Raw genomic sequence first — 57,671 nt, 5'->3', positions numbered from 1 at the left:
CGCCTCCACCGGGTGTCCACCGGCGAGCTGAAGGGACTCCTGCGCTCGGAGAAGGGCGTGCACTGGAACGACTATCCCGACGCCTGCAAACGCGGGCAGGTCGCGACCAGGCTCACCGGCGAACGGTCGGTCGAGTACGTCGACAAGCGCACCCGGGAGACCGTGCGGACCACTGCCGTCCGCTCGTGGTGGGAGGTGTCCGGAGCGCCACAGTTCACGGTTGAGCCCACGGGGTGGCTGGCCGGGATGATTCCCGACCTGCCGGCCCTGTCCGTGACGGGCCGTTAGAGCGGTGGGGCCCGCCGCCGCCGGGTGCGGTGACGGGCACCGGCGGGCCACCGCACTTCGTGGGGTGGCCCGCCGGGTTACCGAGGGGACGACGTCTGCTGGGTCACCTCGTCACGGATGAGGTAACGGTGCTGCTCGTAGACGAGACGGGCGTCGTCGCTGGGGAGCGGATCGCTCCGCAGGCCGCAGGCGCAGGTCACGGTGGTGAGGCCGGACAGGGGCTGATGTGCCTGACCGAGGCTCTCCGGGTGACTGTCGCCCTGGTGGTTCTCTAGGCGGAGACGATGACGGGAGGCAGGGGGCTTGCTCATGCACCCATCATCGCTGCTGGGACGCCCGGGTACCGGCTGCGGCTCGGTCGTGCACACCGAGCGGCGGCACCGTCCCCCTTCCAGGGCAGGGCCGGAGATCCGAAAACTGCCGCTCAGCCGGTTGGCCGCTCAGCCGGTTGGCCACCCGGTCACTCGGCTGCTCGGGCGCTCAGCTGTTTCGCTGCTCGGGCGCTCAGCCGCCGTACGGGCGGGTGATGATTTCCATCCCGTGCCCGGAGGGGTCCGGGAAGTAGACCCCGCGGCCGCCGTCGTTGTGGTTGATCTCGCCCGGCTGCTTGCCGTGCGGATCGGCGAAGTACGCGATCCCCGCAGCTTGGATCTTCTCGAACGCGACGTCGAACTCTTCCTCCGAGATCAGGAACGCGTAGTGCTGCGTCACGATGGATTCGGCCGGGATGGTCGCGAAGTCCAGGGTGACCCCGTTCTCGGTGGTCACCATGATGAACGGGCCCCATTCGGCGCCGACTTCGAGACCGAGGATGTGGGCCAGGAAGGTGGCCGACTCCCGGTTGTCACGGGAGTGAACGATCGTGTGATTGAGCTGAACAGACATGGGTGAATGCCTCCGAAAGGCATGTCACGGACACCTCCATGCCTCACCCGGTCGGTGACCGACACGCGATGCCGTCGGACACGACCCTAAACAGCACCCGCGGGTGAAGTCCAGCGGGGTACGGGTCCGTCGACCCCCGCTCCGGCAGGTGCCCACACAGCGCGACCAAGCCCGCATGGTGAAAAGATCGGCCCCGAGGGCGGAGCGAAGCCTAGGCTGCCCTCCGTACTGATGACCGCCAAATGCCTCTGGGGGAGCGCAAGATGACATCGGGAACTCAGCACGACGGGCCACATGCGCCGGCCACCGTCCGGCAGCTGTGGCAACTGCTCGAACCGATGCACGCCCTCATCTACTTCGCTCCGGAGTCCTATGAGGAGGCGGGGGGCCTGGGCTACGACACCGGAGACCGGTGGCCCCTCTACTTCGCCTTCCGTGCCGCGCCCCTCGGCGCGGTCGCACCCCCGCTGGTCACCTCCCTCTTCTACAGCTTCGCCCCGTCCATGGTGGAGCGGTACGTGAGTCAGGCATGGCGCACCGCCCCGCCGGAGCAGGTCCTCGCTGCCCGGGCGACAGCCATCGACCGGGCTTCGCGGTCCGTACTCGGAGACCGGATCGACTCCCCGGACCTGGCGGAGGCCGCACGGATCGCCCGGCGAGCCGCAGAGGCCGCCCGGACCGCGGGCCGGCCGCTGGCAGCCGCCAACGCCGCCCTGCCCTGGCCGCAGACCCCGCACGGTGTGCTCTGGCACGCGGCGACGATCCTCCGCGAGCACCGGGGAGACGGCCACCTCGTCGCCCTCCAGGCCCACCACCTCGACGCGGTCGAGGCGCTGGTGCTCCAGGCCGGTGTCGGGGCCGCCCCGGTGGAGGCCTTCGAGGGCCGGGGCTGGTCCGCCCAGGAGTGGAGTGCGGCCCGGGACCGGCTCGCCGCGCGAGGGCTGCTGGCCGAGGAGGGCTCGGCCACCGAGGGGGGTCTCGCCCTGCGCACCGCCGTCGAGCGGCTCACCGAGGACCTCGCCTCCGCCCCGTGGTCCGGGCTCACGGCACGGGAGACGGCACGACTCGCGGAACTGCTCCTGCCTCCCGTACTCGACGTCGTCGGAACCGGTCTGCTGCCCGCCCAGGGCACCCTCGGCATCGGCATGAAGTACGACTACGCGAACTGACCCCTCCCTCCCCGCACGGCTGCGCCCCTCCCCTCCCCTTCCTGACCTGCGTTCACAGGGCCTCGTCAACCCAGCCGGACCACCACCTGCTGGGTTGATCCGGCCGATCCGGTGAGGCTCCCGAATTCGATCCGCAGCTGCTTTCCCGCGACCGCCGAGACCACGCTCGGCGGCCGGGACAGCACAGTGGCGACCGGTCGGTGCCACACCAGCGTCAGTGCGCCCAGGGCCCGGGCCGGGTCCGCGACGCACAGGGAGGCGGTGCCGTCGCCCCTCACCCGCACCATGACCGAACAGGGACCGCTCGCTTCCAAGGGTCCGACGGCGCCCGCCTGCCAGAAGTTGACGCCGGTGAAGCCGAGCGGAGCAACGGACACCCCTTGGCCCGCGGCGGAGTTGGCGAGCAGGGTCAACCAGGCCGACTCGGCGGCCCGTGCCGCCGTCCGGGCCGTGTCCGCCCCGGGGAGCAGCTGGTAGAGGTACCCGGCGTCGACCGGGTCCCTGCCGTGGTCGTACCAGAGGGTGGCGTAGCGCCGGGTCAGGGCGGTGGCCGCCCCGCCCCGGTTGATGTCGCTCCACCGGCCGGTGCGTTCCTCCCGCAGCGCCTTGAAGGATCCCGGCCCGTGCAGGACGTACCCGCCGAAGCCCGCCAGATGGGCCCAGCCCGGGGCGGTGAAGGTGGCCGACCAGCCGGACCGGGCCGGCTGGACGATGCCACCGATGGTCAGGGCATGGGTGCCCGCCGCTCCCAGGTTGCGGTTGTCGACGACCGACTCCACGGGAACACCGTCGGAGGCACGGATGCCCGCCCCCAGGCAGACGACCGTGTCCGTGAGGAAGAACCAGGACTTGCGGGCTTCGAGCGTGCTTCCCAGGCCCCGCAGGTGCTGCCCCACAGCTGCGAACTCCCCGTCGGTGCTCCCGCCCACCCAGGCGGCATCCGGCCGGGAGGCGCCCCAGTCGCCGCCCGCCCCGTCGGCGAGGACCTTGCGGGCCACCGTCGTGCCCGGTAGCCGGTACGGATCGACCGTGGGCCAGAAGGCGTCGGAATACTGGCCGTTGCCGTAGGTGGAGCCCCACCAGGACAGCATTCCGCTTCCGGTGTGCCAGCCGCGCAGGTGCTCACCGTTGCCCGTTTCGTAATGGGCGATCCTCCGGGACGCCATGGACAGGGAGGCGGCCCACCCCGGCCGCCGATGGGTGGCCCGGTCCATGGAGGCGAAGAGCCGATGCCCGACCGGCTCGGGCGCGGGCGCCACCGTGGGGTCGGTCCGGAGATCGGCGAGCCGGGCGAGGGCGGACAGCCCGAGCGTCCTGTCCGCCAGGGGGTGGCTGTAATAGGAGCGAGCCGTCCACCCCTTCACCAAGCCCCGCCACCGGATCCGCTCGGTGGCGCTCGCCCCCTCGGCGAGCAGCAGGATTCCGGCCAGCACGGCGTGCCCCCGCGTGTGGTCGTCCTGCTGGACCTGGCGGGCGTCCGAGACGAGCAGCCCCCGGCTGACGGCCCGCCCCGACACGGAGTCCATGACCAGCCCGTTGAAGAGGAAGGGCGCCCAGGCCCGCTCCACGGCATCCAGGACGGTCTGCGCCCCCGGATCCGTGATCCGCCAGGGAGTGTCCTTCAGGAGCGCGAACAGCATGCCCAGCCCACCGAGGAACACCGCACCGTACGTCCCCGTGTAGGGCACCCACGTGTGCTGGACGAAGGAGCCGTCCCGGTACAGCCCGTCGCCCGTGGTCACGTACGGGAAGACGGGGGAGAGAGCATCGCGGGCCAGGGCGGTCTTCGCGTCGTCCTGTCCGACCACCCCGCGCAGGGCCAGCACCCGGCACAGGTCCACTCGGTTCGCGCCCGTACTGGTACCGCTGTACGAGGCGACGGCGGAGTCCGGCACGAAATGGTCGACGGCCGCGCAGAAGCGGCCCAGGCGGGCCGCACCCAACTCCTCGTACAGCAGGACGCACAGGTCGAGCAGGGCCTGGGGGGCGCCGATCTGCCAGCAGTACCAGTTGCCGTACCGCACTTGGCCCGCGTGGTAGACCTCCGTGTGCAGATGGTCCAATCCGGACAGCAGGGACGCCAGCAGCCCGCCGTCCCCGGTGAGACCGGTTCCGGGACGCAGGTAGCCCTCCGCCATCGTCCGCAGCCGGTAGTAGCTCTGCATCATCTTCTCGGGGTCCGTGGCATACCCGAGATCCGGCCAGAGCGATCCGGGTGACGGGGCCATGGCGGTGGCCCATCCGCCCGCCTGCTCGCCGAGCTCGGCGAGCCGTGAACGGAACGGCTCCTCCGTGGCGGGGAACCCGCCGCCCAGGACGAGGCCGCGCCAGGCCGTACGCATCGCCTCGTGGACCTCGCCCGCGGGCCCGGCATCCGCCCGCCCCGCGGGCCCTGCGAACACCAGCGCACCCCCGCCCGCCGCAGAGAGGAAGGAACGCCTGCTCCACACCCTTTTCACCGCAACCTCCTGATCCGGTCCGTACCGTTCCCCGGCGTCACCGCGCACGCTGCTCCCCGACCTACTCGACGTGTCGCCGGTAGCGGTCGACCACCTCCCGAAGCACCTCGGAGCCGTCCCGCGCCCACAGACCCGGATGGAAGATCTCCACCTCCACCTGCCCCCGGTAGCCCGCCGCGTCGGCCAGCTCCCTGAAGGCCCTCAGGTCGACGCAGCCGTCACCCAATTGCCCCCGGCCGAGCAACACTCCCGCGGGGAGCGGAGTCACCCAGTCGGCCACCTGCACCGACACGATCCGCCCGCCCGCACCGGCGCGCCGCAGATCACCGGGCAGCCTCTCGTCCCACCACAGGTGGTAGGAGTCCGCGACGACCCCGACCCGCTCGGCGGGGAACTGCTCGGCGATGTCGAGGGCCTGGCCCAGGGTGGAGACCACACAGCGGTCCGCCGCGAACATCGGATGCAGCGGCTCGATCCCGAGCCGTACACCGAACCCGCTGGCCCAGGGCACCAGATCGCCGAGCACGTCGACGATGCGATGCCGCGCGCCCACCAGGTCTCGGTCGCCTGCCGGCAGACCACCCGAGACCAGGACCAGGACATCGGCCCCCAGCTCGGCCGCCTCCTCCACCGCCCGCCGGTTGTCCTGGAGCGCCGCCGCCCGGCCCGCCGGGTCGACGGCGGTGAAGAAGCCGCCCCGGCACAGCGAGGTGACGCGCAGCCCCGCCCCCGTGACGAGCTTCGCCGTCTCCCGCAGGCCGAACTCGCGTACCGGCTCACGCCACAACCCCACCGCGCCCACTCCTGCCGCCGTGCACCCGGCGACCAGATCGGGCAGCGACCACTGGCGGATCGTCTCCTGGTTGAGGCTGAGGCGGGCCGGAGCCGTCGCGCCGTTCACGAGGACACCCCGTACACCTGGAGGAGCCCGCGCATCCGGGCCTCGGCGAGCCCGGGGTCGGGGAACAGGCCGAGCCGGTCGGCCAGTTCGTAGGCGGTCGCCAGGTGGGGGAGGGAGCGGGCCGCGTGGAGCCCGGCCACCATCGTGAAGTGGTCCTGATGTCCTGCCAGCCAGGCCAGCAGTACCACCCCCGTCTTGTAGTAGCGGGTGGGCCGCGCGAACAGGTGCCGGGCCAGTGCGACCGTCGGGTCCAGCAGTTCGCGGAAGCGCACCGAGTCCCCTTCGTCGAGGGCGATCGCGGCCCTGGCGGCGATGGGAGCGAGGGGATCGAAGATTCCCAGCAGCGCGTCGCTGGCCAACCGCCCGTCGCCGGCGATGAGTTCCGGATAGTGGTAGTCGTCGCCGGTGTAGCAGCGGACCCCGGCCGGCAGGCGCCGTCTGATCTCCACTTCCCGTTCCGCGTCCAGCAGGGAGACCTTGACGCCGTCGACCTTCTCCGGACACTCGTGGACGATCTTCAGGAAGACCTCCACGGCCGCGTCCAGGTCCTCGTGCCCCCAGTAACCCGCCAGCTCGGGATCGAACATCGGCCCCAACCAGTGCAACACGACCGGGTGGGCGCTCTGCCGGAGGAGCTCGCCGTACACCTCCATGTAGTCCTCGGGGCCGCGGGCCGTCGCGACCAGCGCCCGCGACGCCATCAGGACGGCCCGGGCGCCGCAGGCCTCGGTGTGGGCGAGTTGTTCCTCGTAGGCACCGGTGATCGCGGCCGGCGAGTGCGGTTTCCCCGGAGGGAGCTGGTCCGTGCCCACTCCGCAGACGATCCGCCCTCCCACGGACCGGGCCTCGTCCGCCGAGCGGCGGATCAGTTCGGCCGCCACCGGCCAGTCGAGGCCCATTCCGCGCTGGGCTGTGTCCATGGCCTCCGCGACCCCGAGTCCCTGCTCCCACACCCGGCGCCGGAAGGCGAGCGTGCCTTCCCAGTCGACCACCGCCCGGCTGTCCACCGACGCGGCGAGCGGGTCGGCCACCACGTGGACCGCGGCGTGGAACACGCGGGTGCGGGCAGGTGCGGCGGCCAAGGGCGGTAGCGGCGCGGTGTTGGGCCGGTGCAGCCGCAACCCACCGTCCGCGGACGGGAGCCGGATGCCCTTCACAGGGTCACCTCGGGCACCGTGAGCCGCCGGCCCTCGGTCGAGGACCGTAGTCCCAGCTGGGCCAATTGCACCCCGCGGGCCCCCGCGAGCAGGTCCCACCGCCAGGGCTCGTCCCGCACGACATGACGCAGGAAGAGCTCCCACTGCGCCTTGAAGCCGTTGTCCGGTGGGCTGTTGTCCGGTACCTCCTGCCACTGGGCGCGAAAGGGTTCGGCCTGTGGCAGATCCGGATTCCACACCGGTTTGGGTGTCGCCGCGCGGTGCTGGATCCGGCAGCCGCGCAGACCCGCGACGGCCGATCCGTGCGTGCCGTCGACCTGGAACTCCACCAGTTCGTCACGGTGCACCCGCACCGCCCAGGAAGAGTTGATCTGGGCGACGGCGCCACCTTCCAACTCGAAGATGCCGTAGGCGGCGTCCTCCGCGGTCGCCTCGTACGGCTTGCCCCCCTCGTCCCAACGGCGACCGATATGGGTCCGGGTCAGGGCCTGCACCGTACGCACCGGACCGAAGAGCTCGTGCAGCAGATACTCCCAGTGCGGGAACATGTCGGCCACGATCCCCCCGCCGTCCTGCGCGCGGTAGTTCCACGACGGGCGCTGCGCGGACTGCCAGTCCCCCTCGAACACCCAGTAGCCGAACTCCCCCCGCACGGAGAGGATCTCACCGAAGAAGCCGCCCTCGATCAAACGCTTCAGCTTCAGCAGGCCCGGCAGGAAGAGCTTGTCCTGCACCACGCCGTGCTTGATCCCGGCTGCCTCGGCGAGCCGGGCCAGCTCCAGCGACGACTCGAAGGTGAGTGCCGACGGCTTCTCGCAGTAGACGTGCTTCCCGGCGGCGATGGCCCGGCGGACCGCCGGCTCGCGGGCGCCGGTCACCTGGGCGTCGAAGTAGATCTCCACCGTGGGATCCGCCAGGACGGACTCCAGATCGGTGCTGATGTCCTCCAGACCGTGGCGCTCGGCAATGGCCCGCAGCGCCGACTCCCGGCGACCGACGAGGACGGGTTGCGGCCAGATCACCGATCCGTCACCGAGGTCGAGTCCGCCCTGCTCGCGCAGCGCGAGCAGGGACCGGACCAGATGCTGGCAGTATCCCATCCGCCCGGTCACACCATTCATCGCGATCTTGATCGTCCTGCGCTTCACGGGTCCCTCCATCTGCTCGGCCGCTGTTCGCATCGACAGCGACATCACTGTAGAAAGCGCTTTCTCTCCGATCAGGCTAGGACGCGCGTGGGGCGCCTGACAACCCTCGTTCGAGTGATAGAAAGCGCTTGCTGAATCCGCCATCATGGAGATCCACACCGGATGAGAAGATGACCGGGGGCAGCCCACGAGGGCAGAAGGAGAGGTGCGGCATGGCGGTCACCCTTGCCGAGGTCGCGGCGCACGCAGGCGTGTCGCCGGCCACGGTCTCGCGCGTACTGAACGGCGGCTATCCGGTCGCGGGCGGCACCCGAACCAGAGTGGAGCAGGCCGTCGAGGACCTGGGCTACATCGCCAACGGTCCCGCCCGGGCACTGGCAGCGGCCACCTCGGACCTCATCGGCGTGCTCGTGCACGACGTCGCCGACACCTTCTTCGGGGTCCTGGCCGGTTCCCTCCAACGGGCCCTGGATCCGGCCGGCCGCGCGGAGCCACGCCGACTGGCCGTCATCTGCAACACGGAGGGCGCCCCCGCCGCCGAAATCGCCTACCTCACCCTGTTGGAAGGGCAGCGGGCCGGGGGCGTCGTTCTCACCGGCGGAGCAGTCGAGGATCCGGACCACACCGCTGCCCTCGCCGCCCGAGTCTCGCGGATAGCGGCCGCCGGGGCGCCCGTGGTTCTCTGCGGCCGTCCACCGCTGCCCGTTGACGCGGGGCTGCCCGTGGCCACCGTCGTCTTCGACGACCGGGGAGGAGCCTTCCGACTCGCCGAGCACCTGTTGGCCCTCGGCCACCGGCGCATTGCCTATGTGGCCGGTCCGCCCGGGCTGAGCACCTCCCGCGAGCGCCTCGCCGGACACCGGGACGCACTGGCGCGCCACGACCCGGCCCTGCCCGATGCCTGCGGCAGGATCACCGTACACGCGGGATTCGAGCGGTCTGCCGGCTATGACGCGGCTCAGGAGTTGCTCCGGCGCGCCGAGCCCTTCACCGCCGTCGCAGCCGCCAATGACGCCGTCGCCACGGGTGTCGTCGCCGCGCTGCGCGAAGCGGGGCTGCGCATTCCCGAGGACGTCTCCGTCGCCGGTTTCGACGATCTGCCGTTCTGCGCGGACACCGCACCCGCACTCACCACGGTCCGTGTGCCGCTGCGCGAGGCCGGGGTGCTGGCCGCGAACCTGGTGACCGGCCGCAGATCCCCACCCCCGGGCGGTATCACCACCCTGCCCACCGAGCTCATGGTGCGGGGCTCCACCGCCCCGCCGCCCGAGGGGAGCAGGCCGTGAAGTACGCCTTCTCAACGCTGGGGCTGCCCGGAACCCCCCTCGTGCGGAGTGCGGCACTGGCGGCCGAGCACCGGTACGACGGCCTCGAAGTACGAGCCCATCCCGAGGAGCCGTTGCACACGGGGAGCCCGCGCGGTGACCGGGCCGCGGGGCTGCGGGCAGTGACCGCGGCGGGTGTGAGGGTCCTCGGGGTCGCCGGCTACGCCCGGGTGGCGGCGGCCGGCGAGGACGAGCCGGTCCTCGCCGAGATCGGGGCCCTCGTACAGCTGGCTGTCGATCTTGAGGCCCCGTACGTCCGTGTCTTTCCCGGTGGGGAGGGTCTGCCGACGGACCGCGCCGATGCCAATGCCGTGCGCCGGCTCCGCGAGGCGGCCCCCTTCGCCGACCGGCACGGGGTGCGGATCCTGCTGGAGACCCACGATTCCCATCGCAGCTCGGAGGCCACGGCCCGGGTACTGCACGAGGTGGGGCATCCCGCCGCGGGCGCCTTGTGGGACGTACTGCACACCTGGCTCGACGGAGAGCCTGCGCCACAGTCACGAAGACAGTTGGGCGAACACCTGGGCTATGTCCAGGTCAAGGACGTGGCCTCCGCGCAGGACCTCACCCCGCTCGGTCTCGGCGCCGGAGTCCTGCCCCTGGCCGAGGCGGTGGCCGTAGCACCGCCCGAGGGCTGGCTGTGCTGGGAGTACGAGAGACGCTGGTACCCCGACGCGGCCGACCTCGCGGACCGACTCGGACAAGGGCGGCAGTACCTGGAGCACCTGGTGGCTCAGGGCGATCGAGCCGAGTAGGGAGGCGGCAAGAGGTCCCTGCCGGAGGGAAGCCGAGGCCGGCGCACGTACCGCTCCGGTTCCTCGACGCCGGTCGCGCCGGCCGATCGAGCTCACCGCCGGCTGCGTGAGGGGTGAGGGGTGAGGGGTGAGGGAAAACCATGAAGCAGCCGAACAGGGCCACGATCTTGGGAGGAGATGCTTCGGGGCGGATCGACCATGGGCGTCGTCCTCGGCTGTTGGCGCGGTACGAGAACCTCCCGGCAGGAGCCACGACGTGGCCGCATGCGAGGTGCGAGGGGCCCAGGGATGAGCCGCGCGCGCGTGCGGTGCCGGCGGCCCGACCCTGCCGAGCGGCTCGTAGGCGCGGATGGCCATCGCCCCGGGGAACGGAGGCTGGTGAAACCGCTGCCGGCGGTCCACGGACTATGGACGCTCCACGGTCTCACCGCCGCCGAACGGGACACCGTGCTGTAGGCAGTAACCGCACGGCCGCCTTCGACGGCGGTGGGGAAGCGCTTCGGCGAAGGCGGCCGTCCCGTCCTGCGCGAGCGGGCAGGACAGGTGCAGCGATCGTTTTGATCGGGTCGTGGGCACGGCCCGGGCCGTCTCTTGCGGATCTCGCCGGTCGGCCCGCGTCGGCCGGGGTCGTCGATCCGAAGGTGCAGGGAGCGCCCATGTACTCGTGTACTGGGGTACTCCGGCGTCCCGATACTGGGGTACTCCGGTGTCCCGACAACGCGCGGCGGCGCGGTATCGGGGGGCAGGGACGATCAGGAAGGGACGGCCTACGTGCGGATGTTCAGGCGGGGGAGGAGTTCCACGTGTTGGCGGGGGCTTTCGTTCGCGCCGGCCGTGAGTCGTTCCAGGAGTAGGGTCGCGGCCCTTGCTCCGACCTCGTGTTTGGCCGGGGCCACCGCCGACAGCGGTACGTCCGCCAATCCGGCCACCTCGTCGTCGTAGGTGATCACGGCCAGGTCCTGCGGCACCCGGACGCCGCGGGCCTGGAGGCGCGGGATCAGCATGATGGCGTCGGTGTCGCTGTGGATCAGGGCTGCGGTCACCCCGCCCGAGGTCACCGCGTCGCACAGGTAGTCCAGGGTGCGGGCGAAGCGGTCGGCCACCGACAGCCCGCCGTCGCCCTCGGATCCGGACCCCGCCGCGCCGGGCCCCGCCGCCCCGCGCCCGACCGCCGCGGGCCACGGCGGGGGCGGCTGCAGGCCGAGGGCGCTCACGGCCGCCTCGAACCCGGAGCGCAGGCGTGCCGTCGTCGGGGTTTCCTGACTGGCGAGGGCGATCCGCCGGTGCCCCTGGCCCACCAGGTGCTGGACGGCCTGCGCGGCCCCGTGGGCGTGGTCGGACATCACCCGGTCCAGCGCCGCCGCGGGGTGTCCCGGCGGGGCGCCGCGTTCGACGAGTACGGTCGGTACGCCGAGCTCCGCCGTCCAGGCGCCCTCGCCCGGAGCGGCCGATCCGGCGTCCCAGTTCGGGGTCAGGAGCAGTCCGTCCGCCCCGGTGGACAGCAGTCGGTCGGCCTGGGTGCGGTCCTCGCCCGGCAGGTAGCGCGTCAGCCCGACGGTGAGGCGTGCCCCCCGTGCCTCGACGACCTCGCGGGCACCTCGTACGACCTCGGCGTAGTAGTACTCCGTGGTGGGGACGACCATCCCGATCACCAGGCCCGCTCCGGGACCCGTCCGTGCCCGGCCGGACACGGCGCCGGCCGGTTCGGGGGAGACCGGCCGTATGCCCTCGACCCGGCTGATCACCCCGTGCATCCGTTGGATCTCGCCCCGGGCCGCCATCGCCTCGATGTCCCGGCGCAGGGTGACCGGTGAAACGCCGAGCTCTTGGGCCAGGTCGGCCACCCGGACGCTGCCGCGGGCCCGTACGAGCGCGAGCACCTGCGCCTGGCGCTGGTCCACATGTGGTCTCACGAGGTCCCCCTGGGGTGCGGCGGATCCGGGCCGTGCCGGCCGGCAGCTCTGCGGGCGGGCTCCGTGCGCCGTCCGCCGGTCATCATAGGCAATCGAATCGATCGATTCGATTGATTGCGTTCAACCCGTCATTGACTGCGCGGACGAGGCGTTCATATATTCGGCAGCAGCCCCGCACCTCACGGCATTTCGACCTTTCCCGGGAGTCAGCGCATGCTCACGCACGACCAGGACGGATTCCGCCGGGCAGGCCACCCCCACCGCGTCGTCTCGGGTGCCCTGCACTACTTCCGGGTCCATCCCGACCTGTGGGAGGACCGGCTGCGACGGCTGCGGGCCATGGGGGCCAACACCGTGGACACGTACGTCCCCTGGAACTTCCACGAGACCGGCCCGGGCAAGGCCGACTTCACCGGCCCGCGCGACGTCGGCCGGTTCCTGCGCATCGCACAGGACCTCGGGCTCGACGCCATCGTCCGACCCGGACCCTACATCTGCGCCGAATGGGACTTCGGAGGTCTGCCGGCCCGCCTCCTCGCCGTCGACGGGCTGCGCCTGCGCTGCTCCGACCCCCGCTTCCAGGCCGAGGTGGACAGCTGGTTCGACCTCCTCGTCCCCGAGCTGCTGCCCCACCTCGCGAGCCGCGGGGGGCCGGTGGTCGCCGTGCAGATCGAGAACGAGTACGGCTCGTACGGCAACGACGCGCGCTACCGCGCCCACATCGACCGCGCCCTGACGGAACGCGGCGTCGACTGCCTGCTGTTCACCGCGGACGGCCCCGAGGACGCCATGCTCCAGGGCGGCACCGTCCCCGGCCGGCTCGCGACCGCCACCTTCGGCGCCCGGCCCGCGGAACGCTTCGACGTCCTGCGGCGCTACCAGCGCACCGGCCCGTTGACCGCCATGGAGTTCTGGATCGGCTGGTTCGACCACTGGGGCGACGGCCATCACGTCCGCGACGCCCGGGAGGCCGCCGAATCCCTCGACGAACTCCTCGCCACCGGTGCCTCCGTCAACCTCTACATGGCGCACGGCGGAACCAACTTCGGCTTCTGGGCGGGCGCCAACCACACCGGGTCACGGCCCGGGGACCCCGGCTTCCAGCCCACCGTCACGAGCTACGACTACGACGCCCCGATCGGCGAGGCCGGCGAACTCGGCCCCAAGTTCCACGCCTTCCGCGAGGTCATCGGCAAGTACGTTCCGCTCCCCGACGGCCCGCTGCCCGCCCCGCCGCCCCGCATGGCCCCGGCCCGCGCGACCCCGGCCGGCACGGCCCCGCTGCTCGGCGCGCTCGGGCTCCTCGGAGGCGAACCCGTGCTGCGGCCCGCGCCCGAGTCCATGGAGAAGCTCGGCCAGGACCACGGCCTGATCCACTATCGGACCACCCTCACCGGCCCGCGCCCCGCCATGCCCATCAGGATCGACGGGCTCGGGGACCACGCGTACCTCTTCGCCGACGGCCGACCCCTGGGCGCCCTGGACCGCAACGCCCCCGACGAGGGCCTCGACCTGCCGGTCGGCGAGGACGGCGTCGTGCTCGACATCCTCGTACGGGCCCTGGGCCGGGTGAACTACGGGCCGCTGCTCGACGACCGCAAGGGCATCTGGCGCGGCGTGCGGCACGGGCACCAGCACCTGTTCGAGTGGGAGATCACCCCGCTGCCGCTCACCGACCTGACCGGCCTCGACTGGTCCATGCCCGCCGACACCCGGACCGATCCGGAGACCCGGACCGATCCGGACACCCGGACCGACCCGGCCGCCCCGACGGACCCCGCCGCGCCCGCCGCGGCGGAGGAGCCCACCTTCCACCGCTTCTCCCACACCCCTGACGGATCCCCGGCGGACGCCTTCATCGACCTCTGCGGATGGGGAACCGGCTTGGTCTGGCTGAACGGATTCCTCCTCGGCCACTACGACACCCCGCGCGGCCCGCAGCGCACCCTGTACGCGCCCGGCCCCCTGTGGCGCGGCGCCGGGAACGAGATCGTGGTCCTGGAAATGGAACGCCCCGGCGCCGAACTCCGGCTGAGCGACCGGCCCGAGCTGGGCCGTCCCACCTCCATCACCCCGCAGTGAGAGAAGATCGGTACGTGAAGCGCACGAGCACCCGCCTCGCCGACGGCCGCGAGATCTTCTACTACGACACGGACAGGGGCCCGGCCGCGGGCCCCGCCCCCGTCCGCACCGTTCCCGACCCCCGCCCCCTCGGAGCCGCCCCCGCCCCCACCTCCGAGGTGCGCCGCGACCCGCTCCTCGGGGACGCCGTCGTCATCGCCTCCCACCGTCAGGGCCGCACCCACCTCCCGCCCGCCGACGACTGCCCGCTGTGCCCCTCCACCGCCGCACACGCGAGCGAGGTCCCGGCCGCGGACTACGAGGTGGCCGTCTTCGAGAACCGCTTCCCCTCCCTCGCCGGGGACACCGGACGCTGCGAGGTCATCTGCTTCACCCCCGACCACCTCACCTCCTTCGCCGAACTCGACGAGTCCCGCGCCGCACTGGTCCTCGCCGCCTGGACCGACCGCACCGCCGAACTCGCCGCGCGCGCGGGCGTCCGGCAGGTCTACTGCTTCGAGAACCGCGGCGCCGAGATCGGCGTCACCCTCGCCCACCCCCACGGCCAGATCTACGCCTTCCCGTTCGTCACCCCGCGCACCACCCGCATGCTCGCCACCGTCGCCGAGCACCGCGCCCGCACCGGCGGCAACCTCTTCGAGGAGGTCCTCGCGGCCGAGCGCGCCGAGGGCACCCGCGTCGTCCTCGAAGGGGAGCACTGGACCGCCTTCGTCCCGTACGCCGCCCGCTGGCCGTACGAGGTCCACCTCCACCCCCACGACCGGGTGCCCGACCTGCCGGCCCTCGGCGACGCGGCCCGCGCCGAACTCCCCGGGCTCTACCTGGAACTGCTGCGCCGCTTCGACCGGCTGTTCGCGGTGCCCGGCCCGACCCCCTACATCTCCGCCTGGCACCAGGCCCCGATCGGCGAGGGGCGCGAGGACTTCGCGCTCCACCTGGAGCTGTTCACCGTCCGGCGCACCGCGGACAAGCTGAAGTACCTCGCGGGAACCGAGTCCGGAATGGAGGCCTACATGAACGACGTCCGACCCGAGGACGCGGCCGCCCGGCTGCGGGAGGTGGCGAGCCCGTGAACCGCGCCGCGCAGGAGTTCCAGGACCTGTACGGGAGAACGCCCGAGGGGGTGTGGGCCGCGCCCGGCCGGGTCAACCTGATCGGCGAACACACCGACTACAACGACGGCTTCGCGCTGCCCTTCGCGCTCCCGCAGCGTACGGAGGTGGCCGCCGCCCGCCGCACCGACCGCAGGCTCGGGCTGCACTCCGCCGACGTGCCCTCCGGCGTGGTCACCCTGGACCTCACCGACCTGGCCCCCGGCCGCACCCCCGGCGGCCCGGGCGGCTGGACGGCGTACCCGGCCGGGGTGGTGTGGGCGCTGCTGGAGGCGGGCCTTCCGATCGGCGGGGCCGACCTGCACGTGCGGTCCGAGGTGCCCACCGGGGCGGGATTGTCCTCCTCCGCGGCCCTGGAAGTGGCCACCGCCCTGGCCCTCACCGAGTTGTACGGGATCCCGCTGCGCGGCCCGGAGCTGGCGGCCCTGGCCCGTCGCGCCGAGAACGCGTACGTCGGCGTGCCCTGCGGGGTCATGGACCAGACGGCCTCGGCCTGCGCCTGCGAGGGGCACGCCCTGCTGCTCGACACCCGCAGCCTCGAACGACGTCACATCCCCTTCGACTGCGCGGCGTCCGGGCTGCGGCTCCTCGTCATCGACACCCGGGTCAAGCACGACCTCGCCGACGGGGCCTACGCGCAGCGCCGTACCTCCTGCCACCGGGCCGCCGCCGCCCTGGGACTGCCCGCGCTGCGCGACCTGTCGTACGCGGACCTGTCGCAGGCGCTGTCCCGACTCGCCGACCCGATCGGGCGCCGCCGCGTCCGGCACGTCGTCACCGAGAACGAACGCGTCCTGCGCGTCGAGGCGGAGCTGCGCGCCGGACGGCTGCGCGCCGTCGGGCCGTTGCTCACCGAGGGGCACGCCTCGCTGCGCGACGACTACGAGGTGTCCTGCCCCGAACTCGACCTCGCGGTGGCCACCGCCAACGCGGCCGGCGCGTACGGGGCCCGGATGACGGGCGGCGGCTTCGGGGGCTCGGCCCTCGCCCTGATCGACGCGGAGGCCGAGGCGGAGGTGACCCGCGCCGTCGTCGGCGCTTTCGCGGCCGCCGGGTTCGCCGCTCCGCACGTGAGCCGGGCCGTGCCCGCCGCCGGCGCGGGACGGATCCTGTAGGCGAGGGCGAAGCGGAGGACGACCCCGACCTCACCGCGGACCTCGCCGGCGCGGCGGCCGACCGGGATGCCGACCTCGCGGTCTGCTCGATGGACGAGGCCTCGACCCTCGGCGAACGCCTCGCCGACCTGTTCCGACGGCCCCCGATCGAACCGCTCCCACGGGCCGACGCCCGTCGGGCGCGCGACACGGAGCGTTCACACGACCCCGTACCGCCGCCCCACCGGCGGGCCTAGAGTGATCACTTGCCACACAGGGCGCCGGTCGATCGCGGAGGAGCGAACCACGTGCACTACAACCCCCTGGGCCGTTCAGGACTTCAGGTCTCCACCGTCGGCCTGGGCTGCAACAACTTCGGCGGCCGGCTCGACGCCCGAGCCACCCGCGCCGTCGTCGACGCAGCCCTCGACGCCGGGATCACCCTCCTGGACACCGCCGACATCTACGGCGGCAGCGGCGGCTCCGAGAGCCACCTCGGTCAGGCCCTCAAGGGCCGCCGCGACCAGGTCGTCCTCGCCACCAAGTTCGGCTACGACGGCGTCGACATGGGGTACGGCGCCGCCGCCGGGGCCCGCGGCGGCCGCGCCTACGTCCGGCGGGCCGTAGAAGCCTCGCTGCGCCGCCTGGAGACCGACCACATCGACCTCTACCAGCTGCACAGCCCCGACCCGGCCACCCCGATCGCCGAAACCCTCGCCGCGCTCACCGAACTGGTCACCGAGGGCAAGATCCGCTACATCGGGCACTCCAACCTCAGCGGTTGGCAGCTCGCCGAGGCCGCCCACGTCGCCCGCGAGACGGGCGCGACGCCCTTCGTGTCGGCGCAGAACGAATGGTCGCTGCTCCAGCGGTCCGCCGAACGGGAACTCGTGCCCGCGGCCCTGCACTACGGAGTGGGCGTCCTGCCCTACTTCCCGCTCGCCAACGGCCTGCTCACCGGCAAGATCCGGCGCGGCGCGGCCGTCCCGGCGGGCTCCCGTCTCGAAGGGCGCGACGCCTACCTCACCGAGGAGCGCCTCGACACCGTCGAAGCGCTCGCCGCGATCGCCGAGAAGTACGACCGCACGGTGCTGGAACTCGCCATCGGTTGGCTCTCGGCCCAGCCCGGCTGCGCCTCCGTCATCGCGGGCGCCACCTCCGCGGAGCAGGTGCGCGCCAACGCGGCCGTTGCCGACCGGCCGTTGGAGGCCGAACTCCTGGCGGAGATCGACGCCGTCGCGGGGAGCCACGCGTGAGCGACACCCGCGCCCCGGCGCCCCTGCGCTGCGCGGTCCTGGACGACTTCCAGGGGGTGGCCACCACCCTCGCGGACTGGTCCGAGGTCATCGCCCGCGGCGTCGAGGTGGTCACGTACGACGACCACCTCGACGACGAGGACGCACTGGCCGCCCGCCTGGCCGACTTCGACCTGGTGGTCACCCTCCGTGAACGCGTGCCCTTCCCCGCGCGTCTCCTGGAGCGGCTGCCGCGCCTCAAGCTGCTCGTCGCGAGCGGCATGCGCAACTCGGTCGTCGACTACGAGGCCGCCGCGCGCACCGGCGTGACCGTGTGCGGCACGGCCAGTTCCGGCACCCCGCCCGTCGAGCTGACCTGGGCGCTGCTCCTGGGTCTCGCCCGGGGGATCGCGGTGGAGAGCGCGGCCCTGCGCTCCGGCGAGGGGCCCTGGCAGCGAACCGTCGGCGCCGACCTGCACGGCCGGCGACTCGGCCTGCTCGGTCTCGGCAAGATCGGCAGCAGGGTCGCGCGGATCGGCCTGGCCTTCGGGATGGAGGTGTCGGCCTGGAGCGCCAACCTCACGAAGGAACGCGCCGACGAGGTGGGCGTGAGCCTCGCCGGGTCACTGGAGGAGCTCCTCGCGGACGCCGACTTCGTCTCCGTCCACCTCGCGCTCGGCGACCGCACCCGGGGCCTGATCGGGGCAGCCGAACTGGCCCTGATGCGACCGTACGCGTACCTGGTCAACACCTCCCGCAGCGCCATCGTCGAGCAGGGCGCGCTCCTCGACGCCCTGCGTGAGGGGCGCCTCGCGGGCGCGGCTCTGGACGTCTTCGACACGGAGCCGTTGCCCGTCACGGATCCGGTGCGCAGCGCCCCGAACCTCCTGGCCACGCCGCACCTGGGTTACGTCACGCGGGCCAACTACGCCACGTACTACGGCGAGGCCGTCGAGGACGTGCTCGCCTTCCTCGACGGCTCACCCGTACGCGTCCTTCCGTAGCGGGGCCGGCCGCCACCGGCCGCCCCCGGATTCCCGGGAGGGCTCCAGGCGCCCGGACGACCCCGGATCCCGGACCCCGCAACGGCCCCGGAGGCCCGAGGGCCCCGCACCCGCCTCACGGCACGGTGCGGGGCCCTCGGTCTGGTCCGCGCGGCGGCTCCGGCCGCCTCAGGAAACGATGTCCTTGCGCGAGAAGCCCCGGAAGGCGAGCGCGAACAGCACCACCGCGTACGACACCGACACCGCCGCACCCTTGATCATCCCGCCCCATTCCAGCTGAGGTTGCAAGGCGTCCGCCCAGGCGAACTGCCAGTGGGCGGGGAGGAACTCGCGCCACGAGCCGAGGGCGGTGACGGCGTCCAGCACGTTCCCGACGATCGTCAGGCCGACCGCCCCGCCCACCGCGCCCAACGGGGCGTCCGTCCGCGTCGACAGCCAGAACGCCAGCCCGGCCGTGACCAGCTGCGAAACGAAGACGAACGCCACGGCCAGCGCGATCCGCGGCAGCGTGTCCGCGGCGGCCAGCGCCCCGCCCGTCGGCAGCTTCAGCGGTCCCCAGCCGTACACGGCCGTGCCCGCGGCCAGCGCCACCACCGGCAGCAGCACGATCGCGGCCAGGCTGAACCCGAGGGCCACCACCAGCTTGCTCCACAGCAGCCGGGCCCGGGGGACCGGCGAGGCCAGCAGGTACCGCAGCGAGGACCAGCCGGCCTCCGAGGCCACCGTGTCCCCGCAGAACAGCGCGACGGGCACCACGAGGAGGAATCCGGCCGACACGAACAGGCAGGTGACCGCGAAGTTCGCGCCCGACTCCGTCGCCGTGTCGATGAGGCTGATCCGGCCGTTGCCACCGCCGGGCCCGTCGTCGCCGCCGCCCACCGCGAACGCGATGATCATGATGAACGGCAGTGCGGCCAGCACCCCGGCCATCACCAGCGTCCGGCGCCGGCGCCACTGCCGCAGCGCCTCCACCCGCAGCGGCAGGGTGCGGTTCGCCCGGTAGCCCGGCGCGGTCTCCTGTACGGCGCTCACGCCGCACCTCCGATCAGGGTGAGGAACGCGTCTTCGAGCCGTCGGTGCGGCCCCACCGCCGACACCGGGACGTCCAGCCGTACGAGTTCGGCGATCAGCCCGGCGGCGCTCACGCCGTCGAGGCGGACGAGGAGCCCCTCGTCGGCGGGCAGCACGGAGCCGACCCCTTCCAGTGCCGCGACCTTCTCCACGGTCACCGCGTCCACCGGCCCCTCCAACGTGACCAGCAGCGTGTCCCCACCGCCGGTGATCTCGGAGACCTCTCCGGCCCGCACGAGCCGGCCCCGGTCCATGACGACCAGGTGCGTGCAGGACTGCTCCACCTCCGACAGCAGGTGGCTGGAGACGATGACCGTCCGCCCGGCGGCGGCGTAGCGGATCATCACGTCGCGCATCTCGCGGATCTGCGGCGGGTCCAGGCCGTTGGTCGGTTCGTCGAGGATCAGCAGGTCCGGCATGCCGAGCATGGCCTGCGCGATGGCGAGCCGCTGGCGCATGCCCTGCGAGTAGGTGCGCACCGCGCGCTCCAGCGCGTCACCGAGCCCCGCGATCTCCAAGGCCTCCGCCATGTGCGCGTCCTCGGCGGGACGGCCCGTGGCCTGCCAGTACAGCTCCAGGTTGGCCCGGCCGGTCAGGTGCGGGAGGAATCCGGCACCTTCCACGAACGCCCCGACCCGCGAGAGCACCGGCGCCCCGGGCCGGATGAGGTGCCCGAAGACCCGGATCTCCCCGGCGTCCGGCGAGATCAACCCCATCAGCATCCGCAGCGTGGTGGTCTTCCCCGCGCCGTTGGGCCCGAGCAGGCCGAGCACCTGCCCCTTCTCGACCCGGAAGGACAGGTCCCGCACCGCGTAGCGGTCCGCGGCCTTGGCGTAGCGCTTCGTCAGCCCGGTGATGTCCAGTGGTACGTCGGCCAGCGCGGGTTCGGGCTGCGCTTCCGCCGGCCTGCTCCCGCCGCGACCCCCGCCGGTGCGCCGGATCCCGAGGAGCGCCGCGGCCAGGGCCACCGCGCCGAGCGGCAGCCACCAGGTCCAGGCGGGCAGGTCGGCCGCGGCCGTGGCGACCCCGTCCGCGACGGGCACCGCCAGCGGCCCCTCCGCCGAGACGGTGTACGTGGCCGGGGCGGCGGGGGACGCGTAGCCGAGGTCGGTGGCGGCCACCACCAGCCGCAGCCGGTGTCCGGCCCGGACCGCGTGGTCGATGGCCGGGAGCCGCAGCCGTACGGTCGCGGTCTCCCGGGCGTCCTCCACCCGCACCGGGGCGACCAACTGGTTCGGCAGCACCTGCTGGCGCCCGTCGGGGCCCACGTCGTACACCTTGCCGAACAGGACGGCCGAACCGTCGGCAGCCGTCGACCTCACCTTTAGGGTTACAGCCGGGGTCCCGGTGATCCGTACGTCCTCGGCCAGCGGCTCCGACTCGAAGCGGGCGTTCTGCCCGGGGAAGTCGAGCGCCACGCCGGTCCCGAGCGCGGCGAGCTGCCCGCCGATGCCCGGCAGGGCCGACAGCGCGGGCGGTGTCCCGCCGGCCGGATTGGCGAAGTTCTGCTCCCGGCCCGAGAGGGTGAACTCGCGCGGAGCGGAGCCGAGTCCCGGGTAGGTGTCGCCGGTCGCGCCGCGCAGTTTGACCTGTCCGTCGGTGGAGTCGATGCCGCCGGAGCGCGAGACCCGGAACGCCGGGCCGGTGTCGACGCCCTCGTCGCCCTTCAGGTAGCGGTCGAACCAGCTGGTGATCCGGGCCTCGACCCGGGCGGATTCGCGCATGCCGCCGTCGTGGCCGCCCGCCGCCCAGTCGACGGAGACGGGCGCGCCGTTCGCCGCGATGGCCTTGGCCATGGCATCTGCCTGGTCGAGGGGGAAGAGGGAGTCGTCCTGACCCTGCACGATCAGCGCCGGCACCTTGATCCGGTCGCCCACGGCGGACGGACTGCGCCGCTCCAGCAGCTCCCGGGCCTCGGCGTCGGGCTTGCCCGCCACCGCGACCCGTTCGTACATGGCGCACAGCTGCGGCTCGAACCTGCCGCAGCCCGAAGCCGCGGGCGGTCCCGCGGGGGTGGCGGCCGGTGCCTGCGGAGCCGCCTGGAGGCCGCCCGCCGCGCCGGTGGTGAAGAAGATCCCGGTCCACAGCTTCTTGAACACGCCCTGCGGGAAGAGGGCGTCGGCCAGGTTCCAGTACGTGATCTGCGGGGCGATCGCGTCGACCCGCCGGTCGTACCCCGCGGCCAGCAACGAGACGGCCCCGCCGTACGAGGCGCCCGCGACGCCCACCCTGGGGTCACCGGCGGCGTCGAGCCGCACCTCGGGGCGCTTCGCCAGCCAGTCGACGAGCGCGGACACGTCCTTGACCTCGTGCTCGGGATCGTTCAGCCCGATCAGGCCGCCGGAGCGGCCGAATCCGCGCGCCGACCAGGTCATGACGGCGTATCCGTCGCGCGCCAACCGCTCGGCCTGCGCGCGGACGTCGTCCTTGCTCCCGCCGAAGCCGTGGCCCAGGAGCACCGCGGGCCGTTTCCCGTCCCCGCCGCCGGCCGTGAAGTAGGAGGTGTCGATCCCGGCACCGGGCAGGTTCAGGACCTGGTCCTGGCGGTGCACGGCCGGCGCGTCCCCGGACGCGGCGGCCGCGGTCCAGGTACCGGCGCCGGCCAGGACGGCGAACGCGGCGACACCGGAGAGCAGGCGGTCTCGGCGGCGCCGTGGCAGTCGGAGCTTCATACCGAAACCCTAAAGCCCCCGGTCTCCCGACCCGAGCTCCTACAGGCGTAGCCCCCCACCTCCTCAAGGACTACACGCGGTCACCGCCGTACCGCGCCTGCGGTACCCGGGCCGGCCGCGAGGCCGGGCTGCGCCGCGCGCCCGTGGACGGCAGGATGGACCGCATGCTGCTCTCCGAGGTCGCGCGGGTGTCGCTGGAGGTGGCCGAAACCTCCGCCAGGTCCCGCAAGACCGCCCTCCTGGCCGAGTTGTTCGCCGCCGCGCCGGCCGAGGAGGCGGCCCTGATCGTCTCCTACCTCGCCGGTCGGCTCCCGCAGGGCCGACCGGGAGTCGGATGGCGCACGCTCGGCCGCGCGAGCGAGCCCGCCGCCGGGCCCTCCCTCACCGTGGCCGGCGTGGACGCCGCCGTCTCCGACCTCGCCGCCGTCGCCGGATCCGGCGCGCAGGCCGAGCGCGCCCGGATCGTCGACACCCTGATGGGCTCCGCGACCGAGTCCGAACAGCGGTTCCTGCGCAGCCTGCTGTCCGGGGAGGTCCGCCAAGGCGCCCTGGACGCCGTGGCGCTGGACGGGGTGGCCGCGGCGGCCGGGGTGCCCGCGACCGCCCTGCGCCGGGCCGTGATGCTCGACGGGTCGCTGCCCCGGGTCGCCGCCGCCGTCCTGGCCGAGGGCGCCGCAGCGCTGGAGCGGGTGACCCTGCGGGTGGGGCGGCCCGTCCAGCCCATGCTGGCCGGCACCGCCCCGTCGGTGGCGGCGGCCCTGACCGCGCTGGGCCCCTGCGCGGTCGAGGAGAAGCTCGACGGGATCCGCGTCCAGGTGCACCGCGACGGGGACGACGTACGCATCCACACCCGCTCCCTCGACGAGATCACCGACCGGCTCCCCGAGGTGGCCGAACTGGTCCGCACCTTCCCCGGTGAGCGGTTCATCCTGGACGGCGAGGTCATCGGGCAGACCCCCGACGGCCGCCCGGTGCCGTTCCAGGAGATCGCGAGCCGGGTCGGCTCGCGGCTGGACGTGGCCGCCGCGCGCCGGACGCTCCCGGTGACCCCGTACTTCTTCGACCTGCTGCTGTCCGGCGACCGGGTCCTGCTCGACCTGCCCGTGCGCGAGCGGTACGCGGAACTCGTCGCGCTGGTCCCCGAGGCGCACCGGGTGCGCCGCCTGGTGGCGGAGGACCCGGGGACGGGAACCGCCGGGGCCGAGGAGTTCTGGACGCGGACCCTGGGCCGGGGCCACGAAGGGGTCGTGGTCAAGGCGCTCGACTCCGGCTACGCGGCCGGGCGGCGCGGCAAGCAGTGGCTCAAGGTGAAGCCGGTGCACACCCTCGACCTGGTCGTGCTCGCGGTGGAACGGGGCAACGGCCGCCGCACCGGCCTGCTGTCGAACCTGCACCTCGGAGCCCGGGCGGCCGACGGGACGTACGCCATGCTCGGCAAGACCTTCAAGGGCCTCACCGACGCCATGCTGGCCTGGCAGACCGAGCGGCTGACGGAGCTGGCGGTCGAGGACGACGGGTACACCATCCGGGTCCGCCCGGAACTCGTCGTCGAGATCGCCTACGACGGCCTGCAACGTTCCACGCGCTACCCGGCCGGGGTGGCCCTGCGCTTCGCCCGCGTCCTGCGCCACCGCCCGGACAAGGCGCCCGAGGAGGCGGATACGGTGGAGGCCGTACTCGCCCGGGGCGGCGGCAGCGGCGCCGAGGACGCTCCCGAGGGATCCGCGAAGGCGGAGGCAGACCTGGCAGACCTCGGAGACGAGTGAATTTGCCTCGGAGGCAACGAAGATTGCCAGAAAGGCAAGTCTCTGGCTCAATCGGGATATGACTCCCGCCCCCGGTGACGGTCCCGCTGACGCGGCCGACCCCGAGACCGCTCCGGATCCCGACCCTTCCGACGCCGCCGAGCTGCCCACTGTGGCCCCGCAACTGCGTGACCTGCGCCGACGCGCCGGGTTGACGCTGGAGGCGGCCGCCGCGCGGGCCAGGCTCTCGCCCGCGCACCTGTCCCGCCTGGAGACCGGTCGCCGTCAGCCCTCGCTCCCGCTGCTGCTCGGACTCGCCCGCACCTACGGCACGACCGTCTCCGAGTTGCTCGGCGAAACACCGGCCACGGCCGATCCCATCGTACGGGCCGGCGGTCCGGGGGCCCGCGAGGCCGACGGGTGGACGTACTGGCAGGCCGGCGGCTCCGGCCGCGGCATGCAAGCGCTGCGGGTGCACGTTCCCGCCCCGGCCGCCGTCGGCAGGGGGGCGAGGGAACGCGGGCAGGGCGAGCTGGTCCGCGTCCATCCCGGGGAGGAGTGGCTGTACGTCCTCGGCGGACGACTGCGGCTGCACCTCGGGGAGAGCGAGCACCTGCTGGAGCCGGGCGACAGCGCGCACTTCGACTCGCTCACCCCGCACCGGATCGCCGCGGCCACGGCCGACGGAACCGACCTGCTGTTCGTCCACACCCTGCTGCAGAGCAGCCTCGCGGGGCTGTGCCTCGGCGGCGCCGAGCACCACCCCCGCTGACCGAGGAGCCGCACCCGTGTCGCAGTCGCAGCCCCACCCGCAGACCCCGTCCCAGTCACCGGCCCCGTCGCAGATCCAGTCGCAGTCCGAGGGAGAGAACGTGCCGCACGTCACCGAGACCACCGCGCGGACCGGGAGCGCCGCACCGGCGGAGGGCGTCACGCCGGCGGAGGTCGCCGCACCGGCGGAGGTCGCCGCACCGGCGGAGGTCGCCGCACCGGCGGAGGTCGCCGCACCGGCGGAGGTCGCCGCACCGGCGGAGGGCGCCGCGCCGGAGGGCGCGCCGACCCTGATGAGCCGCATCGAGTCCAAGTTCCCCCGCGGCCTGATCATCCGACTGGTCGCGTACCTCTTCGTGGGCCACCTCTTCGCCTTCTTCGTCTACCTCCTCTTCGTGCTGGGCGCCGAGAACCAGTAGGCCGCCCCGGCGCGGGTTCTCCTCACCGCGGGCCCTTCTCCGCGGCTCCCGGGGGCTCCAGCGGTGGCGCGCTCACCCCGCACTGGGTGCGGCACTGCGGGTGCGGCGCGCCGGGCGCGGGGGAGCGTACGGTGGCCCAGGCCAGCGCGGAACCGGCCACCAGCACCCCGGCGCACCAGGGCATGGCCCGCCGGAACGCGGCGTCGAAGGCCTCGGCTGACAGGTAGGCGTCCGGGCCCATCCCCGCCAGCAGCGGCAGCGCGGCGACGGCCAGCAGCCCGGCGGCGCGGGCGGCCGCGTTGTTGATGCCGCTGGCCAGGCCCGCCCGCCCGGGGTCCACCGAGGCCAGGACGGTCGCCGTCAGCGGGGCCACCAGGGTCACCATGCCGGCGCCCAGCACGAGCAGGGCGGGCAGCACGTCCCGTACGTAGGACGCGTCCGGGCCGGCCCGCATCGTGAGCAGCATTCCGGCCGCGCACAGCAGTGGACCCACCGTCAGCGGGATACGGGGCCCGATGCGCTCCCCGAGCTCCCCGGAGCGGGCCGACAGCAGCAGCATCAGGGCGGTGGTCGGCAGCAGGGCGGCGCCCGCGGCCAGGGCCGAGTACCCGGAGACGACCTGGAGCTGGAGCACGATGAGGAAGAAGAAGCCGCCGAAGGCCGCGTACACGCACACGGTGACCAGGTTGACCGCGGTGAACTGGCGGGAGGCGAAGATGTCCGGCGGCACCATCGGATCGGCCCGCCGTCGTTCGACGGTCACGAACGCGCCGGCCAGCACGAGCCCGCCGACGGCCGCCGCGACGACGAACGGGGACCCGGACCGGGCTTCGATCAGCGCGTAGGTGAGCAGCGCCAGAGCCCCCGCGCCCAGGACCGCGCCGAGCACGTCGAACCGCCCGTGCGCCTGCGGATCCTTCGACTCCGGTACGTGCCTCAGTGCGACGGGCACGCACACCGCGGCCAGCGGCACGTTCAGCAGGAACACCCACCGCCAGCCGGGTCCGTCCACCAGCCAGCCGCCGAGGAAGGGCCCCACCGCCGCGCCGACCCCGCCGAGGCCCGACCACAGGCCGACGGCCCGGCCCCGGTCCTCGGCCCGGATCGAGCCCTGGATGAGCGCGAGGGAGCCGGGGGTCAGCAGCGCGCCCCCGACGCCCTGGAGGGCGCGGGCCGCGATCAGCACCCCGGCGTTCGGCGCCAAGCCGCACAGCAGGGATCCGACCGCGAACCACACCACGCCGAGCACGAAGATCCGGCGTCGCCCGAACCGGTCGCCCAGCGCTCCGCCGACCAGGATCAACCCCGCCAGGGTCAGCAGGTAGGCGTTCACCGTCCACTGGAGTACGGCCAGGTCGGCGTCGAGATCCCGCCCGATGCGCGGCAGCGCCACGTTCACCACGGTCGAGTCCAGCATGGCCATGGCCGATCCGAGGACGGTGGTGAACAGGATCCACCGGCCCCGGGCGGAACCGAGGCGAACGCCGGGCGCGGGTGAGGTCATGACCCCAGGCTGGCGCGCGCGGTGGCCGAAGGCCACCCGGCGGACGCGCGGATCCCGGCCGAGAGGCCGTCAGGGACGGCTCATTAGGCCCTCTTGTAATGAGCATGGCACCTCGTTCACCATGACCCGCGCACGTCACATGCGCACTTTCCGCACAACCTGTCCACGGCGTACGAGGAGACCCCACGTGGCCCAACGCAACAGACGATCCTTACGCGCGGCGCTCGCCGCGCTCACCTCGGTCCTGCTCCTGCCCGTCGGCGCGGGTGCCGCCGCCGCCGCGCCGGAACCCGGTCCCGCACCGAGCGCGGCCGAGCGGAAGATCGAGCCCAAGCTCCGCACCCAGCTCGACGAGTCGGCCAAGGCCGTTTTCTGGGTCTATCTCGACAGCGCCGCCGATCTGACCGCCGCGGGGAAACAGCAGACCCGCGCCGCCAAGGCAGAAACGGTTCTGCGTCTGAAGAAGGACCACGCCGCCCGCAGTCAGGCCGAGGTCGTCAAGGCCCTGGCCGGAGCCAAGGCCGAGTACACGTCGTACTGGATCGTCAACGCCGTGCGCGTGGTCGGCAGCCAAAAGCTCGCCGGGTCCCTCGCACAGCGGCCCGAGGTCTCCCGGATCGACGCCGACGACAAGGTCACCCTCCCCAAGCCCGCGGAGGGCAACCGGGAGAAGGCCCTGGCCGACGCCGTCGAGTGGAACATCGACCGGATCAAGGCCCCGCAGGTGTGGGAGCAGATCGGAGTCCGCGGCGAGGGCATCGTCGTCGCGAACATCGACAGCGGCGTGGACTACACGCACCCGGCCGTGAACAACCAGTACCGCGGCAAGAACGCGGACGGGTCCTACGACCACGCCTACAACTGGTTCGACCCGGCGGGCGTCTGCGACACCGCCGCGCCCTGCGACAACAACGACCACGGCACCCACACGATGGGCACGATGGTCGGCGACGACGGCGGCGCCAACAAGATCGGCGTGGCCCCGGGGGCGAAGTGGATCGCCGCCAAGGGCTGCGAGTCGAACTCCTGCTCCGAGGCCTCCCTGCTCGCCTCCGGCCAGTGGATCGTCGCCCCGACCGACCTGAACGGCCAGAACCCGCGTCCCGACCTGGCCCCGCACGTCGTCAACAACTCCTGGGGCGGCTCGGGCGGCGACACCTGGTACCAGGAGATCGTCAACACCTGGCGCGCCGCCGGCATCTTCCCGGCCTTCTCCAACGGCAACGCCGGCCCGGGCTGCTCCACCAGCGGCTCCCCGGGCGACTACGCGAGCTCCTACAGCTCCGGCGCCTTCGACATCAACAACACGATCGCGTCCTTCTCCTCGCGGGGAGCCGGCCCCGGCGGCATCATCAAGCCGAACATCGCCGCGCCCGGCGTGAACGTCCGCTCCTCCGTCCCGGGCGGCGCCTACGAGGCCTTCTCCGGCACCTCCATGGCCTCTCCGCACACCGCGGCCACCGTGGCGCTGCTCTGGTCCGCGGCCCCGGCGCTCGAAGGTGACGTCGCGCAGACCGAGTCGCTCCTCGACGGCACCGCGACGGACACCGACAACGGCCAGTGCGGCGGCGCCGCGGCCGACAACAACGTCTTCGGCGAGGGCCGGCTCGACGCCCTCGCCGCCGTGAACGCGGCTCCGCGCGGCGCCATCGGCGCGCTCGGCGGCGCCGTCCGCACCGCCGGCGGCGAGCCCGTGGCCGGTGTCAAGGTCACCGCCGACGGCCCGATCGACCGCACGGCCACCACGGCCGCCGACGGCAGCTACCGGTTCACCGCCCTCTCCGTCGGCGAGTACGCGCTGACCGCGTCCAAGTTCGGCTACGGACAGCAGACCGCGACGGCCACGGTGACCGAGAACGCCACCGCCACCGGCGACTTCACCCTCGTCCAGGCCGCCTCCGGCAAGCTCACCGGCACCGTTTCCTCGGCCGCCGGGCCCGCTGCCGGCGCGACGGTCACCGTCGCGGACACCCCCGTGAGCGCCACCACGGACGCCCAGGGCCGCTTCGAGGTCACCCTGCCGCACGGCACGTACGACGTGAACGCCACGCACCCCTCCCGCTGCGTCACCGCAGGCACGGCGAGGGTCACCGTCGGCGGGGACACCACCGCCGCGATCAACCTCCCCGAACGCACCGACGGCTACGGCTACGCCTGCGCCGCCGCCGGGGACCGCCCGTATCCCGCCGGGAACCGGCAGCTCGCGCTGACCGGCGACAACACCACCGAGCGCGTCGACCTCCCCTTCCCGCTGCCGCTGTACGGAAAGACGTACGCCCAGGCCTGGATCGGGACGAACGGCACCGTCAGCTTCGGCGGCAACCACACCGGTGACATCAACGGCGACCTGCCGAGCACGGCCACGCCCAACGCGGCCCTGTACCCCTTCTGGGACGACCTCGTCGTCGGCGCGGCGGGCAGCGGCTCGGGCGTCTTCACCGCGGTCACCGGCACCGCCCCGCATCGCAGCTACGTGATCGAGTGGCGCGAGGTGTCCCACTGGTCGGCGCAGACGGAGAAGTTCTCCTTCGCGGCGGCCATCGGTGAGGACGGCACCGTGACCTACTCCTACAAGGGCACGGGCGGCACCGGCATCAAGGGCGGCTCGACCGCCACCGTCGGCCTGGAGAACGCGACCGGCACCGACGCCTTCAAGTACTCCTTCAACACCCCGGTCATCACCGACGGCCTGTCCATCGGCTTCCGCACCACCAAGAGCGGTGTGGTGGCCGGCCGGGTCCTCGACGCCAACGACGGCAACGGAGTCGGCGGCGCCACCGTGACCGTCGGCAGCGGCGACGGCGCCGTCTCCGCCGTCACCGCCGCGGACGGCGGCTACGTCGTCCAGAGCCCGTCCGGGAACCGGCCGCTCTCCCTGACGGCCCCGTCCTACGAGTCCGCCCAGGCGGCCGTCGACGTCAAGCCGGCCGACGTCACGACCGTGACGCGGTCCCTGCGCACCGGCAAGGTCACCGCCGCCAAGAACGCGGTGGAGATCGTCCTGCCCGCCGGCCAGAAGCGCACCCGCACCCTCGACCTCACCAACCCCGGCCTCGGCACGGCGTTCACGGTGGCCGAGGACGCGGCGTGGCTGACCGTCGGCCCGGCCGAGGGCAACCTGCCGACCGGCGGCAAGGCGGCGCTCACCCTCGCGGTGGACACCGAGGGCCTGGCCGCCGGCACGGTACTGACCGCGGACCTGAAGATCACCTCGGCCAGTGGCCGCAGTCCGGTCCTCACCGTCCCGGTCAAGATCGTCATCCCGCGCTACCAGCTCGCCCTGGACGCGGGCTCCGACTACCCCGCCACGGACGCCGCGGGTGACGCCTGGTCCCCGGACCGCAAGTACACGCCCGGCTCCTACGGCTACCAGGGCAACGCCACCGTCCAGTCCACCGGCCGCGCCATCGCCGGCACGGACGACCAACGGCTGTTCCGCAACGCCCGCGAGGGCATGTACGAGTACCGCTTCGACAACGTGCCGAACGGCACCTACACGGTGGAACTCGGCTTCGCCGAGCTCTCCTCCGCCAAGCCGAACAAGCGCGTCTTCGACGTCCTGGCGGAGGGCACACAGGTCCTGCCCTCCCTGGACGTCTCCCTGGAGGCGGGCACCTACACCGCTCTGACCAAGAGCTACACGGTCACCGTCACGGACGGGGTGCTGAACCTCCGCTTCGTCACGCACAACGGGTTCGGCAAGCCGCTGCTGAACACCCTGCGGGTGACCGACCGCCCCGACCGGAGCTGATGCCCACCCCCTGAACGGGCCGGCAACGAGAAGGCGGGGCGTCCGGGCGGTTGCCCGGGCGCCCCGCCCCGGCATTCGGGTGGCGGACGCCGACTCCGCCACGACCTGACCGGCGCGGCGCGCAGGGCCGACGTAGCGTGGCCGACCATGACCACCCCGCACAGCGAGCAGGGCGCCCGGATCGAGGCCCTGGTCCGCCGCGCCGACCCGGACGCGGTCTGGGCGGTCGGCTCGACGGACCCCGACCACGCGACCTCGGACGGCCAGGACGAGAGCCCCTTCGACGCCGGCGCCCTGACGGCCGTACTGGCCGTGTGGCCCGTACTCGGCAGCCTCGTCACCCGCGGTGAGCTGGCCCTGCACACCCCCCTCACCACCTACGGCCGAGCGGCGTCCGACGGGCTGCCCGGCGGAACCACCGCCCACCACCTGCTCACCCACGCCGACGCCCCGGCCGCCCTGGCCGCGCTCACCCGCCTCGCCGAGCACCTGTGCGGTGCCCCGCCAGCCGACTTCGCCGCCACCCGGATCTGGGCCCCCCTCGGCATGACCCGTACCCGCCACGCCGACACGACCCTGCACACCACCGGCGCCGACCTCGGCCGTTTCCTGCGGCACCTGCTGTCCGGGGCCGACCAGCCCATCGCCCACTCCTGGACGGCCGAATCGCTGCGCATCCGCACCGGCGAACTCACCCCCGCCCGCGGCCTGCTCTGGCATCCCGCGCCCGCCGGGGTATGGGCCCACCACGGCCCGTCCGGGGCCGGACCGGCCCTGTGGCTCTCCCCCCGCGACGGACGCTGGGCCACCCTGCGCACCACCCCGGGACCCGGCCGCGGCGGCTCCCTGCGGACGGCCTTCCGGGAAGCCGTGTTTGGCGCAACTCCCGCTGAGTGACCTGCTGTTGTACGATCCGAAAGCATGACCAAGACCAGCCGGAAGCCCTCCGACGTGCCCGACCCCCGAACCCGCTGGGACGAGATCACACCCGGCCTCTGGATGGGCGGGCACATCTGGGCCGACGACACCGGGGGCCTGCGCACCGCCGTCGTCACGGACGAGTTCGACCTCGTCATCAGCCTGTTCACCCGCCCGGGCCACGGCCCCGGTCCGAACGCCGAACACATCGTCGGTGAGATGCCGGACGCCGCCCTCACCACCGTCCAACTGCGCGACGTCCAGCACCTCGCCCGCGCCGCCGGACAGGCCCTGGACTCCGGCCGCCGCACCCTCGTGCGCTGCTACTCCGGGTACAACCGCTCGGGGCTCGTCGTGGCCCAGTGCCTCGTCGACCGGGGCATGCCCGCGGTCGACGCGATCGGGCTGATCCGCCGCCGTCGCTCGCCCTGGGCCCTGCACAACCCCGTCTTCGCCGAGTACCTCACCGCCGGCCTCGACACGGCCGCCCTGCTCGGCGGCCTCGACCCACTCCCGTAGCGCAGTCGGAGCGCGCGCCCCGGGAGGGAGACGTACGGTGATCCCGAAGTCACCGTCCGTGGACCGCCGGCGTTTCCGGGGTCCCCGGTTGCCCCCGCCCCCTGCGCACGACGCGAGGAACCCCATGTCCGACGCCGTGACCGTCCCGGCCGCCGACCCGGATGCCGAGGCGCTGGACGCCCTGTGCCGGGAGCTGGCCGAAGCCGCCGACGCCGTCGGCGAGGCCGCCCGGTACGCATCCGGACTCGCCCTCGGAGCCCGGATGCCGGCCGCCGCGCTGCTGGGTCGGGTGGGCCGCCGCCGGGCCTGGCGCACCCTGCTGCGCACCCTCACCGACCCCGCCGGACTCGGCTGGGCCCCGCGCGGGCGGGGCGTGGCGGGCGCAGGCTGGCTCGCCGGGATCCTGGCCGGCCGGGAGAACCTCGCCGTGAGCACCGCCGTGTGCGGTCTGAAGGCCCGGATCCGGGTCGCGGGCCTGGACCGGCCGGAGCTGTACGCCGACCCCGACTGCGCGGCCGTCCTGCTGGCGGTGGCGCAGGACCGGCAGGCCGAGGCCACCCGGGCGTTTCGGGCCGTGGTCCGCGAGCGGGGCGCCCGGCACGCCTTCACGGCGCTGGCGCCGTCCTTCGCCGACATCCTGGCGTGGCAGGCCCTGACCGACGAGAACCCCTTCAACGACCACGCGGGCTGGCAGGTCGCCACCGGCCGGGCCGTGACCGCCCGTCCCCTCCTCGGCCTGGGCGCCGCCCTGCGCGCCTTCTTCGACCCGGGCCCGGTACGGGAGGACCCGCCGGCCCCGGGGGAGGCGGCGCCGGGCCGCGCCGACACCACCGCCACGCTGGCCGGCTACGTACGCAACACCGGGCTGCTCGGCGGCGTGGACGCCTTGCTCGTCCAGGAACTGACCGGCACGGACGGAACACCGCGGCACGTCGTCCACCTGCCCGACCGGAACTCCGCGACGGTCCGCGCGGTGGCGCGGGCCGTACGCGGCGACATCCCCTCGGGCGCCGAACTGGCCCTGGTCGGCCGGGGCCTGGGCGCGGTCACCGCGCTGGAACTGGCCCGGGACCGGGACTTCACCGCCGTCTACGCGGTCACGCACGTCGTGGCCGCCGGTCTACCCGCCGGGGTCGGGACGCACACGGGTCCCCGTACCCGGCTGTTGTGCGTGCCGGGGGCCGGCGCCGCCGGCGCGGCGGTCCTGGGCGGCCGGATCGCGGTCTCGCGCCTGGTCCCGCTGCCCGGCCGTGACTGACCGCGGCCGGCTCCCCTACGACGACACTCCCCTGGAGGAGCCCGTGAGCGACTGCCCCCGGCCGGTTCCGGGTCCGCCGGCCCCGGCCGACGGTCTGCGCACCCACTGCGCCGCCCTGCGCTCGCACGCCCGACGGCTGCGGGCGGGCGCCGCGGCGCTGGACTGGCGGGGTCCGCAGGGCGACGCGTTCCGGGCCGAGATCACCGCGCTCGCGGACCGCCTCGCGAGGGCCGCCGACGGGTTCGCGCTCGCCGCCGCGCAGTTGGACGGCGGGCGGCGCCGCCCGCGCGGTTGACTTCCGCGGGCGGCGCCGTGTTCGGGTCGGTCGGCACGCTCAGAGGACGAGCGAGAGCAGCATCACGAAGCCGAGGCCGACCACCGAGATGATGGTCTCCATCACCGACCAGGTTTTGAGGGTCTGTCCGACGGTCATCCCGAAGTACTCCTTGACCAGCCAGAACCCGGCGTCGTTGACGTGGCTGAAGAACAGCGAACCCGCGCCGATGGCCAGGACCAACAGGGCGGTCCCGGTGGTGCCCATCCCGGCGGCGAGGGGAGCGACCAGACCCGCCGCGGAAATGGTGGCCACGGTCGCCGAGCCCGTGGCGAGCCGAATGGTCACGGCGATGAGCCAGGCCAGCAGCAGCGTCGGGACGGCCCAGTTCTCGGACAGCTCCAGGATCATCTGCCCGACGCCCGCGTCGATCAGGGTCTGCTTGAAGCCGCCGCCCGCGCCGACGATCAGCAGGATCCCCGCGATGGGTGCCAGCGACTTCTCGACGGTGGTCGAGAGCCGCTCCTTGGTGAAGCCGGCGGCCCGGCCGAGGGTGAACATCCCGACGAGCACCGCCGCGAGCAGGGCGATCAGCGGGGACCCGGCGACGTCGGTGACCCGCTGGATCCCGTTGGCGGGATCGTTGACGACTATGTCCACCAGGGCCTTGACCAGCATCAACGCCACCGGCAGCAGCACGGTGAAGACGGTGGCCCCGAAGCGCGGTCGGTGCTCGGGATCCACGGACGGGCTTTGCGGGATCATGTGCTCGGGCGCGGGGATGTCCACCCAGCGGGCCGCGTACCGGGCGAACAGCGGACCCGCGATGATCACGGTCGGGATCGCGACGAGCACACCGAGGGCGAGGGTGACGCCGAGGTTCGCGTGCAGGGCGTCGACGGCGACCAGCGGCCCGGGGTGCGGCGGGATCAATCCGTGCATCACCGAGAGACCGGCCAGGGCCGGGATGCCGATCCGCATCAGCGAGTAGTTGCCGCGCTTGGCGACCAGCAGCACGACCGGGATCAGCAGGACGATGCCGACCTCGAAGAACAGCGGCAGGCCGATCACGGAGGCGATCAGGACCATCGCCCAGGGCATGGCCCGGCCGTTCGCCCGGGCCAGGATGGTGTCCACGATCTCGTCGGCGCCGCCGGAGTCCGCCAGCAGTTTGCCGAGGATCGCGCCGAGCGCGATCAGTACGCCGACGCCCGCGACCGTGGAGCCGAGTCCGGCGGTGAAGCTGGTGATCGTCTTCGCGAGCGGGGCGCCCGCGAACACGCCGAGGGCGAGCGAGCCGATGGTCAGGGCCAGGAAGGCGTGCAGTTTGAGGCGGGATATGAGCAGGACGATGACGGCGATACCCGCGAGGACGGCGAGGCCCAGCTGGGTGTTTCCGGCCGAGGTGATCGGCCCGGTGGTGGCCGCTGCCAGTGTCTCGACGCTGAGACTGGTCACGGTGACGGATCCTCGAATCTCTGGGGGCGGTACGGCAGGGGGAGCGCGGCGAGCGCTGCCACTGCCCGGGCGGTGATCTCCTCGGGGGACCCGGACACGTCGACGACGACGCCCGACTCGTCCGCCCGGAGCGGTTCCAGGGTGGCGAACTGCGAATCGAGCAGGGCGGTGGGCATGAAGTGGCCCTTGCGCGCGGCCATGCGCCGCTCGATCAGCGGACGCTCCCCGGTGAGGTGGACGAACACCACCCCGGGAGCGGCCGCCCGCAGCCGGTCGCGGTAGGCGCGCTTGAGCGCGGACGCGGCGACCACCCCGCCGGGTGTGCCGGCCCGCTCGCGGATCCACTCCCCGATGGCGTCCAGCCAGGGCCAACGGTCGGCGTCGTCCAGCGGGGTGCCGGCGGACATCTTGGCGACATTGGCCGCCGGGTGGAAGGCGTCGCCCTCGGCATAGGCGAGTCCGAGCGCGGTGGCGAGCAGCCGCCCCACGGTCGTCTTGCCCGTGCCGGCGACGCCCATCACCACAATGACGCGCTGGGAGCTCACGTCGTACCTCGCTGTCCTCGTCGACATCGGTTCGTGTGGCACCACTGAAACCTATTAAGTAGTACTTATTCAAGAGTCGGACGGTAAAACATCACACCATTCGCTCGCCCGCCCGTCACCGTACGCTTACGCCATGACCACCGACGGCAGCCCGGCGCAGGGCCTCCACTCCCTGGTGCTGGACACCCTCGGCCTCGCCATCACGGCCGGCGAGCACCCCGCGGGCAGCGTTCTGCGCACCGATGAGATCGCCGAGCGCTTCGACGCCTCCCGCACCGTCGTCCGCGAGGTCGTCCGCGTCCTGGAATCGATGCAGCTCGTCGAATCCCGCCGCCGCGTCGGCGTCACCGTCCGGCCCACTGACGAATGGAACGTCTACGACCCCCGCGTCATCCGCTGGCGCCTCGCCGGCACCGACCGGCCCCGCCAGCTCCGCTCCCTGACCGTGCTGCGCTCCGCCGTCGAACCGGTCGCCGCCGGGCTCGCCGCCGACCGGGCCACCCCGGAACAGTGCGCACAGCTCACCGAAGCCGCCCTCGGCATGGTCCGCACCTCCCGCGGCCACCAACTGGAGGGCTACCTCCACCACGACATCGCGTTCCACCGGATCGTGCTGAACGCCTCCGGCAACGAGATGTTCGCCCGGCTGGGCGACGTCGTAGCCGAGGTGCTCACCGGCCGCACCGAACACTCCGTCATGTTCCCCGACCCCGATCCGGCCGCGGTCACCCTCCACGTACGGGTCGCCGAAGCCGTCCGCGAAGGGGACGCCGCCGCCGCCGAGGCCCTGACCCGCCGGATCGCCCTCGGCGCCCTCGACGAACTCGACGTCCTCGCGCCCTGACACCGCCGCCGACGCCGACCGAGCGCCGTACGGACACCGGTTCGGGAGACCGTTCGGGACATCCCGTGCCGGCGAACGGTAGGAGAGGCCCGCGTCGTACGACAGACTGGGCGCGTGCTGGGACACGATGCCGAGGACGCCGACGCCGGACCCGCCTCCTTCGTCGGGCGAAGCGATGAACTGGACGCGCTGCGCGCGGCCTTGACCGGCCGCCGGCTGATCACCCTGACCGGACCGGGCGGCGTCGGAAAGACCCGGCTGGCCCGGCGGGCCCTACGGGGCACCGCCGGTGAACCGGACCCCTTCCCCGACGGGACCCACTGGGCCGACCTCTCCCCGCTGCCCGGCGACCGGCTCCTCCTCGACACCGTCGCCGACGCGCTCGACCTCGCCGACCACACCTCCCGCACCCTCGCCGAAGCCGTCCGCACCTGGATCGGCGAACGCCGGCTGCTCCTCGTACTGGACTGCTGCGAGCACCTGACCGGTCCCGTACGGCGCCTCGTGCGGGACCTGTTGGAAGCGGCCCCGCACCTCGCCGTGCTCGTCACCAGCCGCGAACCCCTCGGGCTCGACGACGAACACGTCCTGCTGATCGGCCCCCTGCCCCACGCCGACGGCGCCGACGAGGCCCTGGCCCTGTTCACCGCCCGCGCCGACGCCGCCCTGCCCGGACCCGCTCTGCCGTGGACTGCGGAGCGGCTCGCGGCCGGCCGCGCGATCTGCGCCCGCCTCGAAGGGATCCCCCTCGCGCTGGAACTGGCCGCCGCCCAGTTGACGGACCACACCGTCGAGGAACTCGCCGCCCGCCTCGCCCGCCGCATCGGCCTGCTCCCCGCCGCCGCCGGACAGGCCGTACTGCCCCCGCGCCACCGCGCCCTGCGCACGGCCATCGGCTGGAGCCACGAGTGGTGCACCCCGCGCGAACGGCTCCTGTGGCTACGGCTGTCCGTCTTCGGCGGCAGCTTCGACGAGCCCGCCGCGAAGGCCGTCTGCTCGGCGCCCCCGCTGCGAGCCGGGGACGTACCGCCGCTCCTGGCGGCGCTGACCGCCAAGTCGGTCGTACGACAGACCCCGGACGGCGGCCACCGGATGCTCGACACCATCCGCGAGTACGGGGCCATGTGGCTCGACGGCGTCGGCGAACACGACGCCCTGCACGCCCGGCACGCCGCGTACTTCCTCGACCTGGTGCGCACGGCCGACCGGCAATGGCTGGGCCCGGGCCAGCGCGACGCGTACCGTAGGATCGCCACCGGCCACCAGGACATCTGCGCCGCACTCGACCACCACCTGGCCACCGAACCGGCCGTCGCGGTCGAACTGGCGGGCCGTGTCGGCTTCTTCTGGGCCTGCTGCGGCCACCTGCACGCCGCCCGGAGCTACTTGGAACGGTCCCTGCAGGCCGCCCGCCCCGAGGACATCGACCTCGCCGGTCGGGTCCGCGCCCTGTGGGCCCTCGGGGTCACCCTGCTGCTCCAGGGGGAGCAGGAGGAGGCCCACCGGCTCGCGGTGACCTGCGAGGCCCTCGCCGCCGGCGAGGGGGCCGACCCGGATTCCGCCCTCGACGCCGCCTATCTGCTGGGCCTGAGCCACCTGTTGGCCGGTCGGCCGTTGGCCGCTCGGATCATCGCCGACAACGCCCTGGAGGCGCGTCCCGGCGCCCCGTTCGACTCGCCGGCACGACTGCGCTGCCACCTCGTCCGGGTGTTCGCCCTCACCGGGATGGGCCTCTTCGACGACGCGCGGGCCGACGCGGAGCGGCTGAGGGCCGGCTGCGTCGCCCGCGAGGAACACTGGACCCGGGCCTACGCCGACTACCAACTGGCCCTGATCTCGCTGTTCGAGGGCCGTCCCGTCGACTCCGCCGGACACGCCCGGGCGATGCTGGACAGCAAACGCGAACTCGGCGACAGCTTCGGCACGGCACTCGGCCTCGACCTGCTGGCGGCCGCCCGGGCGGCAGCGGGCGACGAGGCGGGCGCCGCGCACGCCTACGGCGCGGGCCACGCCTACTGGCAGGCGGTCGGCCACCCCCAACGCGGTACCCCGGAACTCGGTCCGGTGCGCGCGGAGTTCGAACGCACCGCACGGAGCGCCCTCGGCGACCAGGCCTACGAGGCCGCTTTCGAGGAGGGCGTCCGTCACGGCCACGCCCAACGCAGCCGCTCCCACGCCACGTGACCCGTGCCGCGCGGCCAAGGCGCGCTGTGAAAGCGGCGCCGGGCACCCGAAGGGCGTCGCGGGCCGGGCGGGACGTGCAGAACACGCCCTGGGCGCCGGGTCGATGAGGTCTACGCGGCGGCGGTCGGCTGCCGGGCGGCGATGACGGCGCCGAGTGCGGTCAGGTCCGGTTCGGGGAGCCGGCGTTCGGCGTGGAGCATGCGCAGGACCGTCGTGAGGCGCTCCTCGTCCTCGGGCCGGTGGAGGTTCGCGAGGTACGGGGGCAGCAGCAGGGCGAGCGAGGCGAGGTCGGCGCGGGCGCACAGCCGATCCAGCAGCGGCCCCAGCGGATCGGGTGCGCCGGCCGGCCGGGGGTCCGTCGCACGCAGCCCGTCGGCGATGCGCAGGCGCAGCCAGTCGGCGTAGGGTCCGGCGGGCAGTTCGGTGAGGCGGGCGGCGCCGGCCTCGAAGTGGGCGCGGGCTTCGGCCCGTTCCCCGAGTTCGAGGAGGGCGCGACCCAGGGCGCCGTGCAGCGACGGGTAGAAGGGGCGGACGCGCTCGTCGCTCACCCGGTCGGCGAGTTCCAGGCAGGTGCGGTTCCAGCGCAGGGTGTCCTCGGGGGCCGACTGGTGCCGGGCCACGTAGTGGGCGGCGACGCAGGCCTCGTAGTCGTCGGAGGCCGCCTCCCAGGCCCGGCGGAAGAGGCCGCCCGCCTCTTCGCCCCGACCGGCGGCCTCGGCGGCCATGCCCTCGGTGCACAGGCGTACGACGGTGTTGCGGGGGTCCACGGAATCTCCTTCGGGTCCGGCCCGAGGGGCTCGGGCGGATCCGGGCGCGTCGGGCCCGGAGGGGGTGGGTGGGGGTGGGTGGGTGGGGTGGGTGGTGGTCGGGTCAGGCTTCGGGGAGGGCGACGGGCATCACCAGGGTGGTGAAGCTGCCCTGGTCGGCGGAGCGCACCAGTACGGGCAGGGCCGGGCCCGAGACCTCCAGCAGCGCGTCCGGCCCGACCCCGGACTCCAGCGCCGCGGCCAGCACCGCCGGGTCGAAGGCGAGCCGCACCGGCTCGGACTCCTCGCATACGGCGGCCAGCGCGACCCGACCCACCAGCAGCCGGTCCCGCCCCAGCTCGACGGGGACCGCCACCGCGTCGGGGCCGCCCTCCAGGGCGGCGAGCAGCGCCGCCCGGTCCACGACCACCCGGTGGGCCGGCGCCTCCAGCGCCGCGAGCACGTCCCGGTACGCCGGGTAGGGCCCGGTCCGGGCTGCCACCTCACGTTCGCCGCCCGGATGCCGTACGAGCAGTGGGCTCCCGGCCGGCCCCACCGACAGGACCACCTCACCGGCGCGGGCGGCCCACGTCCCGAGCGCGACCAGGGCCTCCGCCCCGATCAGCACCTGTCCCTGCGGCCCGCTCACGGCGGCGGGCCGCAGGGTGCGCACCGAGAGCCGGTAGCGGTCGGTGGCCACGAAGCGGACCTCGTCCTCACCGAACTCCACCAGCACGCAGCCGAGCACCGGGTACGCGGGATCGCGTCCGGCGGCAGGCGCCACCTGCCGCGCGGCGCTCGCCAGTTCGGCGCCGCCCAGGGTGAACTCGGTGCGGCCGGAGCCTGCGGGGAGGCCGTCCAGGACGGCGCGGATCGCCGCGTCGGCCGCCCGCCCGTTCTCCCGCACCGCCCTACGGTGCCGCTCCAGTACCTCCCGGGCGCCGTCGGGGGGCCCGTCGAGCACGGCCACCACGTCCGGCAGGGCCAGGCCGGCCGCGCGCAGGGACCGCAGGAGCACGGCCCGGTCCTGCTGCGCGGCGGAGTACGAGCGGTAGCCGGTGACCCCGTCGACCCGGGCCGGGTGCAGGACGCCGCAGTCGTCGTAGAAGCGCAGGGCGCTCGGCGCGAGTCCGACCCGCCGGGCGAACGCGCTGATGCTCATCAGTTCAGGGGTGCCGTCCATGAGGTCGATTGTCGACTTTCATCCCACTTGAAGGTCAAACGACGCCCGGTGGGGCGGTGGCCGATCGGAGCCCGGGAAACAGCGACCCGGCGGGACGCGCGGCCCGCTCGGCCTTCGGTCCCCCGGATCCGTGATCCGCCCCGAATCCGACCGGCCGTGCCCACCGCACGCCCCGTCCGCGACCGGCCGGCCCCCCATCATGGAAGGAGAGGGCCGGAACCGGCTTGTAGGCGTGCGCGCGGCGGTGCGATCCTTCCGCCATGTCGCACACACAACTGCCGGACTACGGGGCGGTCCTCGCGGAGGTGAGGGAAGTGCGGCGGGCCGGCATCGTCCGATTGCGTGAGCTCGGCATACCCGTGCTCACGGGCCTGTCGGCCGGGCCGGGGGAGGGGAGCCCCGGAGGGCCGCACTTCCCCGCTGTCGAACGGCTCCTGCGCACCGCCGTCGCCTCGATGGGCGGCGGCACCCTCCAGGAGGCGGCCGAGTACAGCCTCGGCCTGGCCCGCGGCACCAGGGACTGGCCGCCGGCCGACCGGCGCAGGCGGGCCGCCCAGGTCTACGGGGTCAGCGTGGAACGCTTCCGCAAGCACCACGAGCTGATGGTCCTCGGTCAGATCGCCGAGCAGATCGTCCGGCAGGCGGGCGGAACCGACCCGTCCGAGCAGCCGGCGGAGGGACGGGCCCCGCACGGGGCGGACGCCGTCTCCGCCTCCGCCTCCGCCGCCGGCAGCACCGGCCGTCAACTGCCCGCCGGACACCACCGGATACCCGTCCGGATCGGTGACCGGGACCACCGGATCACTCTCCACGTGCACGCGGTGGACCTCTTGCGCGACATCGACGTGGTGGTGTCCCCGTCGAACACCCACTTCGCGCTCCCCGAGCCCTACAAGTCCTCCGTAGCGGCCTCGCTGCGCCGCACCGCGGCCCTGCGGGATCCCGCAGGACGCATCGTCGGGGAGCCGGTGCGCGACGAACTCCGGGCCTGGACGGACCGGTACGCGCCGCAGGGCCTGCCGGTCGCGCCCGGCACGGTGGCCGTGACCGGCGCGGGAGCCCTCGAAAGCCAAGGCGTCCGCTACATCCACCACGCGGCGGTGGCCGCGCCGCGGCCCGGCACCAACGACTACGACGTCCTGTCCGTGGACGTCACCCGCGCCGTCACCCGCGTCTTCGCCCTGCTCGGCGAAGCCCGTACGGAGGCGGAAGCCCGGGCGGCCTCCGCGGCGGCCCGGTCCGCCGTACCGGAACTCCGGGTCGGAGCCGCCTCCACCCTCCCGCCCCCCGCCTCCGTCTGTCTGCCGCTGCTCGGCGCCGGTCGGGGCGGACTCGCTCCGGCCGAGAGCCTGGCCGCGGTGTGGGCCGCGGTCGAGGCGGAATTGGCCCGGGGCGCCGACTGGGACGTCCACCTCGTGGTGCGGAGCCCGGAACGGGCGCAACTCGTCCGGGAGTTACTCGGCTCGACCGCCGCCGACACCGCGGCGGTCGGCGGCCCCGATAGGGGAGCGCGATGACCGACCCCTGGACCCGGCTGGCCGCCGCCGCCGCCGACTGGGACGAGCTGGCCCCCAGGCTCACCCCGGACGACCTGCACCGGCTCACGCTCCGGCTCGCCGAGTGGCGCGCCGCGACCGGAGACGCCGCCCGGGACGCCGCCCTCCGCGCGGCCCGGCTGCTGGGCGAGCTGCTGCCCGACCGGTTCCACGACGGCAGCCGGCTCGTCACCACGCCGGACGCCCCCGCCGGCGGCCATCTCGGTTTCCGGGCCGAGGACCTGGCCGTCCTGCTCCTCGACGGCCACCGGATGGTCGGCCCCGTCCTCGGGGAGGTACGGGACCGGTTGCTGGCCGCGCCCTCCCTCGGAGACGAGGAGGTCCTCCTGGCCGGCTGCGACCCGTACGCCCCCGCCCTGATCCGGCTGCCCGCGACGGGCGGCCCGATCCGCCTGCCCGCCTTCCAGTTCACCCCGGACGGCCGCCTCCGGGACACGGTCCGTGAGGTCAACCTGCTGCTGGACGCCGACGGTGACCCCTGGGGCGCCGCCGATTGGTGGCTCTCCCCGAACGCCTGGCTCGACGCGGAACCCGCCCGCCTGCTCGGGACCGCCGACGAACCGCGGCTGCCCGAGACCGCCCGACTCCTCACGGAAGGGGAGTAGCGGACGTGCCCCACTACCGACCCCCCGCCGCACCGCAGGCCACCCCCGTCAAGGCGACCCTCGCCGCGGGTACCCCGCTCTACCGGGTGCACTCGGCGCGCCGCGACGGCGCGACCTTCAATCCCGTGCCCTCCCACTGCCTCTACGGCGGCGGCCGCTTCGACTCGACCTCCTGCGACCCGTACGGCTACCTCTACGCCGGACTCACCCCGTCCGCCGCCGTCGGCGAGAGCGTCCTGCACTCGCTGCCCTTCGACCCCTCGGGCGCGGCCCGGCTCGTGCCCCGGGTGGCCGTCACCGGACGCCGGCTTTCCGCGCTGCGACTGACGACCTCCGTGGACGTGGTCGCCCTGGTCACCGGGCAGGACCTGGCCGCCGTCCATCAGGACAGCTGGCTGGTCCAGACGGAGGCCCGCGACTATCCCTACACCAGGGACTGGGCCCACTGGATCCGCCGCCACACCGACCCGTGGGCGCAGGGCTTCCTGTGGTCCTCCAAACGCGAACCCGGCGAACGGGCCCTGGTCCTGTTCGCGGACCGCTGCCCGCCCGGGCTGCTGGCCCCCACCGGCGAGGACCCGGTCGACTTCGCCACCCCCGAAGGTCGGCACTGGCTCGACCGGATCCTCCAGCCGTACCACGCGCGCCTCGCGCCCTGACTCCTGGAGCCGTCGTGTCCGCATCCGCGACCAACGCCCGCGCCGCACGCGAAGAGGTCATGGCCGAACTCGCCACGCTCCGGGCGGGCGACCCGAGGGCGCCCGAGCTGTGCGGGCGGGCCGGGGAACTGAGCTACCTGGCCCACAACGAGCCCGGCGCCCCCGAGGACCCCCACTCCGAGGACCTCCGCCTCGAGGACCTCGACCTCGCCGCCGAGGCCTTCGCGCACGCCTTCCGCCGCCCTGCGGCCGGACCGTCCTGGACGCTGTGGCGGATCATGTACGGCCACGTCCTGGCCCTGCAGTACGACCGGCGGCCCGACGCGGAACTCGCCCTGCGGACCCACGCCCTGCTCGCGGAAGGGCTCGCGGAACTGCCCGACGAGCCGGAGTTCCGGGGCACGGCGGTCCTGGCCCGCCGGCTCCTCGCCAACCTCACCAAGATCCGGGTCGAGGAGGGGGACCCCGATCCCGACCTCCTCGACGAGGCCCTGGGGCGCGGCCTCGCCGCCCTCGAAGACCAGGACGGACAGGACGCGGACCTCCAGGAGGCGCTCGGCTACCTGTGGCATCAGCACGGAGTGCGCACCGACCAGCCGGCCTCGTACGCCCGCTCCGCCGGCCACTACGCCCAGGTGCTGGAGGGCGGCGAACCGGACCGTGACCTGCCGCTGGTCCGCCAGTCCCGGGGGATGTCCCTCACCCTGCAGGGCTACCACACGGCCGACCGGGCCCTCCTGGAGGAGGCCCGGGACGAGACCCTGCGCGCACTTGCCGACGCACCCGGCCGGCCCGCGTGGGAACGCGACGCCCGGCTGCGCGTGGCCTTCGCCCGGGTGGTGATCGCCGGGACCTGGCAGGACGAGGAACAGGGCGCGCGCGCCGTGACGGAACTGACCGGACTCCTCACCGGCGAGGCGGAGATCGACGCGCTGCACCCCTTCTACCTGGACGTCTTCGGCCGGCTGCTGTTCACGCGCGGTCGGCTCCCGCTGGACGTCCCCCTCCTCCGGCTGTCCGTCGAGCTACTCACCCGGGCCGTCGACCGCTGGGAATCCGAGGGGACCGGGCGGGTCACCCTGGCGGCCTGGTCCTTGGCCGTCGCCCACCACACACTCCACGAGGTGGACGCGGATCGCGACCGCCTGCCGCTCGCGGAGCGTGCCGTGCTGCTGGCCCTGGCGGACGCGGACCTGGCGTCCGAACTGAGGCAGCCCGCGCGGTTGATCCTGGCCGACGTGCAGCGACAACTGGGCCCCGACCATCCGCAGGCGGTACCTGTGGAGGAACTGCATCGCCTCTACCAGGAGTTCCTGCAAAAGGCGGGCGACGAGATCCCGCTCGAATTCGGCTTCGACCACATCCTGCTCGGCGATACGGAGGAGGCCCGCTCCCGCTGGGAGCGCCGGTTCTCCCGGGTGTTCGACGAGTGGCGCACCGGCGATCCGGCCAGCCGCAGGCACGCCGAGGGAGCCGCGATGCTCGTCTCCCTGCTTCCCGCCCTCGATCCGCACGGGGACCGGGTCGGCCGGCAGCGCGAGGACGCTTTGGTGCGGGCGGTGCTCGCCCATGCCGAGCAGCATCCTGACTGGTGGCCCTCGGCGCACCTGGCGATCGGCAAATTGCGGCTGCACCAGGGTGCGAGAGGCAGGCCCGACCTGCTGGGCGAGGCGTTGGAACACTTCGAGGGGGCTCGCCGCGCGGGCGTCGACAGTCCCTGGCTGCCCGTCGCCACCGTGCTGGCCTCGACCATGCTCGCGCAGCAGAGGGGCGTCACCGCCGGTATCTCCCCCGACGCGGCCGAGTGGGATCTGATGATGCGGACCCTCGGGTTGTCGCCCTACCTGACCGTGCTCATGCGAACCCAACAGGTGGTGGGCGAGGGCGTCCTCGCGGCCAAGCGCGGGGACCTCGCGGCCGTCGACCGGGCAGTGGCCGAGGTGGCCGGGGCCTTCGCGGGTCTCACCACCGAGGACATCAGCCGCATCGAGTTCCTGGCGCTGCTCGAGTCGCTCCGGCTGGCCCGCGAGGACCTCGCGCACCGTCTCGGCGTGCCGTCGCTGCCTCCGCTCGCCGGGCGGCCCACCGTCGCGGAACTACGCCGCGAGGCAGCCAGGTTGCCCCGTGACCACCGCGCCTCGGTCCTCGGGAGCACGGCACTGGCGTGGATGCGCGAGCCGACGCTGGCCGCCGACACGCGCCGTATCCGCGAGATCCTCACCCTGATCGAGGAGGCCATCTCGTTGTCCCAGGAAGGCAGCGAGGATTGGATGAGGTTCACCGCCAGCGCCGGCTCGTTCTACCACGGGCTCGCCCAGTCGCACGCCGACCCGCGCCATCCCGACCGGGCCCGCGATCAGGAGCGTGCCGTCGCCCTCCTCGAAGGCGCCGCCGGGGCCATGGGCGGGCCGGAGCACCGCCTGTGGGCCTTCACCGCGCACACCCTCGCGGCCGTTTACCGGGCCCGCGGCAGCCTGGTCCGTCGCGACCGTGAGCGCGGCCGACGGCTGGGCCTGGAGGCGATGCGCGGCTTCGTCTGGTCGGCGCTCCTCCAGTCCGGCACCCAGGACGTCGCCGAGGCCGCCCGGATGGCCGACCAGCTCTCCGCGGACCTCGTCGGCTGGTGCCTGGCCGACCGGGCACCGCAGGACGCCGTGACGGCGCTCGACGCCTGCCGCGGCCTCATCCTGCACACGGCCACCACCAGCCGCTCCGTCCCCGAACTCCTCGCCGCCGCCGGACACACCACGACGGCCGCCGAATGGGCGGCGGCCGGCGGCGATCCCGACAACGTGCCGAGCGACCTGCGCCGCCGCGTGGTGCGGGCCCTCACCGGGGACGGCACCCGGCTGCTCGACCCGCCCGACCCCGCCGAGATCGGCGCGGCCCTGCGCGCCCAGGGCAAGGACGCCCTCGTCTACCTGGTGCCCGCCGGTGAAACCTGCCCGGGCACCGCCCTCCTGGTCACCGCCACCGGGCAGGTGCACGCGGTACCACTGCCCCGGCTGCGCGAGGACGCCGCCCCGCTGCGGGACTACCGCCCGGCCGGCGGTGGCACGCGCCGGGACATCGAACCCGTCCCCGGCTTCGGGGCCGACCGACCGATACCCGCCCCGCCGCTGCGCGACCAGCTCGACCGGCTCTGCTCCTGGGCCTGGCGGGCCGCCGTCCAGCCGCTCCTGGAGGTGTTGGACGTTCCCGCGGGGCCGGGCCGGGTACCCCGCCTGGTCCTCGTCCCGATGGGCGCCCTCGGCCTGGTCCCCTGGCACGCGGCCTTCGCCGAGCAGGGGCGGGGCCGCCGGTACGCCATCGAACGGGCCGAGTTCTCGTACGCCGCCTCCGCGCGCCTGCTCTGCGAGGTCGCCGCCCGCCCGCCGGCGCCGCACACCGGAACCGCGCTGATCGTGGGCAACCCCACGGGCGACCTGCCCTACGCGGGGGAGGAGGCCGACGCGCTCCAACGACTCTTCTACCCCCACGGCCAGTACCTCGGCCTGCGCACCGGGGACGGCGAGCCCGGCCAGGTCGCCGCCTGGCTGCGGGAACGGGCCGACGAGGGCGCCGTCCTGCACCTTGCCTGCCACGGCACGGTCGAGGAGAACCGGCCCCGCAGCTCCTACCTCGCCCTCAAGGGAGGCGAGTTGACCGCGGAGGAGCTGGCCGGGGCCGTCCACGGCAGGCTGGGGCTCGTCGTCCTCGCGGCCTGCCGCAGTCAGGTCTCGGGGCGCGGCCACAACGAGGCGTACAGCCTGTCCACCGCCTTCCTGGTGGCGGGCAGCCGTTCGGTGATCGGCTCGCTGTGGCCGGTGCCGGACGACACGACGTCCGTCCTGATGTTCCTGACCCACCACTTCCTGCGCCGCGAACAGGAGCCGCCCGCCCGGGCCCTGCGCCGGGCCCAGCTGTGGATGCTTGACCCGGCGCGGACGGTTCCCGCCGGGCTGCCCCCGGCCCTGGCGGCCCGGCTGGCCACCCTCGACGCACACGACCTCACCGCCTGGGCCGGGTTCACACACCTCGGCCAGTGAAGTCCTCGCCGGTCGGCGACGCGGGCACCACCGTGCGCAGGGCGAGGGTGCTCGCCGCCCACTGCCCGGGCGCGAACGGCTGGGCGGGCAGCAGGTCGCGGCCGCCCGCCGGCGCGGGCGCCGGCCCGGCCAGCCGCAGCAGGCCGGTCGGCGGCGGGCTCGGCGCCACCCCCCAGCGGTTGGTGGCCGGGTCCCAGCGGCTCAGGTGGAACGGCACCGTGTTCAGTTCCCCCTCGGCCACGATCAGCGTCAGCCAGTCCCGCACAGAAGCCCCGGGTCGGACCGGTCGGGACGCGGGCAGGGTCATCCGCAGGGCCTCCCCGTCGTGTGCGTGCCCGATCATCCCGGGGCCGACGAACTGGCCGGGGAAGAGCGTCGACCCTGCGCCGAAGCGGTCGTCGAGGTTGAGGAGCACGCACCACAGCGGTCGGGGCCCGGTGTTGCGCATCCGGACGGTGATCCATGGCGCGTGTCCACCCTCGTACGCGAGGACGATCTCCCCCTGCCCGTCGGGGCGCAGCGGTTCCCCGTCCCGGTGCTCCCAGGGCAGCACCTCCACCCGGACGTGCCCGGTCAGCGGGGAGAGGCCCGCGCTGAGGTCGCGGATGCGGTGCCAGTGGGTCAGGCCGGTCAGGCAGTCGACGAGCCGTCGGGCGTCGGCGGGTCCCGCCAGCGGCAGCGGCGGGACGTACGGGGAACCGTCCCGGCGCAGGACGCGGGCCCGACCATCCCGTACGTCGACGCGGAACAGCAGCCCCGCCCCGGCCTCCTCCGGCGAGCCGTCCGCGACCTCGCGCAGCAGCGGCGAGGGGGGCAGCTCGGCCGCGTCCCCGGCCAGCACCACGGCCGCCGGCGGCAGCGCCAGCGCGGACAGGGCCACGGCGTGCACCGATCCCGGATCCGGGGTCCAGCCGTCCGGGTCGACGAGCGCCCTGTCGGTCCGTACCTCCGTGACCCGTAGGGGGCCGCCCTCCGCCGTGAACTCCGTACCCGGGCCCCCGCTCAGGCCGTGCACCCGGCCGCAGTCCACCTCCCAGCCCTCCGGTCCCTCCCGCAGCAGATGGGCGCTGACCGGGCCCTCCCGCAGCAGGTTGTGGCCGGCCGCCCCGCCCAGCAGCGGCCGGTCCGCGAGCCCGCCCGGATCGGCGGGGAACAGTACGGGCTGCTGCCCCCACACCAGCCGCCGCACGCCGGCGTCCGCCTCCGCGAGCAGTTCCCGCGCGGTGGTGTCCGGAGCGGCCCGGCGCAGGGCGCGGGCCAAGGCGTACGAGAACACGCCGCGGGTGGGCCGGTCGCCGGACCAGGCCGGGCCGTCCGGGTCGGTGTGACCGTCCGATTGATCGATGGGACGTTCGAACGAGAGTTGCCCGAGCCGGCTCGCCGCGAGCAACAGGTGCCGCGGCGCGGTGTCGGGCCCGGTCACGTCCCGGGAGCCGACGGCCGGCCGCCAGTGCGGCAGCGGGGGCAACGAACGGGGTACGTGACCGGTACGGCTCGCGCCCCCCGAGAAGCAGCAGTCGAGCACCGCGACCACCCGGCCGCCGGCCGCCGCGGCCCCGTCGAGCAGCGCGCCCAGCCGCTTGTCGGGCAGCGGCCCGTCCGCGCAGACCAGCGCCTGGCAGCGGCCCGTCGGTTCCAGCAGCAGTTCCTGCGGGGTGCTCGCCGCGTACTCGGTACCGTGCCCGCTGAACCACAGCAGCGCCGTGTCCCCCTCCTCGGCCCGGTACAGGTGACCGAGGATGGCCTCCTCGACGGCACGGGCCGTGGCCTCGCCGTTCAGCAGCACCCGCGCGTCGACCCCGCCCGGCGCCGCCCCTTCCAACGAGGCGCGCGCATCGGCCACGTCGGCCACGCACCCGCGCAGATCGGCCAGGCCGTGCTGGACGGCCGTGCGGTACTCGTTGATGCCCACGAGCAGGGCGTACACCTTCGCCATACCGCCAGTGTGGCGCAGCAGTCGGGGCGATCACTGGCCGAAAACCGGTCGCATCGAGGTCACTTGTGGGGTGTTGGTGGCGCAAATCCCCTTTGGGGTCGCACGATTGACGCAACGTCATTAGCCTGCGTGCTCCACGCGCCATTACGGGGAGACCATGGGTTACATCGAGCGTCCACGCCGTGTCGTAGGACCCGCACAGGAACTCCAACAGGACACCGGCCGGGCAACCGGCGCGGCCGACGCGCCCGGACTCCGGGCCGATCTACTGCGCAGTCGATCGCCGGAGCTGCTCGAAGCCGTGGCCCGGCTCGACGCGGGACTCGACGCCGCCGCCGGCCGCCGGCTCGCCGACTGGATCCGCGAACAGTACGAGGTGCAGCACCACAACGCGCCCATCGGGTTCCTCGCCCGCTGCCACCTCGGCCCTCCGTACGTGGACCACATCCTCAACCTCTTCGGTGCGATCCTCACCCACTACGCACCGGGTGACGTCCTGCCCGACCCCTACGGCGCGGCCCGGATGCTGGCGCGCAGCCCCAGCTACGCCTGGGTGGAGGTCTACTCCGACGGGCTCGTCCTGCCCGTACTGGAGAACGGTGCGGTGGTTCGGCCCAGCGGGCCGCGATCGGGGGAGAGCGCGTGACGGAAATCGACCACGGGCTGCACCGGAAGGTCGCCGAGATCAACCGGCTGGTGGCCGGCGTCGCCGAGCAGGTCGGCCACGTCTCGGGGCAGGTCAACTCCGTCGAGGCCAAGCAGCAGCAGACCCGCACCGAACTCCAGCAGCTGCGCGACGAGTTCCAGGCGTTCGCGGCGCAGGCGCGGCTCGTGGCGGCGCTCCAGCGGGCGGAGACCCGCGTCGGCGTCATCCAGGACCGGATCGACCACGAGTTCGGCCACCACAAGGTGGTCCGGCGCACCGCGGTCGGCATGCTCCAGGCCTTCGACATCGGCCTCGTCGCCGAGGACACCGTCCGGATGGTCGGCGACCAGCTGATGCTCCAGACCCCCCGGTACTGGCTCGCGCCGGCGCTGGTGGCCCTCGCGGCCTGGTCGGCCGACGACCCCACCCTGTGCGAACGCGCCGTCCAGGAATCCTTCCGCCGTTCCCCGGACCGCACCTCGCTCTTCTTCGCGCTGGTCCTGCGCCGCCAGGGCCGGCACGCCGAATCGGCGCGCTGGCTCCGCCACTACCTGCTCGCCCAGGATCCGGCCGCCCTCGGCCGGGAGTTCGCCGTCATCCTGGAATCGGTGGCCCAAGGCGCCTTCGGCCCGGCCGGCCGGGCCATGCTCCGCGAGGCCCTGGACGAATGGCACGAGCTGCTCGGCGGCGACACGGCCGCCCAGGACGCCCAGATCGACCGCTGGCGGGCCGAGATCGGCTCCCTGTGCCCGACCGTGACCGGCGCCGAGTTCACCTTCCTGCACCAGGTCTCGCCGCAGTGGCCGCAACTCGGCCAGGTGCTCTCCGCCGCCCGCACCCAGCAGGCCGTCCTCGACAAGTACGCGGCCCTCCTGAACGCCGAACCCACTGCGACGCACCGCATCGAGGACGCCGTCGACGACATCCTGGACCGGCTCGTCTCCGAGTACGACAACGAGGAACTGCCCCTGCGCCGCGACCTCGCCTACCAGGAGGCCGTCGTCGCGCACGACGGCGACACCAACCGGGCCCGGGCCGACGCCGACGCCGACTCGGCCTCCTACGACGTGACCCTCGACTACCTCACCGTCCAGAGCACCGCCGCCCTCAACCCCGGCGCCATCGGAACCTCCGAGGCGACCCGGCGGCTCGCCGTCGCCGCCTGCCGGGACTGGTTCCACCACGCCCACCAGGGCTTCTCCCGGGACTACCGGGCCGCTCTGCCGCAGGACGTGCAGGCCCGCTTCGAAGACACCCATCCGGTGGCCGGACAGAACTTCACCCTGCCGGTCTGGACCGGCTCCTACCACACCCCGCTGCCCGAACTGGAGAAGCAGCTCGGCGACCACTGGGACCGGCACACCGCCCCCTTCGTCGCCGCCCTCGGCTACAAGTACCCCGCGAAGGTGATCGCGCTCCTCGCCGCCGCCGTGATCGGCCTGTTCATCGGCAACGCGATCAGCCCCGCCGCGGCCGCCGTGATCCCCCTGCTCATCGGCGGCATCGGCTACCTCCTGATCCACCAGGGCGCCTCCAGGACCCGCCGGGCACAGGACTCCGCCAAACTCCTGCTCGGCGAGGCCCGCCGCGACGCCCTGCACCGGCTCGTCGGAGCCGCCGCCGACCTGACCAACTGGCAGCAGGCCTACCAGGAGGCCGACGCCGTCGAGGGCAGGGTCCGCGAGCTCATCGCCTCACTGGCCACCGCCACCGAGGGGAACTCCCCCTTCACCGGCCGCACCGTCACCCCGGAAGGGCGACCCTCATGACCACACCCGACCCCGAAGCGCCCCGGCCGCGCCGCAGACTGTGGGCCGCCGGCGCCGAACCGGCCGAGGAGCGCACCACGGCCCGGCTGCGCCGCGTCGTCGAGGGCCTGCCCGAATGGTCGCCGCTGCCACCCGGCGAACAGCTGGTCCGCCGCCCCGGCGCCCGACGGGAACAACCCTGACCATGAGCACCTTGTGGGGCCACGGCGGCGCCTACCAGACATGGACGCAGTACCTGCGGGACTGGAGCACGGGCGGGGCCGCGGCCACTGCCGAGGCGGCCGCCCGGCTCCCGCGGCTGCGCCCCGACGACTACCACCAGGACACCTGGGCGCTCTTCTCCCAGCACCTCACCGACGCCTTCGACCGGCGCCTGCGCGGCTGGGCGAAATCCCTGACCGCCGCCCTGGAAGCGGCCCGCGACGAGTTCGACGCGGGCCGCGCCCTGGTCCAGGCGCGCACCGGCCTCGACGCCGTCCGCGCCCTCGCCGCGCACCCGTCCCTGCCCGAGGACCTGCGCGCACGACTGACCGACCTGGTCGAGGGCCAGATCACCGGCTTCCAGGAACAGCTGGAAGCCTCCCTGGACCGGGCCGCCCGCGGCGGCTCGGACCCGCGGTTCCTGGAGGACCGCCGCCGCACCCTGCGCGAGAACCCGCTGACCACGCCCGGGTCCGGCGCGCCCGGGCCCGGTACGGGCCGGCCGGGACCGGTACCGGGCGAGGGCTGGTCGTACGACCCCGCGGCCCCCGCCCGCCGCCGCATCATCACCGACTGACGGAGACCAGTACCCCATGTCCAACCACGCCGAATGCCATCGCGATCTCGACAGCTACATCTCCGCCCGGGTCCCGGTCATCTGCATCCGCACCATCGAACAACAGCGGACGCTGCGCCTCGTGCGCTCGGCCGCCACCCACGCCCGGCGCGGCGCCATGCCGTTCTGGATCTACACCAGGGCCACCGGCCTGCGCGACCTGCGGACCAACGCGCCCATGATGGAAGACCGTTCGCTCACCGGGGCCATGGAGTTCGCCGCGTCGCAATTCACGGCGCGCCCCAACGCCACCCTGGTCCTCGTCGAACCGGACGACATGGACGCCGACACCCCGCTGACCCGGCACGTCGCCGAACTCGCGCGGCTCGCCGACACCAACATGGGCAGCGTCATCCTGATCACCGACAGTCCGGTGTGGAGCGGCCTTCAACGCCTCGGAATGGGAATCCAGTTGGACCCGCCGGACGCCGACGAGATGTACGCGACGATCTCCGCCTTCCTCGACGACCACCGGGGTCACATCCCCATCGCCTGGGACGAACGCGACACCCGGCGCGCCGCCGAGTTCCTGGTCGGCGTGACCGAGGGGGAGGCGATCAACCTGATGGCCACCGTCGCCGCGAAGGGTTCCGTCGAGGCGGGGGACGTCGTGGCCCTCGCCCACGCCAAGGACCGCATCTTCAACGACCTGACGGGCCTGCAGAAAGTACCGCTCAAGGACGCCGATTACGCGGTGGGCGGTCTGTCCAACCTCCGCGACTGGCTCCGACGCCGGGGCCGGCTGCTCCAGGCCGATCTGCGGGACACCGATCTGCGGCCCCCGCGCGGCGTCCTCTTGGTGGGCGTTCCCGGCTGCGGCAAGTCCCTCTCGGCCAAGGCCATTGCCGCGCAATGGCAACTTCCCCTGTACCGACTGGACATGGGCTCCATCCACGGGAAGTACCTGGGCGAGTCGGAGGGGCGCTTCCGGGAGGCGCTGGAGACCGCCGACCGGGTCGCGCCCTGCGTGCTGTGGATCGACGAGATCGAGAAGGGCCTGGCCGGCGCGGGTGACGGTACCGGGGTTCCGCAGCGGATCATCGGCCAGTTCCTGTTCTGGCTCCAGGAGTCCCAGTCGCGCACCTTCGTCGTGGCCACCGCCAACGACGTCCGCAGCCTGCCGCCCGAACTGCTCCGCAAGGGCCGCTTCGACGAGCTCTTCTTCGTCGACCTGCCCGACGCGCAGGACCGCGAGGAGATCATCGGCATCTACTACCGCCGCTACCTGAAGACCGAGCCCGACCCCGAACAGCTGGCCCGGCTGGTGGAGTTGTCGGACGGGTTCGCCGGTTCCGACATCGAGGCCGCGCTGCACGACGTCGGCGCCGAGGTCTACCTGGGCGGCGGCCCGCAGCACATGCGGTCCGCGTTCGTGCTGGACACCTTCGCCAACACGGTGCCGCTCAGCCGCAACAACCCGGAACAGATCGAGGAGATCCGCGCCTGGGGCCGCGAGCGGGCCGTCCCCGCCGGCCGGTTCGCGGCGACGGCCGCGCAGGGGCCCTCCGGACCGACCCGGCGCATCGTCTTCCTCGACGACTGACGACTGGCGACCGACGACCGACGACTGGCGACCGCAGGGGGCGTCGCGCGACGGTGCGGCGCCGACGGGGCCTGCGCGGACGGCCGCGCGCTCAGCCGGTGGGGGCCGTGCGCGGCTTCGTCTGCTGCACGGCCCAGCCGTTGCCGTCGGGGTCGGAGAAGTAGACGAACGACCCCCACGGCATGTCCTGGATCTCGGTCACCTCGACGCCCCGACCCCGCAGGTCCGCGTAGGCCTCCTCGATGTCGGCGACCACGACCTGCATGTTGTCCAGCGATCCCGGGATCATCCGGGTGAGTCCCTTGCCGAGGGCGATCGAGCAGGCCGATCCGGGCGGGGTGAGCTGCACGAAGCGGATCTCCTCGCTGACCGTGACGTCGTGGTCGGTGTGGAAGCCGACCCGCTCGTAGAAGGCCTTGGCCCGGTCCACGTCGGTGACGGGGACGGCGACCAGCTCCAGCTTGATGTCCATCACGCACTCCCGGATCGGCGACGGCCCGCGTCGGGGCCCCGCGGCCATCATGCTCCGGAGGTCGCCACGGCGCCGCCCGGCGCACGGCCCGTGTCGGCGAACTGCGTCCGGTGGAGCTCCTGGTACCGGCCGCCCGCGGCCAGCAGCTCGTCGTGCGTACCGCGTTCCACGATCCGCCCGTCCTCCACCACCAGGATCAGGTCGGCGGCCCGCACGGTGGACAGCCGGTGCGCGATCACCACGGCGGTCCGCCCGCTCAGGGCCTCCGCCAGGGCTTCCTGAAGGGCGGCCTCGGAGGTGTTGTCCAGGTGGGCGGTGGCCTCGTCGAGGATCACCACCCGCTGGCGGGCCAGCAGCAGTCGGGCGATGGTCAGCCGCTGGCGTTCCCCTCCGGAGAGCCGGTAGCCGCGCTCACCGACGACGGTGTCCAGGCCGTCCGGGAGCGAGGCGACGAGCCCGTCCAGGCGGGAGCGGCGCAGTGCCTCCCAGATCTCCTCCTCCGTGGCCTGCGGCCGGGCCAGCAGCAGGTTGGCCCGTACCGATTCGTGGAACAGGTGGCCGTCCTGGGTGACCATGCCGAGGGTGTCGCGGATCGAGTCGGCCGTGAGGTCCCGTACGTCGATCCCACCCAGGCGTACCGCGCCCGCGTCGGCGTCGTACAGGCGCGGCAGCAGTTGGGCGATGGTGGACTTGCCGGCGCCGGATGAGCCGACGAGGGCGACCATCTGGCCGGGCTCCGCCCGGAAGGACACCTCGTGGAGCACCTCGCTGCCGCCCCGGGTGTCGAGCGTGGCGACCTCCTCCAGGGAGGCCAGGGACACCTTGTCGGCCGACGGGTAGCCGAAGGAGACCGCGTCGAACTCCACCGAAACCGGCCCCTCGGGCACCTGGCGGGCGTCCGGCTTCTGCGCGATCAGCGGCTTCAGGTCGAGGATCTCGAAGACCCGCTCGAAGCTGACCATGGCGCTCATCACCTCGACGCGGGCCCCGGCAAGGGCCGTCAGCGGCGCGTACAGCCGGGTCAGGAGCAGGGCGAGGGCGACGACGGAGCCGGCGTCCAGGGTGCCGCGCAGCGCGTAGTAGCCGCCCAGGCCGTACACCAGGGCGAGGGCGAGGGCGGAGACCAGGGTCAGGGCGGTGATGAAGGCCGACTGGGCCATCGCCGTACGGATCCCGATGTCCCGGACCCGGGCCGCGCGGGCCGCGAACTCCGCGGACTCGTCCGCCGGGCGGCCGAAGAGCTTGACGAGGGTGGCGCCGGGCGCGGAGAAGCGTTCCGTCATCTGCGTGCCCATGGCGGCGTTCAGCTCCGAGGCCTCCCGCTGCATGCCCGCCATCCGCACGCCCATCCGGCGGGCCGGCAGCACGAACACCGGCAGCAGCACCAGGGCCAGCAGGGTGATCTGCCAGGAGATGCTCAGCATCACCACCAGGGTCAGTGCCAGCGTCACCGTGTTGGCGACCACCCCCGACAGGGTGTTGCTGAAGGCCCGCTGGGCCCCGATGACGTCGTTGTTGAGGCGGCTGACGAGGGCTCCCGTCCGGGTCCGGGTGAAGAAGGCGACCGGCATCCGCTGGACGTGGTCGAACACCGCGGTCCGCAGGTCCAGGATCAGGCCCTCGCCGAGCGTGGCGGACAGCTTGCGGGTCAGCAGGCCGAGGCCCGCCTCGGCGACCGCGATCACCGCGATGAGCAGGGCCAGCCGGGTGACCACCCCGCCGTCCCCGCCCTTGACGATGGCGTCCACGATCCGACTGGCCAGGAGCGGCGTGGCCACGGCGAGCAGTGCGCCCACCACGCTGAGCAGCAGGAAGAGGAGGAGCCCGCGGCGGTGCGGGCCGGCGAAGGCCCCGATGCGGCGAAGGCTCGTCCGGTTGAAGGGGCGCCGGTCCTGCTGGGCGTTGATCGCACTGTGGAGCGAGGTCCACGCGGTGACTTCCATGTCCATGACGGCCACGGTAGAACCTCAACATTGGTTCAGGTCAAGGCGTCGGGGTGGAACCCACCCGTACGCGTCGCCAACTCCCGCCCGTACGAACGTCTTTCGGAGTCGTTCCGGCTTCTCGTGCCACCCGGCCCACAGTGCCATCATCAGGACATGACGCAGGCACCGAAGTCCGCCCGCCCCGGCCGGCCCGCCCTCGACACGGTCCTGGAACGGTTCGAACGCTGGGCCCGGGACACCCCCGACGCCCCCGCCCTCCTGGCCGGCCCGGACGGCCTCACGTACGCGGAACTCGACGCGCGGGCCAACCGGCTGGCCCACCACCTCCTGGCGGCGGACCCGCCCGCGCACCCCCTGGTCGCCGTCGCCGGGACCGCCCGGCCCGACCTGCTCGTCGCCGTACTCGCCGTCCTCAAGGCCAACGGGACGTACGCCCTCCTCGACGCCGGGGACCCGCACGCGGCCCAGCACCTGCTCGCCGCACTCGACCCGGACCTGCTGCTCACCCACACCCACCACCACGCCCGCCTCGACCGGGGCGACGGCCTGCGCACCCTGCTGCTCGACGCGGAGTCCGCCCGGATCGCCGAACGCCCCGGCGATCCACCGGCCCGCCCCGCACCGGACACCGCGCCACCACCGAACGGAACCGCGGCGGGCTCGCCCGCCGCCGTACTGTTCACCGGCTCGGCCGTACCCCGCCCGGTCCGCACCGGCCACGCGCTGCTGCTCGCCGCCCACGAGGGCTGGGCCGAGACCGCCCGGCTGACCCCCGAGGACCGCCACCTGTTCACCTGCGGGCCCGACGTCACCGCCTTCGCCGCGGGCTGGACCCGTGCCCTGTGCTCCGGCGGCGCCCTCGTCCTGCCCCGGGATCCCGTGCGGCAGGCCGAGGACCCCCGGCGGCACGCCGAGGACCTGCTGCGGACCATCGCCGCCGAACGGGTCAGCGTGCTGCACACCGACCCCGCCGGCGCCCTCGCCCTGCTGCCCGACCCCGGGCGGGCAGCCCTGCCCGCGCAGTCCCGCGGCGAGGCCGGCCCCGGGACCGCACCGCTGCGGCTCGTCGCCGTCACCGGGGACCGGCTCCACCTCGACGAACAGTCCGCCCTCCAGGCCGCGCTGCGCCCGGGCGCCCGCGTGCTCAACGTCTACGGTCTCGCCGAGTGCGCGGGCAACGGCACCTGGTTCGAACTCCCGCAGCTGCTCCGCCCGCTCGACGACCCCGAGCGGCTCTCCCTGCTGGGCACCCCCCACCCCGGCTGCGGGGCCGACGTGCGCCACGGGGAGATCCACCTCACCCCG

The 57,671-nt window shown here is 73.7% G+C and carries 46 protein-coding genes (2 of these 46 only partly in view); 29 read left to right on the top strand and 17 right to left on the bottom strand.

What is annotated here, in order from left to right; all coding sequences use genetic code 11:
- Positions 1–288, top strand: the 3' portion of a protein-coding gene (locus ACFY0I_RS04935; RefSeq protein WP_388890224.1) for a tRNA(His) guanylyltransferase Thg1 family protein. 498 nt of this gene lie to the left of the window's left edge; the window shows 288 of its 786 coding nt (coding positions 499–786); its start codon lies off the left edge, out of view; the stop codon is at positions 286–288.
- 77 nt (positions 289–365) lie between these two features.
- On the opposite strand, the gene ACFY0I_RS04930 is transcribed toward ACFY0I_RS04935, so the two are convergent.
- Together ACFY0I_RS04930 and ACFY0I_RS04925 are read right to left on the bottom strand one after the other, a co-directional pair.
- Complete coding sequence (locus ACFY0I_RS04930; protein WP_388890221.1) at positions 366–599, bottom strand: hypothetical protein; 234 nt, start codon at positions 597–599, stop codon at positions 366–368.
- 193 nt (positions 600–792) lie between these two features.
- Positions 793–1,173: a VOC family protein gene (locus ACFY0I_RS04925; RefSeq protein WP_388890219.1), complete on the bottom strand. Its 381-nt coding sequence runs from the start codon at positions 1,171–1,173 to the stop codon at positions 793–795.
- Positions 1,174–1,436: 263 nt separating this feature from the next.
- Here ACFY0I_RS04925 and ACFY0I_RS04920 point away from each other — a divergent pair, with 263 nt between their 5' ends.
- Positions 1,437–2,342 carry a hypothetical protein gene (locus ACFY0I_RS04920; RefSeq protein ID WP_388890216.1) on the top strand — a complete coding sequence of 302 codons (906 nt, stop codon included), beginning with the start codon at positions 1,437–1,439 and terminating at the stop codon, positions 2,340–2,342.
- A gap of 65 nt (positions 2,343–2,407) precedes the next feature.
- Here ACFY0I_RS04920 and ACFY0I_RS04915 read toward each other — a convergent pair whose 3' ends face one another.
- From ACFY0I_RS04915 to ACFY0I_RS04900, 4 genes are all read right to left on the bottom strand, one after another.
- A complete protein-coding gene (locus ACFY0I_RS04915; RefSeq protein ID WP_388890214.1) occupies positions 2,408–4,801 on the bottom strand; it encodes a polysaccharide lyase 8 family protein in 2,394 nt (797 codons plus the stop codon).
- Between the two features lie 61 nt (positions 4,802–4,862).
- Entirely contained in the window at positions 4,863–5,702 is an 840-nt protein-coding gene (locus ACFY0I_RS04910; RefSeq protein ID WP_388890212.1) for a sugar phosphate isomerase/epimerase family protein, read from the bottom strand.
- Positions 5,699–6,859 (bottom strand): dihydrodipicolinate synthase family protein, encoded by a 1,161-nt coding sequence (locus ACFY0I_RS04905; protein ID WP_388890209.1) that lies wholly within the window; start codon positions 6,857–6,859, stop codon positions 5,699–5,701. The genes ACFY0I_RS04910 and ACFY0I_RS04905 overlap by 4 nt, the downstream gene beginning before the upstream one ends.
- Complete coding sequence (locus ACFY0I_RS04900; RefSeq protein ID WP_388890679.1) at positions 6,856–8,019, bottom strand: Gfo/Idh/MocA family protein; 1,164 nt, start codon at positions 8,017–8,019, stop codon at positions 6,856–6,858. Before ACFY0I_RS04900 ends, ACFY0I_RS04905 begins: the two co-directional genes overlap by 4 nt.
- A gap of 200 nt (positions 8,020–8,219) precedes the next feature.
- Here ACFY0I_RS04900 and ACFY0I_RS04895 point away from each other — a divergent pair, with 200 nt between their 5' ends.
- Together ACFY0I_RS04895 and ACFY0I_RS04890 are read left to right on the top strand one after the other, a co-directional pair.
- Complete coding sequence (locus ACFY0I_RS04895) at positions 8,220–9,293, top strand: LacI family DNA-binding transcriptional regulator (protein WP_388890206.1); 1,074 nt, start codon at positions 8,220–8,222, stop codon at positions 9,291–9,293.
- Positions 9,290–10,087: a sugar phosphate isomerase/epimerase family protein gene (locus tag ACFY0I_RS04890; RefSeq protein WP_388890203.1), complete on the top strand. Its 798-nt coding sequence runs from the start codon at positions 9,290–9,292 to the stop codon at positions 10,085–10,087. Before ACFY0I_RS04895 ends, ACFY0I_RS04890 begins: the two co-directional genes overlap by 4 nt.
- Before the next feature lie 767 nt (positions 10,088–10,854).
- Here ACFY0I_RS04890 and ACFY0I_RS04885 read toward each other — a convergent pair.
- The gene (locus tag ACFY0I_RS04885; RefSeq protein WP_388890200.1) at positions 10,855–12,000 is read right to left on the bottom strand and encodes a substrate-binding domain-containing protein; all 1,146 of its coding nucleotides are present in this window, start codon (positions 11,998–12,000) and stop codon (positions 10,855–10,857) included.
- 213 nt (positions 12,001–12,213) lie between these two features.
- On the opposite strand from ACFY0I_RS04885, the gene ACFY0I_RS04880 reads away from it, so the two are divergent.
- The 5 genes from ACFY0I_RS04880 (at position 12,214) to ACFY0I_RS04860 (ending at position 18,527) form a co-directional block, all read left to right on the top strand.
- Complete coding sequence (locus ACFY0I_RS04880) at positions 12,214–14,082, top strand: beta-galactosidase family protein (protein WP_388890197.1); 1,869 nt, start codon at positions 12,214–12,216, stop codon at positions 14,080–14,082.
- A gap of 14 nt (positions 14,083–14,096) precedes the next feature.
- A complete protein-coding gene (galT, locus tag ACFY0I_RS04875) occupies positions 14,097–15,155 on the top strand; it encodes a galactose-1-phosphate uridylyltransferase (RefSeq protein ID WP_388890194.1) in 1,059 nt (352 codons plus the stop codon).
- Positions 15,152–16,309 carry a galactokinase gene (galK, locus tag ACFY0I_RS04870; protein ID WP_388890192.1) on the top strand — a complete coding sequence of 386 codons (1,158 nt, stop codon included), beginning with the start codon at positions 15,152–15,154 and terminating at the stop codon, positions 16,307–16,309. Before galT ends, galK begins: the two co-directional genes overlap by 4 nt.
- A gap of 287 nt (positions 16,310–16,596) precedes the next feature.
- Positions 16,597–17,544, top strand: coding sequence for an aldo/keto reductase (locus ACFY0I_RS04865; protein WP_388890189.1), 948 nt, complete (start codon positions 16,597–16,599; stop codon positions 17,542–17,544).
- The gene (locus ACFY0I_RS04860) at positions 17,541–18,527 is read left to right on the top strand and encodes a D-2-hydroxyacid dehydrogenase family protein (RefSeq protein WP_388890186.1); all 987 of its coding nucleotides are present in this window, start codon (positions 17,541–17,543) and stop codon (positions 18,525–18,527) included. Before ACFY0I_RS04865 ends, ACFY0I_RS04860 begins: the two co-directional genes overlap by 4 nt.
- Positions 18,528–18,695: 168 nt before the next feature.
- Here the strand turns inward: ACFY0I_RS04860 and ACFY0I_RS04855 are convergent, their stop codons facing one another.
- Both ACFY0I_RS04855 and ACFY0I_RS04850 read right to left on the bottom strand, forming a co-directional pair.
- Positions 18,696–19,559, bottom strand: a complete 864-nt coding sequence (locus ACFY0I_RS04855) for an ABC transporter permease (RefSeq protein ID WP_388890184.1) — start codon at positions 19,557–19,559, stop codon at positions 18,696–18,698.
- Positions 19,556–22,270 (bottom strand): alpha/beta fold hydrolase, encoded by a 2,715-nt coding sequence (locus ACFY0I_RS04850; RefSeq protein ID WP_388890182.1) that lies wholly within the window; start codon positions 22,268–22,270, stop codon positions 19,556–19,558. The genes ACFY0I_RS04855 and ACFY0I_RS04850 overlap by 4 nt, the downstream gene beginning before the upstream one ends.
- A 164-nt stretch (positions 22,271–22,434) precedes the next feature.
- Between ACFY0I_RS04850 and ACFY0I_RS04845 the strand changes: the two genes are divergently transcribed.
- From ACFY0I_RS04845 to ACFY0I_RS04835, 3 genes are read left to right on the top strand one after another with little or no spacing between them, the layout of a single operon-like run.
- Positions 22,435–24,036, top strand: a complete 1,602-nt coding sequence (locus tag ACFY0I_RS04845) for an ATP-dependent DNA ligase (RefSeq protein WP_388890179.1) — start codon at positions 22,435–22,437, stop codon at positions 24,034–24,036.
- Between the two features lie 58 nt (positions 24,037–24,094).
- The gene (locus tag ACFY0I_RS04840; protein WP_388890176.1) at positions 24,095–24,787 is read left to right on the top strand and encodes a helix-turn-helix domain-containing protein; all 693 of its coding nucleotides are present in this window, start codon (positions 24,095–24,097) and stop codon (positions 24,785–24,787) included.
- Between the two features lie 16 nt (positions 24,788–24,803).
- Positions 24,804–25,205, top strand: a complete 402-nt coding sequence (locus tag ACFY0I_RS04835; protein ID WP_388890173.1) for a DUF6126 family protein — start codon at positions 24,804–24,806, stop codon at positions 25,203–25,205.
- A gap of 22 nt (positions 25,206–25,227) precedes the next feature.
- Here the strand turns inward: ACFY0I_RS04835 and ACFY0I_RS04830 are convergent, their stop codons facing one another.
- On the bottom strand, positions 25,228–26,709 hold the full coding sequence (locus ACFY0I_RS04830; protein ID WP_388890170.1) for an MFS transporter: 1,482 nt from the start codon (positions 26,707–26,709) through the stop codon (positions 25,228–25,230).
- Between the two features lie 187 nt (positions 26,710–26,896).
- Here ACFY0I_RS04830 and ACFY0I_RS04825 point away from each other — a divergent pair, with 187 nt between their 5' ends.
- The 5 genes from ACFY0I_RS04825 (at position 26,897) to ACFY0I_RS04805 (ending at position 33,450) form a co-directional block, all read left to right on the top strand.
- A complete protein-coding gene (locus tag ACFY0I_RS04825) occupies positions 26,897–30,460 on the top strand; it encodes a S8 family serine peptidase (RefSeq protein WP_388890167.1) in 3,564 nt (1,187 codons plus the stop codon).
- A 147-nt stretch (positions 30,461–30,607) separates the two neighbouring features.
- A complete protein-coding gene (locus ACFY0I_RS04820; protein WP_388890164.1) occupies positions 30,608–31,357 on the top strand; it encodes a hypothetical protein in 750 nt (249 codons plus the stop codon).
- 24 nt (positions 31,358–31,381) lie between these two features.
- Positions 31,382–31,897 carry a protein phosphatase gene (locus ACFY0I_RS04815; protein ID WP_388890161.1) on the top strand — a complete coding sequence of 172 codons (516 nt, stop codon included), beginning with the start codon at positions 31,382–31,384 and terminating at the stop codon, positions 31,895–31,897.
- A 124-nt stretch (positions 31,898–32,021) separates the two neighbouring features.
- On the top strand, positions 32,022–33,155 hold the full coding sequence (locus ACFY0I_RS04810; protein WP_388890158.1) for a hypothetical protein: 1,134 nt from the start codon (positions 32,022–32,024) through the stop codon (positions 33,153–33,155).
- Entirely contained in the window at positions 33,148–33,450 is a 303-nt protein-coding gene (locus ACFY0I_RS04805) for a hypothetical protein (RefSeq protein ID WP_388890156.1), read from the top strand. Before ACFY0I_RS04810 ends, ACFY0I_RS04805 begins: the two co-directional genes overlap by 8 nt.
- Before the next feature lie 39 nt (positions 33,451–33,489).
- Here the strand turns inward: ACFY0I_RS04805 and ACFY0I_RS04800 are convergent, their stop codons facing one another.
- Complete coding sequence (locus ACFY0I_RS04800; RefSeq protein ID WP_388890153.1) at positions 33,490–34,887, bottom strand: gluconate:H+ symporter; 1,398 nt, start codon at positions 34,885–34,887, stop codon at positions 33,490–33,492.
- Complete coding sequence (locus ACFY0I_RS04795) at positions 34,884–35,459, bottom strand: gluconokinase (protein WP_388890676.1); 576 nt, start codon at positions 35,457–35,459, stop codon at positions 34,884–34,886. Before ACFY0I_RS04795 ends, ACFY0I_RS04800 begins: the two co-directional genes overlap by 4 nt.
- A gap of 106 nt (positions 35,460–35,565) precedes the next feature.
- Between ACFY0I_RS04795 and ACFY0I_RS04790 the strand changes: the two genes are divergently transcribed.
- Together ACFY0I_RS04790 and ACFY0I_RS04785 are read left to right on the top strand one after the other, a co-directional pair.
- Complete coding sequence (locus ACFY0I_RS04790) at positions 35,566–36,276, top strand: FadR/GntR family transcriptional regulator (RefSeq protein ID WP_388890151.1); 711 nt, start codon at positions 35,566–35,568, stop codon at positions 36,274–36,276.
- Positions 36,277–36,390: 114 nt separating this feature from the next.
- Complete coding sequence (locus ACFY0I_RS04785; protein WP_388890149.1) at positions 36,391–38,460, top strand: ATP-binding protein; 2,070 nt, start codon at positions 36,391–36,393, stop codon at positions 38,458–38,460.
- Positions 38,461–38,570: 110 nt separating this feature from the next.
- On the opposite strand, the gene ACFY0I_RS04780 is transcribed toward ACFY0I_RS04785, so the two are convergent.
- Together ACFY0I_RS04780 and ACFY0I_RS04775 are read right to left on the bottom strand one after the other, a co-directional pair.
- Positions 38,571–39,227 (bottom strand): hypothetical protein, encoded by a 657-nt coding sequence (locus ACFY0I_RS04780; protein ID WP_388890147.1) that lies wholly within the window; start codon positions 39,225–39,227, stop codon positions 38,571–38,573.
- Positions 39,228–39,330: 103 nt separating this feature from the next.
- Positions 39,331–40,389, bottom strand: a complete 1,059-nt coding sequence (locus ACFY0I_RS04775; RefSeq protein ID WP_388890144.1) for a MerR family transcriptional regulator — start codon at positions 40,387–40,389, stop codon at positions 39,331–39,333.
- Between the two features lie 260 nt (positions 40,390–40,649).
- On the opposite strand from ACFY0I_RS04775, the gene ACFY0I_RS04770 reads away from it, so the two are divergent.
- From ACFY0I_RS04770 to ACFY0I_RS04755, 4 genes are read left to right on the top strand one after another with little or no spacing between them, the layout of a single operon-like run.
- Entirely contained in the window at positions 40,650–41,906 is a 1,257-nt protein-coding gene (locus ACFY0I_RS04770) for a hypothetical protein (RefSeq protein ID WP_388890142.1), read from the top strand.
- Complete coding sequence (locus ACFY0I_RS04765) at positions 41,903–42,550, top strand: hypothetical protein (protein ID WP_388890139.1); 648 nt, start codon at positions 41,903–41,905, stop codon at positions 42,548–42,550. The genes ACFY0I_RS04770 and ACFY0I_RS04765 overlap by 4 nt, the downstream gene beginning before the upstream one ends.
- A 5-nt stretch (positions 42,551–42,555) precedes the next feature.
- Positions 42,556–43,209 carry an RES family NAD+ phosphorylase gene (locus tag ACFY0I_RS04760; RefSeq protein ID WP_388890136.1) on the top strand — a complete coding sequence of 218 codons (654 nt, stop codon included), beginning with the start codon at positions 42,556–42,558 and terminating at the stop codon, positions 43,207–43,209.
- 14 nt (positions 43,210–43,223) lie between these two features.
- Positions 43,224–47,237: a CHAT domain-containing protein gene (locus tag ACFY0I_RS04755; RefSeq protein ID WP_388890133.1), complete on the top strand. Its 4,014-nt coding sequence runs from the start codon at positions 43,224–43,226 to the stop codon at positions 47,235–47,237.
- Here the strand turns inward: ACFY0I_RS04755 and ACFY0I_RS04750 are convergent.
- Complete coding sequence (locus ACFY0I_RS04750) at positions 47,218–49,173, bottom strand: caspase family protein (protein ID WP_388890131.1); 1,956 nt, start codon at positions 49,171–49,173, stop codon at positions 47,218–47,220. The genes ACFY0I_RS04755 and ACFY0I_RS04750 overlap by 20 nt on opposite strands.
- A gap of 157 nt (positions 49,174–49,330) precedes the next feature.
- Here ACFY0I_RS04750 and ACFY0I_RS04745 point away from each other — a divergent pair, with 157 nt between their 5' ends.
- The 5 genes from ACFY0I_RS04745 to ACFY0I_RS04725 are packed head-to-tail and all read left to right on the top strand — an operon-like array spanning position 49,331 to position 53,948.
- Entirely contained in the window at positions 49,331–49,819 is a 489-nt protein-coding gene (locus ACFY0I_RS04745; protein ID WP_388890128.1) for a hypothetical protein, read from the top strand.
- On the top strand, positions 49,816–51,588 hold the full coding sequence (locus tag ACFY0I_RS04740) for a hypothetical protein (RefSeq protein WP_388890125.1): 1,773 nt from the start codon (positions 49,816–49,818) through the stop codon (positions 51,586–51,588). The genes ACFY0I_RS04745 and ACFY0I_RS04740 overlap by 4 nt, the downstream gene beginning before the upstream one ends.
- Complete coding sequence (locus tag ACFY0I_RS04735) at positions 51,585–51,770, top strand: hypothetical protein (protein WP_388890122.1); 186 nt, start codon at positions 51,585–51,587, stop codon at positions 51,768–51,770. The genes ACFY0I_RS04740 and ACFY0I_RS04735 overlap by 4 nt, the downstream gene beginning before the upstream one ends.
- Positions 51,771–51,772: 2 nt before the next feature.
- On the top strand, positions 51,773–52,366 hold the full coding sequence (locus ACFY0I_RS04730) for a hypothetical protein (RefSeq protein WP_388890120.1): 594 nt from the start codon (positions 51,773–51,775) through the stop codon (positions 52,364–52,366).
- Positions 52,367–52,382: 16 nt separating this feature from the next.
- Positions 52,383–53,948: an ATP-binding protein gene (locus ACFY0I_RS04725; protein WP_388890117.1), complete on the top strand. Its 1,566-nt coding sequence runs from the start codon at positions 52,383–52,385 to the stop codon at positions 53,946–53,948.
- 91 nt (positions 53,949–54,039) lie between these two features.
- On the opposite strand, the gene ACFY0I_RS04720 is transcribed toward ACFY0I_RS04725, so the two are convergent.
- Together ACFY0I_RS04720 and ACFY0I_RS04715 are read right to left on the bottom strand one after the other, a co-directional pair.
- Positions 54,040–54,420, bottom strand: coding sequence for a VOC family protein (locus tag ACFY0I_RS04720; protein ID WP_388890114.1), 381 nt, complete (start codon positions 54,418–54,420; stop codon positions 54,040–54,042).
- Positions 54,421–54,467: 47 nt separating this feature from the next.
- On the bottom strand, positions 54,468–56,369 hold the full coding sequence (locus tag ACFY0I_RS04715; RefSeq protein WP_388890111.1) for an ABC transporter ATP-binding protein: 1,902 nt from the start codon (positions 56,367–56,369) through the stop codon (positions 54,468–54,470).
- 150 nt (positions 56,370–56,519) lie between these two features.
- Between ACFY0I_RS04715 and ACFY0I_RS04710 the strand changes: the two genes are divergently transcribed.
- On the top strand, positions 56,520–57,671 hold the 5' portion of the coding sequence (locus tag ACFY0I_RS04710) for an AMP-binding protein (RefSeq protein WP_388890108.1). 918 nt of this gene lie beyond the right edge of the window; 1,152 of the gene's 2,070 nt are visible here — the first part of the coding sequence; its start codon is at positions 56,520–56,522; the stop codon falls past the right edge of the window.

Origin of the sequence: Streptomyces sp. NPDC001568 (assembly GCF_042893755.1) — a bacterium.
Classification (GTDB): Bacteria; Actinomycetota; Actinomycetes; order Streptomycetales; family Streptomycetaceae; genus Streptomyces.
Note: the sequence above shows the minus strand (reverse complement) of the source record. Positions and strands in the feature narration are given on the sequence as shown.

Excerpts from the sequence above, each read along its gene's own strand:
- ACFY0I_RS04930 (WP_388890221.1), bottom strand. The coding sequence starts at position 599 with ATGAGCAAGCCCCCTGCCTCCCGTCATCGTCTCCGCCTAGAGAACCAC.
- ACFY0I_RS04815 (WP_388890161.1), top strand. The coding sequence starts at position 31,382 with ATGACCAAGACCAGCCGGAAGCCCTCCGACGTGCCCGACCCCCGAACC.
- ACFY0I_RS04900 (WP_388890679.1), bottom strand. The coding sequence starts at position 8,019 with ATGGAGGGACCCGTGAAGCGCAGGACGATCAAGATCGCGATGAATGGT.
- ACFY0I_RS04895 (WP_388890206.1), top strand. The coding sequence starts at position 8,220 with ATGGCGGTCACCCTTGCCGAGGTCGCGGCGCACGCAGGCGTGTCGCCG.
- ACFY0I_RS04765 (WP_388890139.1), top strand. The coding sequence starts at position 41,903 with ATGACCGACCCCTGGACCCGGCTGGCCGCCGCCGCCGCCGACTGGGAC.
- ACFY0I_RS04715 (WP_388890111.1), bottom strand. The coding sequence starts at position 56,369 with ATGGACATGGAAGTCACCGCGTGGACCTCGCTCCACAGTGCGATCAAC.
- ACFY0I_RS04775 (WP_388890144.1), bottom strand. The coding sequence starts at position 40,389 with ATGGACGGCACCCCTGAACTGATGAGCATCAGCGCGTTCGCCCGGCGG.
- ACFY0I_RS04720 (WP_388890114.1), bottom strand. The coding sequence starts at position 54,420 with ATGGACATCAAGCTGGAGCTGGTCGCCGTCCCCGTCACCGACGTGGAC.
- ACFY0I_RS04730 (WP_388890120.1), top strand. The coding sequence starts at position 51,773 with ATGAGCACCTTGTGGGGCCACGGCGGCGCCTACCAGACATGGACGCAG.
- ACFY0I_RS04795 (WP_388890676.1), bottom strand. The coding sequence starts at position 35,459 with ATGTCGACGAGGACAGCGAGGTACGACGTGAGCTCCCAGCGCGTCATT.
- ACFY0I_RS04725 (WP_388890117.1), top strand. The coding sequence starts at position 52,383 with ATGTCCAACCACGCCGAATGCCATCGCGATCTCGACAGCTACATCTCC.
- ACFY0I_RS04745 (WP_388890128.1), top strand. The coding sequence starts at position 49,331 with ATGGGTTACATCGAGCGTCCACGCCGTGTCGTAGGACCCGCACAGGAA.
- ACFY0I_RS04925 (WP_388890219.1), bottom strand. The coding sequence starts at position 1,173 with ATGTCTGTTCAGCTCAATCACACGATCGTTCACTCCCGTGACAACCGG.
- ACFY0I_RS04750 (WP_388890131.1), bottom strand. The coding sequence starts at position 49,173 with ATGGCGAAGGTGTACGCCCTGCTCGTGGGCATCAACGAGTACCGCACG.
- ACFY0I_RS04845 (WP_388890179.1), top strand. The coding sequence starts at position 22,435 with ATGCTGCTCTCCGAGGTCGCGCGGGTGTCGCTGGAGGTGGCCGAAACC.
- ACFY0I_RS04850 (WP_388890182.1), bottom strand. The coding sequence starts at position 22,270 with ATGAAGCTCCGACTGCCACGGCGCCGCCGAGACCGCCTGCTCTCCGGT.
- ACFY0I_RS04920 (WP_388890216.1), top strand. The coding sequence starts at position 1,437 with ATGACATCGGGAACTCAGCACGACGGGCCACATGCGCCGGCCACCGTC.
- ACFY0I_RS04840 (WP_388890176.1), top strand. The coding sequence starts at position 24,095 with ATGACTCCCGCCCCCGGTGACGGTCCCGCTGACGCGGCCGACCCCGAG.
- ACFY0I_RS04735 (WP_388890122.1), top strand. The coding sequence starts at position 51,585 with ATGACCACACCCGACCCCGAAGCGCCCCGGCCGCGCCGCAGACTGTGG.
- ACFY0I_RS04790 (WP_388890151.1), top strand. The coding sequence starts at position 35,566 with ATGACCACCGACGGCAGCCCGGCGCAGGGCCTCCACTCCCTGGTGCTG.
- ACFY0I_RS04770 (WP_388890142.1), top strand. The coding sequence starts at position 40,650 with ATGTCGCACACACAACTGCCGGACTACGGGGCGGTCCTCGCGGAGGTG.
- ACFY0I_RS04810 (WP_388890158.1), top strand. The coding sequence starts at position 32,022 with ATGTCCGACGCCGTGACCGTCCCGGCCGCCGACCCGGATGCCGAGGCG.
- ACFY0I_RS04820 (WP_388890164.1), top strand. The coding sequence starts at position 30,608 with ATGACCACCCCGCACAGCGAGCAGGGCGCCCGGATCGAGGCCCTGGTC.
- ACFY0I_RS04880 (WP_388890197.1), top strand. The coding sequence starts at position 12,214 with ATGCTCACGCACGACCAGGACGGATTCCGCCGGGCAGGCCACCCCCAC.
- ACFY0I_RS04830 (WP_388890170.1), bottom strand. The coding sequence starts at position 26,709 with ATGACCTCACCCGCGCCCGGCGTTCGCCTCGGTTCCGCCCGGGGCCGG.